The 54,200-nt window shown below is 63.0% G+C and carries 61 protein-coding genes, 5 tRNA genes and 1 pseudogene (1 of these 67 running past the window's edge); 9 read left to right on the top strand and 58 right to left on the bottom strand.

Annotated features, from left to right (window positions below):
- From clpB to tldD, 4 genes are all read right to left on the bottom strand, one after another.
- On the bottom strand, positions 1–2,051 hold the 5' portion of the coding sequence (clpB, locus tag VIO10_RS06640) for an ATP-dependent chaperone ClpB (protein WP_331961209.1). It extends 562 nt beyond the left edge of the window; 2,051 of the gene's 2,613 nt are visible here — the first part of the coding sequence; it begins with the start codon at positions 2,049–2,051; the stop codon falls past the left edge of the window.
- Positions 2,052–2,270: 219 nt separating this feature from the next.
- Positions 2,271–3,095 (bottom strand): Crp/Fnr family transcriptional regulator, encoded by an 825-nt coding sequence (locus VIO10_RS06635; RefSeq protein WP_331961205.1) that lies wholly within the window; start codon positions 3,093–3,095, stop codon positions 2,271–2,273.
- 125 nt (positions 3,096–3,220) lie between these two features.
- A complete protein-coding gene (locus VIO10_RS06630) occupies positions 3,221–4,570 on the bottom strand; it encodes a TldD/PmbA family protein (RefSeq protein ID WP_331961202.1) in 1,350 nt (449 codons plus the stop codon).
- A 28-nt stretch (positions 4,571–4,598) separates the two neighbouring features.
- Positions 4,599–6,047 carry a metalloprotease TldD gene (tldD, locus tag VIO10_RS06625; RefSeq protein ID WP_331961199.1) on the bottom strand — a complete coding sequence of 483 codons (1,449 nt, stop codon included), beginning with the start codon at positions 6,045–6,047 and terminating at the stop codon, positions 4,599–4,601.
- A 127-nt stretch (positions 6,048–6,174) separates the two neighbouring features.
- Here tldD and VIO10_RS06620 point away from each other — a divergent pair, with 127 nt between their 5' ends.
- The gene (locus VIO10_RS06620) at positions 6,175–6,429 is read left to right on the top strand and encodes a hypothetical protein (RefSeq protein WP_331961196.1); all 255 of its coding nucleotides are present in this window, start codon (positions 6,175–6,177) and stop codon (positions 6,427–6,429) included.
- A 102-nt stretch (positions 6,430–6,531) separates the two neighbouring features.
- On the opposite strand, the gene rplQ is transcribed toward VIO10_RS06620, so the two are convergent.
- The 49 genes and pseudogenes from rplQ to VIO10_RS06375 all read right to left on the bottom strand — a co-directional run bounded on the left by rplQ (position 6,532) and on the right by VIO10_RS06375 (position 39,642).
- Positions 6,532–6,984 (bottom strand): 50S ribosomal protein L17, encoded by a 453-nt coding sequence (gene rplQ, locus VIO10_RS06615; RefSeq protein WP_349259229.1) that lies wholly within the window; start codon positions 6,982–6,984, stop codon positions 6,532–6,534.
- 16 nt (positions 6,985–7,000) lie between these two features.
- On the bottom strand, positions 7,001–8,029 hold the full coding sequence (locus VIO10_RS06610; RefSeq protein WP_331961193.1) for a DNA-directed RNA polymerase subunit alpha: 1,029 nt from the start codon (positions 8,027–8,029) through the stop codon (positions 7,001–7,003).
- Positions 8,030–8,112: 83 nt separating this feature from the next.
- On the bottom strand, positions 8,113–8,739 hold the full coding sequence (gene rpsD, locus VIO10_RS06605) for a 30S ribosomal protein S4 (RefSeq protein WP_331961190.1): 627 nt from the start codon (positions 8,737–8,739) through the stop codon (positions 8,113–8,115).
- 37 nt (positions 8,740–8,776) lie between these two features.
- Positions 8,777–9,232, bottom strand: coding sequence for a 30S ribosomal protein S11 (gene rpsK / locus VIO10_RS06600; RefSeq protein WP_331961187.1), 456 nt, complete (start codon positions 9,230–9,232; stop codon positions 8,777–8,779).
- A gap of 53 nt (positions 9,233–9,285) precedes the next feature.
- The gene (gene rpsM, locus VIO10_RS06595; RefSeq protein ID WP_331961184.1) at positions 9,286–9,669 is read right to left on the bottom strand and encodes a 30S ribosomal protein S13; all 384 of its coding nucleotides are present in this window, start codon (positions 9,667–9,669) and stop codon (positions 9,286–9,288) included.
- A 13-nt stretch (positions 9,670–9,682) separates the two neighbouring features.
- Positions 9,683–9,796 (bottom strand): 50S ribosomal protein L36, encoded by a 114-nt coding sequence (gene rpmJ, locus VIO10_RS06590; protein ID WP_304829627.1) that lies wholly within the window; start codon positions 9,794–9,796, stop codon positions 9,683–9,685.
- A 29-nt stretch (positions 9,797–9,825) separates the two neighbouring features.
- Positions 9,826–10,044: a translation initiation factor IF-1 gene (gene infA / locus VIO10_RS06585; RefSeq protein ID WP_304829624.1), complete on the bottom strand. Its 219-nt coding sequence runs from the start codon at positions 10,042–10,044 to the stop codon at positions 9,826–9,828.
- On the bottom strand, positions 10,037–10,807 hold the full coding sequence (gene map, locus VIO10_RS06580; RefSeq protein WP_331961176.1) for a type I methionyl aminopeptidase: 771 nt from the start codon (positions 10,805–10,807) through the stop codon (positions 10,037–10,039). The genes infA and map overlap by 8 nt, the downstream gene beginning before the upstream one ends.
- On the bottom strand, positions 10,804–11,496 hold the full coding sequence (locus VIO10_RS06575; RefSeq protein ID WP_331961173.1) for an adenylate kinase: 693 nt from the start codon (positions 11,494–11,496) through the stop codon (positions 10,804–10,806). Before VIO10_RS06575 ends, map begins: the two co-directional genes overlap by 4 nt.
- Positions 11,497–11,500: 4 nt before the next feature.
- Complete coding sequence (secY, locus tag VIO10_RS06570; protein WP_331961170.1) at positions 11,501–12,808, bottom strand: preprotein translocase subunit SecY; 1,308 nt, start codon at positions 12,806–12,808, stop codon at positions 11,501–11,503.
- The gene (gene rplO / locus VIO10_RS06565) at positions 12,809–13,276 is read right to left on the bottom strand and encodes a 50S ribosomal protein L15 (RefSeq protein WP_331961167.1); all 468 of its coding nucleotides are present in this window, start codon (positions 13,274–13,276) and stop codon (positions 12,809–12,811) included.
- A gap of 8 nt (positions 13,277–13,284) precedes the next feature.
- A complete protein-coding gene (rpmD, locus tag VIO10_RS06560) occupies positions 13,285–13,467 on the bottom strand; it encodes a 50S ribosomal protein L30 (RefSeq protein WP_331961164.1) in 183 nt (60 codons plus the stop codon).
- Positions 13,468–13,760: 293 nt separating this feature from the next.
- Positions 13,761–14,306 carry a 30S ribosomal protein S5 gene (gene rpsE / locus VIO10_RS06555; protein WP_331961162.1) on the bottom strand — a complete coding sequence of 182 codons (546 nt, stop codon included), beginning with the start codon at positions 14,304–14,306 and terminating at the stop codon, positions 13,761–13,763.
- Positions 14,303–14,665 carry a 50S ribosomal protein L18 gene (gene rplR, locus VIO10_RS06550; RefSeq protein ID WP_331961159.1) on the bottom strand — a complete coding sequence of 121 codons (363 nt, stop codon included), beginning with the start codon at positions 14,663–14,665 and terminating at the stop codon, positions 14,303–14,305. Before rplR ends, rpsE begins: the two co-directional genes overlap by 4 nt.
- A gap of 33 nt (positions 14,666–14,698) precedes the next feature.
- A complete protein-coding gene (gene rplF / locus VIO10_RS06545) occupies positions 14,699–15,250 on the bottom strand; it encodes a 50S ribosomal protein L6 (RefSeq protein WP_331961156.1) in 552 nt (183 codons plus the stop codon).
- Between the two features lie 6 nt (positions 15,251–15,256).
- Positions 15,257–15,655, bottom strand: coding sequence for a 30S ribosomal protein S8 (rpsH, locus tag VIO10_RS06540; protein WP_331961153.1), 399 nt, complete (start codon positions 15,653–15,655; stop codon positions 15,257–15,259).
- A 12-nt stretch (positions 15,656–15,667) separates the two neighbouring features.
- The gene (locus VIO10_RS06535) at positions 15,668–15,853 is read right to left on the bottom strand and encodes a type Z 30S ribosomal protein S14 (RefSeq protein WP_331961151.1); all 186 of its coding nucleotides are present in this window, start codon (positions 15,851–15,853) and stop codon (positions 15,668–15,670) included.
- 128 nt (positions 15,854–15,981) lie between these two features.
- A pseudogene (rplE, locus tag VIO10_RS06530) lies at positions 15,982–16,518 on the bottom strand (50S ribosomal protein L5); the annotation flags it as partial.
- 179 nt (positions 16,519–16,697) lie between these two features.
- Complete coding sequence (rplX, locus tag VIO10_RS06525) at positions 16,698–17,030, bottom strand: 50S ribosomal protein L24 (protein WP_331961148.1); 333 nt, start codon at positions 17,028–17,030, stop codon at positions 16,698–16,700.
- Positions 17,030–17,398: a 50S ribosomal protein L14 gene (rplN, locus tag VIO10_RS06520; RefSeq protein ID WP_331961145.1), complete on the bottom strand. Its 369-nt coding sequence runs from the start codon at positions 17,396–17,398 to the stop codon at positions 17,030–17,032. Before rplN ends, rplX begins: the two co-directional genes overlap by 1 nt.
- A gap of 6 nt (positions 17,399–17,404) precedes the next feature.
- Positions 17,405–17,659 carry a 30S ribosomal protein S17 gene (gene rpsQ, locus VIO10_RS06515; RefSeq protein ID WP_331961142.1) on the bottom strand — a complete coding sequence of 85 codons (255 nt, stop codon included), beginning with the start codon at positions 17,657–17,659 and terminating at the stop codon, positions 17,405–17,407.
- Positions 17,643–17,876, bottom strand: coding sequence for a 50S ribosomal protein L29 (gene rpmC, locus VIO10_RS06510; RefSeq protein WP_331961139.1), 234 nt, complete (start codon positions 17,874–17,876; stop codon positions 17,643–17,645). Before rpmC ends, rpsQ begins: the two co-directional genes overlap by 17 nt.
- The gene (gene rplP / locus VIO10_RS06505; RefSeq protein WP_331961136.1) at positions 17,866–18,291 is read right to left on the bottom strand and encodes a 50S ribosomal protein L16; all 426 of its coding nucleotides are present in this window, start codon (positions 18,289–18,291) and stop codon (positions 17,866–17,868) included. Before rplP ends, rpmC begins: the two co-directional genes overlap by 11 nt.
- A 9-nt stretch (positions 18,292–18,300) precedes the next feature.
- Positions 18,301–18,978, bottom strand: a complete 678-nt coding sequence (rpsC, locus tag VIO10_RS06500; RefSeq protein WP_331961133.1) for a 30S ribosomal protein S3 — start codon at positions 18,976–18,978, stop codon at positions 18,301–18,303.
- Between the two features lie 8 nt (positions 18,979–18,986).
- The gene (gene rplV / locus VIO10_RS06495) at positions 18,987–19,325 is read right to left on the bottom strand and encodes a 50S ribosomal protein L22 (protein ID WP_331961130.1); all 339 of its coding nucleotides are present in this window, start codon (positions 19,323–19,325) and stop codon (positions 18,987–18,989) included.
- A 20-nt stretch (positions 19,326–19,345) separates the two neighbouring features.
- Entirely contained in the window at positions 19,346–19,675 is a 330-nt protein-coding gene (gene rpsS, locus VIO10_RS06490) for a 30S ribosomal protein S19 (protein ID WP_331961127.1), read from the bottom strand.
- 5 nt (positions 19,676–19,680) lie between these two features.
- Positions 19,681–20,511, bottom strand: a complete 831-nt coding sequence (gene rplB / locus VIO10_RS06485) for a 50S ribosomal protein L2 (protein WP_331961124.1) — start codon at positions 20,509–20,511, stop codon at positions 19,681–19,683.
- A 65-nt stretch (positions 20,512–20,576) separates the two neighbouring features.
- Entirely contained in the window at positions 20,577–20,867 is a 291-nt protein-coding gene (rplW, locus tag VIO10_RS06480) for a 50S ribosomal protein L23 (RefSeq protein WP_331961121.1), read from the bottom strand.
- Complete coding sequence (gene rplD / locus VIO10_RS06475; protein ID WP_331961118.1) at positions 20,864–21,523, bottom strand: 50S ribosomal protein L4; 660 nt, start codon at positions 21,521–21,523, stop codon at positions 20,864–20,866. Before rplD ends, rplW begins: the two co-directional genes overlap by 4 nt.
- Entirely contained in the window at positions 21,516–22,184 is a 669-nt protein-coding gene (gene rplC / locus VIO10_RS06470) for a 50S ribosomal protein L3 (RefSeq protein ID WP_331961115.1), read from the bottom strand. Before rplC ends, rplD begins: the two co-directional genes overlap by 8 nt.
- A gap of 5 nt (positions 22,185–22,189) precedes the next feature.
- The gene (gene rpsJ / locus VIO10_RS06465; RefSeq protein WP_304829554.1) at positions 22,190–22,498 is read right to left on the bottom strand and encodes a 30S ribosomal protein S10; all 309 of its coding nucleotides are present in this window, start codon (positions 22,496–22,498) and stop codon (positions 22,190–22,192) included.
- Between the two features lie 75 nt (positions 22,499–22,573).
- On the bottom strand, positions 22,574–23,773 hold the full coding sequence (gene tuf, locus VIO10_RS06460; RefSeq protein WP_331961106.1) for an elongation factor Tu: 1,200 nt from the start codon (positions 23,771–23,773) through the stop codon (positions 22,574–22,576).
- Between the two features lie 37 nt (positions 23,774–23,810).
- Positions 23,811–25,904 (bottom strand): elongation factor G, encoded by a 2,094-nt coding sequence (fusA, locus tag VIO10_RS06455; RefSeq protein ID WP_331961103.1) that lies wholly within the window; start codon positions 25,902–25,904, stop codon positions 23,811–23,813.
- Between the two features lie 17 nt (positions 25,905–25,921).
- Entirely contained in the window at positions 25,922–26,392 is a 471-nt protein-coding gene (gene rpsG / locus VIO10_RS06450) for a 30S ribosomal protein S7 (RefSeq protein WP_331961100.1), read from the bottom strand.
- Positions 26,393–26,398: 6 nt separating this feature from the next.
- Positions 26,399–26,770: a 30S ribosomal protein S12 gene (gene rpsL / locus VIO10_RS06445; protein ID WP_331961292.1), complete on the bottom strand. Its 372-nt coding sequence runs from the start codon at positions 26,768–26,770 to the stop codon at positions 26,399–26,401.
- A gap of 199 nt (positions 26,771–26,969) precedes the next feature.
- The gene (gene rpoC, locus VIO10_RS06440) at positions 26,970–31,244 is read right to left on the bottom strand and encodes a DNA-directed RNA polymerase subunit beta' (RefSeq protein ID WP_331961097.1); all 4,275 of its coding nucleotides are present in this window, start codon (positions 31,242–31,244) and stop codon (positions 26,970–26,972) included.
- A 21-nt stretch (positions 31,245–31,265) separates the two neighbouring features.
- Complete coding sequence (rpoB, locus tag VIO10_RS06435) at positions 31,266–35,375, bottom strand: DNA-directed RNA polymerase subunit beta (protein ID WP_331961094.1); 4,110 nt, start codon at positions 35,373–35,375, stop codon at positions 31,266–31,268.
- Between the two features lie 190 nt (positions 35,376–35,565).
- Positions 35,566–35,955, bottom strand: a complete 390-nt coding sequence (gene rplL / locus VIO10_RS06430) for a 50S ribosomal protein L7/L12 (protein ID WP_331961091.1) — start codon at positions 35,953–35,955, stop codon at positions 35,566–35,568.
- 103 nt (positions 35,956–36,058) lie between these two features.
- Positions 36,059–36,646 carry a 50S ribosomal protein L10 gene (rplJ, locus tag VIO10_RS06425; protein ID WP_331961088.1) on the bottom strand — a complete coding sequence of 196 codons (588 nt, stop codon included), beginning with the start codon at positions 36,644–36,646 and terminating at the stop codon, positions 36,059–36,061.
- 35 nt (positions 36,647–36,681) lie between these two features.
- On the bottom strand, positions 36,682–37,395 hold the full coding sequence (gene rplA / locus VIO10_RS06420; RefSeq protein ID WP_331961085.1) for a 50S ribosomal protein L1: 714 nt from the start codon (positions 37,393–37,395) through the stop codon (positions 36,682–36,684).
- 11 nt (positions 37,396–37,406) lie between these two features.
- Positions 37,407–37,832 (bottom strand): 50S ribosomal protein L11, encoded by a 426-nt coding sequence (rplK, locus tag VIO10_RS06415; RefSeq protein WP_331961082.1) that lies wholly within the window; start codon positions 37,830–37,832, stop codon positions 37,407–37,409.
- A gap of 89 nt (positions 37,833–37,921) precedes the next feature.
- Positions 37,922–38,485 (bottom strand): transcription termination/antitermination protein NusG, encoded by a 564-nt coding sequence (gene nusG / locus VIO10_RS06410; protein WP_331961079.1) that lies wholly within the window; start codon positions 38,483–38,485, stop codon positions 37,922–37,924.
- A 72-nt stretch (positions 38,486–38,557) separates the two neighbouring features.
- Complete coding sequence (gene secE, locus VIO10_RS06405) at positions 38,558–38,761, bottom strand: preprotein translocase subunit SecE (protein WP_331961076.1); 204 nt, start codon at positions 38,759–38,761, stop codon at positions 38,558–38,560.
- A gap of 56 nt (positions 38,762–38,817) precedes the next feature.
- Positions 38,818–38,894, bottom strand: a tRNA-Trp gene (locus VIO10_RS06400).
- A gap of 75 nt (positions 38,895–38,969) precedes the next feature.
- The gene (rpmG, locus tag VIO10_RS06395) at positions 38,970–39,125 is read right to left on the bottom strand and encodes a 50S ribosomal protein L33 (protein ID WP_331961073.1); all 156 of its coding nucleotides are present in this window, start codon (positions 39,123–39,125) and stop codon (positions 38,970–38,972) included.
- Positions 39,126–39,183: 58 nt separating this feature from the next.
- Positions 39,184–39,256 (bottom strand) — tRNA-Thr (locus VIO10_RS06390).
- A 103-nt stretch (positions 39,257–39,359) separates the two neighbouring features.
- Positions 39,360–39,435: transfer RNA gene (locus VIO10_RS06385), tRNA-Gly, on the bottom strand.
- A gap of 26 nt (positions 39,436–39,461) precedes the next feature.
- Positions 39,462–39,547: transfer RNA gene (locus VIO10_RS06380), tRNA-Tyr, on the bottom strand.
- 23 nt (positions 39,548–39,570) lie between these two features.
- A tRNA-Thr gene (locus tag VIO10_RS06375) sits at positions 39,571–39,642 on the bottom strand.
- Positions 39,643–39,820: 178 nt separating this feature from the next.
- On the opposite strand from VIO10_RS06375, the gene VIO10_RS06370 reads away from it, so the two are divergent.
- Positions 39,821–40,201, top strand: a complete 381-nt coding sequence (locus tag VIO10_RS06370) for a hypothetical protein (RefSeq protein WP_331961070.1) — start codon at positions 39,821–39,823, stop codon at positions 40,199–40,201.
- 3 nt (positions 40,202–40,204) lie between these two features.
- Here the strand turns inward: VIO10_RS06370 and rlmB are convergent, their stop codons facing one another.
- On the bottom strand, positions 40,205–41,116 hold the full coding sequence (rlmB, locus tag VIO10_RS06365) for a 23S rRNA (guanosine(2251)-2'-O)-methyltransferase RlmB (RefSeq protein ID WP_331961067.1): 912 nt from the start codon (positions 41,114–41,116) through the stop codon (positions 40,205–40,207).
- A 135-nt stretch (positions 41,117–41,251) separates the two neighbouring features.
- On the opposite strand from rlmB, the gene lptF reads away from it, so the two are divergent.
- Positions 41,252–42,442: an LPS export ABC transporter permease LptF gene (gene lptF, locus VIO10_RS06360; RefSeq protein ID WP_331961064.1), complete on the top strand. Its 1,191-nt coding sequence runs from the start codon at positions 41,252–41,254 to the stop codon at positions 42,440–42,442.
- Positions 42,439–43,539 (top strand): LPS export ABC transporter permease LptG, encoded by a 1,101-nt coding sequence (gene lptG, locus VIO10_RS06355; RefSeq protein WP_331961061.1) that lies wholly within the window; start codon positions 42,439–42,441, stop codon positions 43,537–43,539. Before lptF ends, lptG begins: the two co-directional genes overlap by 4 nt.
- A gap of 28 nt (positions 43,540–43,567) precedes the next feature.
- Here lptG and moaA read toward each other — a convergent pair whose 3' ends face one another.
- Entirely contained in the window at positions 43,568–44,599 is a 1,032-nt protein-coding gene (gene moaA / locus VIO10_RS06350) for a GTP 3',8-cyclase MoaA (protein ID WP_331961058.1), read from the bottom strand.
- An 85-nt stretch (positions 44,600–44,684) separates the two neighbouring features.
- Between moaA and VIO10_RS06345 the strand changes: the two genes are divergently transcribed.
- Complete coding sequence (locus VIO10_RS06345) at positions 44,685–45,344, top strand: tetratricopeptide repeat protein (protein WP_331961289.1); 660 nt, start codon at positions 44,685–44,687, stop codon at positions 45,342–45,344.
- Here VIO10_RS06345 and VIO10_RS06340 read toward each other — a convergent pair.
- The gene (locus VIO10_RS06340) at positions 45,341–45,676 is read right to left on the bottom strand and encodes a gamma-butyrobetaine hydroxylase-like domain-containing protein (RefSeq protein ID WP_331961055.1); all 336 of its coding nucleotides are present in this window, start codon (positions 45,674–45,676) and stop codon (positions 45,341–45,343) included. The two genes, VIO10_RS06345 and VIO10_RS06340, sit on opposite strands and share 4 nt — an antisense overlap.
- A gap of 57 nt (positions 45,677–45,733) precedes the next feature.
- On the opposite strand from VIO10_RS06340, the gene VIO10_RS06335 reads away from it, so the two are divergent.
- Together VIO10_RS06335 and VIO10_RS06330 are read left to right on the top strand one after the other, a co-directional pair.
- Positions 45,734–46,798: a glycoside hydrolase family 88 protein gene (locus VIO10_RS06335; RefSeq protein WP_331961052.1), complete on the top strand. Its 1,065-nt coding sequence runs from the start codon at positions 45,734–45,736 to the stop codon at positions 46,796–46,798.
- A gap of 145 nt (positions 46,799–46,943) precedes the next feature.
- Positions 46,944–47,834: a hypothetical protein gene (locus tag VIO10_RS06330; protein ID WP_331961049.1), complete on the top strand. Its 891-nt coding sequence runs from the start codon at positions 46,944–46,946 to the stop codon at positions 47,832–47,834.
- A gap of 30 nt (positions 47,835–47,864) precedes the next feature.
- Here VIO10_RS06330 and VIO10_RS06325 read toward each other — a convergent pair whose 3' ends face one another.
- Together VIO10_RS06325 and gspD are read right to left on the bottom strand one after the other, a co-directional pair.
- On the bottom strand, positions 47,865–48,785 hold the full coding sequence (locus VIO10_RS06325; protein ID WP_331961046.1) for a lysophospholipid acyltransferase family protein: 921 nt from the start codon (positions 48,783–48,785) through the stop codon (positions 47,865–47,867).
- 115 nt (positions 48,786–48,900) lie between these two features.
- The gene (gspD, locus tag VIO10_RS06320; RefSeq protein WP_331961043.1) at positions 48,901–51,615 is read right to left on the bottom strand and encodes a type II secretion system secretin GspD; all 2,715 of its coding nucleotides are present in this window, start codon (positions 51,613–51,615) and stop codon (positions 48,901–48,903) included.
- A 316-nt stretch (positions 51,616–51,931) separates the two neighbouring features.
- On the opposite strand from gspD, the gene VIO10_RS06315 reads away from it, so the two are divergent.
- Entirely contained in the window at positions 51,932–53,212 is a 1,281-nt protein-coding gene (locus tag VIO10_RS06315) for an ABC transporter permease (protein ID WP_331961040.1), read from the top strand.
- A complete protein-coding gene (locus VIO10_RS06310; protein WP_331961037.1) occupies positions 53,205–53,963 on the top strand; it encodes an ABC transporter ATP-binding protein in 759 nt (252 codons plus the stop codon). The genes VIO10_RS06315 and VIO10_RS06310 overlap by 8 nt, the downstream gene beginning before the upstream one ends.
- Positions 53,964–54,200: the final 237 nt, after the last annotated feature.

Below are 54,200 nucleotides of genomic sequence, written 5' to 3'. Positions count from 1 at the left end.
TCAAACAGGATTACCGAGTACGGACGGCGCCGCACGGCTTCCGTCAGTTGCCCGCCCTCATCGAAGCCGACATAGCCCGGAGGCGCGCCGACCAGCCGCGAGACGGTGTGCTTCTCCATGTACTCGGACATGTCGATTCGGATCATCGCCGCTTCGCTGTCGAACAGGAACTCGGCCAGTGCGCGCGCGAGTTCGGTCTTGCCCACGCCGGTGGGGCCGAGAAAAATGAAGGACCCGATCGGGCGGTTGGGATCCTTGAGTCCCGAGCGGGCGCGAATTACGGCGTCGGAGACGGCGATCACCGCTTCGTCCTGGCCGATCACGCGTTTGTGCAGATGCTGCTCGAGATGCGCGAGCTTCTGCACCTCGCCTTCGAGCAGCCGCGAGACTGGAATTTTGGTCCATCGCGCGACGACTTCGGCGATATCGTCCTCGTCCACTTCTTCCTTGATCAATCGCTTGCCGCCGGAGTGCTTCTCGATCAGCTTCTGCTCTTCGGCGCCGAGTTCCTTCTCGAGCGACGCGAGCTTGCCGTACTGCAGCTCGGCGACCTTGTTGAGGTCGTACTCGCGCTTGGCTCTTTCGATCGCAAGTCTGGTTTGTTCGATCTCGGCTTTAATTTTCGCGAGTTTCTCGAGGCCGCCTGTTTCGGTTTCCCACTGCGCCTGCAGGCCCGCGCGCTTTTCCTTGATCTCGGCCAGCTCCTTCTCGAGTTTCTGCAGCCGATCGCGCGAGGACTGATCGGTCTCGCGCTTGAGCGCCTCGCGCTCGATTTCCAGCTGCATCATGCGCCGATTGACCTCGTCGATCTCGACCGGCATCGATTCCTTCTCGGTGCGCAGCTTGGCCGCCGCTTCATCCATCAGGTCGATTGCCTTGTCGGGCAGGAATCGATCGGTGATGTAGCGTTTCGACAGCACCGCGGCCGTCACCAGCGCGGCGTCCTTGATTCGAATTCCGTGATGGACCTCGTAGCGTTCCTTCAGCCCGCGCAGAATCGAGATGGTGTCCTCGACGCTCGGCTCCTCGACCACCACCGGCTGAAAGCGCCGCTCCAGCGCGGCGTCTTTCTCGATATACTTGCGATACTCGTCGAGTGTGGTCGCGCCGATGCAATGCAGTTCGCCGCGCGCCAGCATGGGCTTGAGCAGGTTCGACGCATCCATCGCGCCTTCAGCCGCGCCCGCGCCGACGACGGTATGCAACTCGTCGATGAACAGAATTATCTCGCCCGCAGCCTCCTGCACTTCCTTCAACACGGCTTTCAGGCGTTCTTCGAACTCGCCGCGGAATTTGGCGCCCGCTATCAGCGCTCCCATGTCGAGCGCAACCAGCTTGCGATTCTTGAGGCCCTCGGGCACGTCGCCCGCAACGATTCGCCGCGCGAGACCCTCGACAATCGCGGTCTTGCCGACCCCCGGCTCGCCGATCAGCACCGGGTTGTTCTTGGTGCGGCGCGAGAGGACCTGGATTACGCGTCGAATTTCCTCGTCGCGTCCTATCACCGGATCGATCTTGCCGGCCGACGCGAGCTTGGTCAGGTCGCGGCCGTATTTTTCCAGCGACTGGTAGGTCGCCTCGGGGTTCGACGAGGTGACGCGCTGGTTGCCGCGGACCTTCTTGAGCACGGCCATCAGCTTGTCGTGCGTCAACCCTGCTTCGCGCAGGATTTTCGAAGCGGCGCCGGGCTCATCGAGCATCGCGATCAACACGTGCTCGACCGAAACGTACTCGTCCTTGAGCTTGCCCGCCTCCTGCTCTGCGCGCGCCAGCACCCGTCCCAGGCGCTGGGTCGCGTAAACTTGCCCGCTGTCAGAGCCGCCGCCGGTTACTTGCGGAATTTTGGCGAGTTCAGCGCCGAGCTTGCGGCGGATCGCGTCGCGATCGGCGCCCGTCAGCTTCACGATCGAGGACGCCAGCCCTTCGTCATCTTCGAGCAGCGACGCTATCAAATGCTCGACGTCGACGGCCTGGTTATGCGCGGTGAGCGCGGCGTTTTGCGCGCGCCCAAGCGCCTCCTGGAGTTTTTCGGTGAATCGGTTGGCGTTCATTTGATGGTCGGTTTTCCCTGCTGACTAAACTAACCACTTTCCCAAATTTGGCAAAACGAAATTCACCATCGGCCGCCGCGGTGACATCCGCAATCTGTCTCCGGGCGATTTCCGCAGAACAGGAGAAATTTTGCGGCGAGATGCTACGCAGACCCGCGCCCGGCCGCGAGACTCGCAGTCGAGCGCATTGAGCCGCAGGCTTTTTCTGACGGCAACGGGCTAGATATTCACAATGGGCGCTGCGGTCCCGCGCACGGTGCGGCGATTCGCGCGCACGCGGCGCGTGGCCGCGGGCGCCGGCTCGAACGCGGGATGCAGGCTGGATTCGCGCGGAGCGTCGGCGGCGTTGGCTGGTTTCCGGGCAGCGATAAGGATATGGCGCCGCCCCTGGCGAATCAGCAAGCCTCGCTCAGTCATTTCGGTTAGAAGCTTGCTGACCATCGGGCGTGAACTGCCAATCATCTCGGCGAGTTCTTCCTGCGCCAGTTCGGGCAGCAGCACCGTTCCGCGCGAGTCGGGTACACCGAATCGCTTCGCCAGCTCGTCCAGAACAATCTCGAGCCGTTGGCGCAGCGACATTCCCAAAAACGTCATGTAGCGGTAAGCGACCGACGACCACATCGAATTGATCGCCTCGGCGATCCGGAGCAGCGCCTCCGGCTCGAGGCCCTTGAGCACTTCGGAGATCTGATGACGCGTGAACAGCGCAACGCAGCAGTTGGTCACTGCCGTTGCCCCGAACAGCTGCGAACGGCCGCCGTCCGCGCCGGCAAAATCGGCATATCCAAACAGGTCGCCGGGACCGGCGAGCTCGACCAACACCGGGTTGCTGCCGGGACGCGAGCTATGAACCTTGACCAGGCCGGCCAGCACGGCAAAGACGACGTCGGCCGGCGAGCCCATCGAGAACAGCTCCGCGCCCTTGGGATAGCGCACCAGCATGTGCCGCTCGAGCAGTGCGGCCGCCGCCGGGCGCGCAACTCCGATCGATGAGAGCTTGGATAGCAGCTTTTCCTGCGCCTGCGCCGAGACCTGAAGCTTCATAGGCATCTCTCTTGCCATTGCGCCGCATGACGGCCGGTATGTAATTAAACCCTACAAACTGTTAGCTCGAATGCGCGCCTCGGTCAAGCGCAGACGAAATACCGCCAATAATTTGTCGCAGGCGCTCAGCCGCCGGCGATCGTCATCTCGGCTATCTTGATCGTCGGCGCGACCGTGGATGAGCGCCAGTTGAGGTCGTTGCCGATCATTTCGACGCCGGCCATCATGTCTTTCAGGTTGCCCGCGATGGTGATTTCATTCACCGGATAGGCGAGTTCGCCGTTCTCAATCCATATTCCGCCCGCGCCCCGCGAATAGTCCCCGGTGACCATGTTCACGCCGAAACCTATCGTCTCGGTCAGGTACAGTCCCTGCTTCACCGAGCCGATTATCTGCGCGGGCGTGTAGCTGCCGGGCTCCAGGTACAGATTGGTGGCCGAGACGCCGGGAGCCTCACCCACCGAACGCGCGGCGTTGCCCGTGGGCGCCAGACCGAGCTTGCGCGCCGAATAGCAGTCGAGCAGGTAGGTCGCGAGCACGCCCTTGTCCACCACGTTCTTGCGCGAGGTCGGCAGGCCCTCGCCGTCGAACGGCTTGGAGCCGAGACCGCCGGGGATCAGCGCGTCGTCAACGATAGTAACGCCGGCGGCGGCAATCGATTTGCCCAACTGTCCCACCAGAAACGACGCCCCCTTATACAATGAGGGCCCCGAAGCGGCGCCGACGATCGATCTAATCAATCCGGCGGCCATGTCGGGATCGAAGACGATCGGCGCGCGCGTAGTCTTGATCTTGCGCGCTCCGAGCCGGCGGATCGCCCGCCTGGCGGCGGTTATTCCGACCGACTCCGCATCTTCGAGTTTTCCCAGGCGGCGGTTCGACGTGTACCAGAATCCCTGTTGCATCGCGTCGCCATCTTGCGCGATCGGCTGCACCACAAGGGTGTACGAGGTGCCGGAATACTCGCCGGAAAAGCCCTGGCTGTTGGCGAACAGAATCTGGCCGCGGCCGGAGCTGAATTCGGCGCCCTCGGAGTTCTTCATGCGCGGATCGAATTTCAGCGCCGCGTTCTCGGCGGTGCGCGCGATCTCCAGCGCACGATCCGCGGTCACTATTCCGCTGTCGGGATCCGCGAGCCGAAGCTCGGGCAATGACTTCGGATGCATCGAAGGGTCGGGCAATCCCGCCCACGGATCGGCGGCCGACAGCCGCGCAAGCTCGACCGTGTTCGCGATGAAGCCGCCCAGTGAATCGCGCTCCAGTTCGGCCGTCGATGAGGTCGCGGAAGACTGTCCGCAAAATACGCGCAGACCCAGCCGCCGCTCGCGCGAACTCTTGAGTTTCTCGACTTCGCCCAGGCGCACGCCGGCCGAAAGAGACTCCGCGGTCACGCACAGAACCTCCGCCGCGCTGGCGCCCTTGCGCCTGGCCTCGTCGAGCGCCCAATTGGCGAGTTCAATATCAACCGCCGCCATCAGATTATTCTCACTGTCATTCCAATTGTCAGGCGCGCGTGCCGCCGACCGTGATGCCGTCGATTCGAATCGTCGGCAGTCCCACGCCCACCGGCACCGATTGGCCGTCCTTGCCGCAAGTCCCGACCCCGGCGTCGAGCGTGAGGTTGTTGCCGACCATCGAGACCCGGGTCAGCACGTCGGGACCATTGCCGATAAGCGTGGCGCCCTTCACCGGCCGCGTCACCTGGCCGTCCTCGATCAGGTAAGCCTCGCTCGCGGAGAAAACAAATTTGCCGTTGGTAATATCGACCTGTCCGCCGCCGAAGCTGACCGCATAGAGGCCGTTCTTGACCGACTTGATTATTTCCTCGGGCGTGGATTCGCCGCCCAGCATGAAGGTGTTGGTCATTCGCGGCATTGGCGAATGCGCAAAGCTCTCGCGCCGTCCGTTGCCGGTGGGCGCCATCTTCATGAGCCGCGCGTTCATCCGATCCTGCAGATAGCCGCGCAGGATTCCCTTTTCGATCAGCACCGTGCGCGAAGTGGGGGTGCCTTCGTCGTCAACGTTCAGGCTGCCGCGGCGATTCGGGATGGTGCCGTCGTCGATCACCGTGCAAAGTTCGCTCGCGACTTTCTGGCCGATTCGATTCGCAAATGCGGACACGCCCTTGCGGTTGAAGTCGCCTTCCAGCCCGTGGCCAATCGCTTCGTGCAGCAAAATTCCGGGCCATCCCGGGCCGAGCACGACGATCATCTCGCCCGCGGGCGCATCGACGGCGTCGAGATTCACGATCGCCTGGCGCGCCGCTTCGAGCGCGTACTCGCGCCAACGGTCATTTTCGATGAAGTAGTTCCACTCGACGCGCCCGCCGCCGCCGTAGGAGCCCATCTGGCGACCCTTGCCGTCGTCGGCGATCACGGTGACGTTGAGCCGGCACAGCGGCTGCACGTCCGCGGCGACCTGCCCGTCGCTGTTCACGACCATCACGATCTTCCGCTCGCACGCAAACGACGCCATCACGTTCTTCACCCGCGGATCGCAGCCGCGCACCACGCGATCGATCTCGCTCAGCAGCCGCGCCCGCTCCTGCACCGGAACCTCGAGCGGGGTGCTGTCTAGATCGTACAGCGCATGCCGCGCGACCGGAGTACCGACCTGCACCGCGGCGGGGGTCGTGCCGCGCTGATCGGCGATCGCGCGGGCGGCCTCCGCCGCAAGCCGCATCCTGTCGATCGTGACTTCGTCCGAATAAGCGTAGCCGGTGCGGTCCTCGGCGCACACGCGCACACCGACGCCGTGGCTCACGCTCTTGCTGGTGTGATTGACCATCGATTCCTCGAGCCCGAGGCCCTCGGCGCTGCGGTACTCGAAGTAGAGATCGGCGTAGTCGGCCTTGCGTTCGAGCGCGGCGCCGAGGATTCGCTCGAGCGCGCCGTGATTCATGCCGAATCGGTTCAGGAAAAATTTGTCGGGAGCAACGAGTTCGTTGGACATTAAATTTGCCGCCTGTAAATCAAGTTTATCAAAGCGCGCAGCCGCCAAGAAGCTCGCTTGCTCGAAGCCGCGCAAACCATCGGCTCGACGATAGCGAAGCGGCCTCGAAACGGGTTACGATTCGCCGATGGCGACGGCAACGCGGGATACACTGGCGCTTATCGATCGGCTGATGCTCGAAATTATCGCGCAGCAGGAGCGCAAGGTCCTCGCGATGGCGCGCGCGATTCATCCCGGGCTCACCCCGGAGGACATCCGCAACCCGAACGATTTTGCCGACTTGATGGCAAGCGGCGAGTGGAACTTCGAGGACGGAATCCTGGCCGGGCTCAAGAGCGCGCACATGGCGATCCGCGCGAAGCTGCTGGAGAGCATCGAGTAAGAACTCGAAAAAGTTCCACCAGCAGGGCCACAGGAAAAAAGAAAAGGCACGAAGAGATTTTCTTCGTGCCTGTGCGTCTGTGGCCGCGACGTTCCAGCTGGATTAGCCTGCCGCCGCCGCCCGACGCGGTCTCTCGGCGGCAGCGCCCTCTTTCTTCGCCGCCGAGCGCTTGCGCGGCTTCTTCGACTTGGTCTGCTCTTCGTTGCCGGTGAACTCGATGACCGACAGCATGGCGGCATCACCGCGGCGATGACCGAACTTGATCACCCGCGTATAGCCGCCGTTGCGATCTTTGAAGCGCGGCGCGATCTCATCGAACAGCTTCTTGACCGCCTCATGCGACTGCATGAACGCAAACGCGCGCCGTCGCGCAGCGAGATCGTTCTGCTTGCCGAGCGTGACCATCCGGTCGGCGATGCGCCGCAGTTCCTTGGCCTTGGGATCGGTCGTCTTGATTCGCTCATGACGAATCAGCGCGAGCACCATATTCTTGAACAACGCCTTGCGATGCGCTGAGGTGCGATTGAGCTTGCGGCCCGAGTTGAGATGACGCATCAGTTACTCCAAACCGCTATGCCGTTTCGCGGCGTTCTTGCTCTGCCCACATGCGGTCGAGCTCGCCGCGCGGCGGCAGGTTCTCCAGCCGCATCCCCAGCGATAGCCCCATGTCGGCCAGGACTTCCTTGATCTCGTTGAGGGACTTGCGTCCGAAGTTCTTGATCTTGAGCATGTCCTGCTCGGTGCGCTGCACCAGCTCACCGATATATTTGATGTCGGCGTTCTGAAGACCGTTGAATGCGCGCACCGAAATCGGCAGCCCTTCGACCGGCCGATAGAGCAGCTCGCTCATCGTGGGATGGGCCTCGCCGCCCTCGGCCGTGCCGGCGGCTGCTGCGGTCTCTTCCTCGACGCCCGCGAAAATCGTCATCTGATCGCGCATCACGCGCGCCGCGTAGGTCAGCGCCTCGCGCGGGTTGATCGAGCCGTCGGTCCAAATCTCGAGCGCGAGCCGGTCGTAGTCGGTGCGCTGGCCAACGCGCGCGTTGGTCACGGTGAAGTTGACCTTGCGAATCGGCGAGAAGATCGCGTCGAGCCGAATCGTCCCGATTGGCTCCTCGTCTTCGGTGCGCTCGCCGGGGACGTAGCCGCGGCCGCGCTTGATGACGAGTTCCATGTCGAGTTCGGCGCCCTTGTCGAGCGACGCGATATGCTTGTCGGGGGTCAGGATTTCCAGGCTCGGGCCGCCGGTGATATCGCGCGCGGTCACCTGCGCCTCGCCCTTGACCTTGAGCGTCGCGGTAATCTGCTCGCCTTCATGCAGGCGCAAGCGGACTTCCTTGAGGTTGAGGACGATGTCGGTCACGTCCTCTTTGACTCCGGCCAGAGTCGAAAACTCGTGAAGAACGTTTTTGATCCTGACTGCTGTAATCGCGTAGCCGGGCAGCGTGGACAGCAGGATGCGCCGCAGCGCGTTGCCAACGGTGATTCCGTAGCCGCGTTCGAGCGGTTCCGCGGAAAATTTTCCGTAGGAAGGAGTGACTTCCTTCTCGTCGAACTCGACCGCCTTGGGTTTGATCAGATCTCGCCAGTCATTCTGCATAGTCTGTGCTCTTTTTTCCGATGGATTTCCCGCGCCCACACAGGTCCACCACGGACCGGGACGCCGATCGGTATGCCTCCGCCCTATCTGGAGTAATGCTCGACGATCAGCTTCTCGCTGATCGGCATTGTCAGTTCAGCGCGCGCCGGCAGCGACCGGAGCGAGCCGCGGAATTGTTCGCGCTCGAGTGCCATCCACGGCGGGACGCCGCGGCGCTGCGCCATCTCGATTGCCTCAACGATCACCTTCTTGGTGCGGCTCGCCTCGGCCACGCTGATTACACTGCCAACCTCGACCAGGGTCGAGGGAATCGTGACTTTTTTGCCGTTGACGTGAATATGCCCGTGGCGAACCACCTGGCGCGCCTGCGCCAGCGAACTGGCGAAGCCGAGACGATAGACCACGTTGTCGAGCCGGCGCTCGAGCAGCACCAGCAGGTTCTCGCCGGTAATTCCGTCCATCCGCTCGGCCATTTCGAAGTAGGCCGCGAACTGCGTTTCCATCAATCCGTAGATGCGCTTAACCTTCTGCTTTTCCCGCAGCCGAATCGCGAATTCCGAAAAACGGGTGCGCGCCTGGCCGTGCGCTCCGGGCGGATAATTGCGCCGCTCGATCGCGCACTTGTCGCTGTAGCATCGCTCTCCCTTGAGGAAGAGTTTCAGTCCTTCGCGCCGGCACAGCCGGCATACCGGACCCAGATTCCTTGCCATCTTCGATTACGCCTTCTTCACTCGCGTGTATTTCAGTTCAGACTCTGCGCCGCTTCGGAGGACGGCATCCGTTGTGCGGAATCGGCGTCACGTCCTTGATCGAGATGACGCCCAGCCCCGTCGCTTGCAGCGCGCGCACTGCCGATTCGCGTCCACCGCCCGGGCCTTTGACGTGAACGACCACCGCGCGCATCCCGACTTCCGAGCACTTGCGCGCGCACGCCTCCGCCGCCATCTGCGCCGCAAACGGCGTGCCCTTGCGCGAGCCCTTGAAGCCTACGGAGCCGGCGCTCGCCCATGCGATCACGGTTCCCTGCTGATCGGTGATCGTCACGATCGTGTTGTTGAAGGTCGCGTGCACATGCGCGACGCCCTCGGGCACGTTGCGGCGCACCTTCTTGCGCCGCGGCGCAGGTACAGGTGCTCCAGCAGCGGGGGCAGCGGCGGCCTTCTTTTCGGGTGCGGCTTTCGTCTCTTTGATTTCTTCAGCCATTTATTCCAATTGCTCTCGTCATGATGCTTGCTATGTCGCGCGCGCCCCTTGCGTTAGCCCTTGGGCGGCGCCTGCTTCTTGCCCGCGACCACTTTGCGCGGACCCTTGCGCGTACGCGCGTTGGTATGCGTGCGTTGCCCGCGCACCGGAAGTCCGCGACGATGCCGAATCCCGCGGTAGCATCCCAGATCCATCAAGCGCTTGATCGACTGCTGAAAGTCGCGGCGCAGATCGCCTTCGACCTCGAAGTCGGTGTCGATCACCTGGCGGATATGGACCTGCTGGTCTGCCGAGAGGTCGTCGGTCCTGATTGCGGGATCGACCTTGGCGGCGGCGAGAATTTTCAGCGCGCTCGGCCGGCCTATTCCGTAGATATAGGTCAGCGCGATATCCATCCGCTTGTTCTTGGGCAGTTCAACTCCAGCTATGCGTGCCATCGCGAAACCCTTCCTAGCCCTGACGCTGCTTGTGGCGCGGGTTCGAGCACAGGACGCGCACGACGCCTTCGCGGCGCACGACCTTGCAGTTCTTGCAAATCTTTTTAACCGACGCTCGGACTTTCATACTTTGCCAATCTCTATCCGGGGCGCCCGCTAGCGCATCCGGTACGTAATCCGGCCGCGGGTCAGGTCGTAAGGCGACAACTCAACCGTGACCTTGTCGCCGGCCAGGATCTTTATGTAATGCATCCTCATTTTGCCCGAGATATGAGCCAATACCTTGTGCCCATTGTCGAGCGTCACCCTGAACACCGCATTGGGGAGCGCTTCCTGAACCGTCCCCTGTACTTCGATCGCGTCGCCCTTAGACATTTTCGAGCTCGCTTAAGATTTCCGGCCCGTTGGAGGTAATCGCGATGGAGTGTTCGAAGTGGGCAGATAGTTTACCGTCCGCCGTGACCGCAGTCCAGCCATCGGAAAGGATCTCCAAATCGGGGCTTCCCTCGTTAACCATCGGCTCAATCGCCAGCGCCATGCCCTCGCGCAGCCGCGGATTAGGCATCCCGGGACGGAAATAGTTGGGCACCTGCGGATCCTCATGGAGCCGGCGGCCGATTCCATGTCCGGCAAAGTCGGTGACGACCGAAAACCCCGCCCGCTCGACCGTATCCTGCACCGCGCGGGCAATATCGCTGATACGATTTCCCGCGCGAGCCTGCGCGATTCCCGCGTAGAGCGACTCGCGCGTCACCCGCAGCAGCTTCGTCACCCGCTCCGGCACCGGGCCGACCGCGACCGTGCGCGCCGAGTCGCCGTAGAAGCCCTGGTACACGACGCCGAAATCGAGCCCGACGATGTCGCCGGCCTTCAATTTGCGGCTGGACGGGATGCCGTGGACGATCTCGCTGTTAACCGACACGCACAGGCACTTGGGATAAACGACGTCGCCCGGTTTGTAACCCTTGAAGGCAGGCTCGGCGCCTTTTTTGTAGGTCAGCTCCTCGGCCAGCTTGTCCAGTTCCTCGGTCGTGACTCCGGGGCGCACGGCCGCGGCCAGCGCCTCGAGGATCTCGGCGACGATTTGGTTCGCCTGGCGCATCACGGCAATCTCGGCTGGGGTTTTGATAGTAATCATGATCGCGCGTGGCCCACGCCTGCCCCGGCCTGACTCAGCGCCGGCAGCGGGTCGAGCGCGGCCAGAATTCGCTTCTCGACCTGGTCGGGGCGCCCCACTCCGTCAACCTTGGCAAGCAGCCCGAGCCGCCCGTAATGATCGAGCAGCGGTTGCGTCGCCGCGTGATAGACCTTGATCCGTTCGCGCACGGTCTGCTCGGCGTCGTCGTCGCGCTGATAGAGTTCGCCGCCGCACTTGTCGCAGACGCCGGCTTTGGCCGGCGGCTCGAAGACCACGTGATACATGGTCGCGCAATTCCGGCAGGTGCGCCGTCCTGAAATCCGTTTCACGACCTCTTCGTCCGGCACCATCACCGCAACAACTTTGTCCAGCTTCAGCCCCGCGCGCTCGAGTCCCGCCGCCAGCCTCTCGGCTTGCACTACGTTGCGCGGGAATCCGTCGAGGATAAACCCGCCGCGGGCGTCTTTTTTTTGCAGCCGCTCCGCGATCAGCTTCAGCACCAACTCGTCGGGGACCAACTGCCCGCGCTCCATGTAGCCGGCCGCCTCGCGGCCAGGCTCCGAGTCTTCGCGCACGGCGGCGCGCAACAGATCGCCGCTGGCAATTTGCGGGATGCCCCACAGCGCAGCGAGCGCCTGCGCTTGCGTACCCTTGCCCGCACCCGGCGGGCCCAGCAGCACGAGCCGCACGAGCCTAGGCGCCCCTCTTGGTCTTGACCCGTCCGCGGCGCATGAAGCCTTCGTAGTTGCGGGTCAGCAGATGGGTTTCGATTTGCGCAACCGTGTCCAGCGCCACGCCCACGACGATCAGCAACGCGGTGCCGCCGAAGAAAAACGGCACGTTGAAGCGCGCGATCAGAATCGTCGGCAGCACGCACACGGCGCTGACATAGACCGCGCCGCCGAGCGTGATGCGCGACAGCACGCGATCGATATAGTCGGCGGTGAACCGTCCGGGCCGGATGCCCGGGATAAAGCCGCCGTATTTTTTCAGATTGTCGGCGACGTCCACCGGATTAAATGTGACCGAGGTGTAGAAGTAACAGAAGAAGACGATCAGCGCGACGTAAACCAGGTCGTAATAGAAGCCGCCCGGCGTCAGGTAGCTCGAGTACGGTTTCAGAAATGGAACGAAGGTGGCCAGCGTCGCCGGGAACACCAGCAGCGCCGACGCAAAGATAGGCGGAATGACACCCGAGGTGTTGATCTTCAGCGGCAGATGCGAACTCTGACCGCCGTAAACGCGGCGTCCGACCACTCGGCGCGCATACTGAATCGGGATGCGCCGCTGCGCCGTCTCGATATAGACGATACCGGCGATCACCCCGATTGCGACGGCGAGGATGAAGATGAGCAAGAAGATGCTCATTTCGCCCTCGCGCACGAACTGCGCCGTGGTGCCGATCGCGCTGGGCAGGCGCGCCACGATTCCCGCCATGATGATCAGCGAGATGCCGTTGCCGATTCCGCGCTCGGTAATCTGCTCGCCGATCCACATCAGGAACATGGTGCCCGCGGTGACGGTGAGCACCGTCATCACGATGAACCCCGGTCCGGGATTGTAAACGATGCTGCCGCCGCCGGGCGCCTGAATCTTTTCGAGCGAGAACGCGATCATGGTGCCCTGGAACAGCGCCAGAGCCACCGTGCCGTAGCGCGTGTACTGGGTTATCTTGCGGCGACCCGCCTCGCCTTCCTTGTAGAGCTCGTCGAGATAGGGCGACGCGATTTTCAGCAGGTCCAGGACGATGGCGACCGAGATGTAGGGCATGATGCCGAGCGCCAGGACCGAGAAGCGCTCGAGCGCGCCGCCCGAAAACAGGTTGACCCATCCGAACAGCGTGCCGCTGGCCGCGTCGAAGAACGACGCGAGCGCCTGGCCGTCGATGCCGGGGGTGGGCACGGCGACGCCGATGCGGTACACGGCCAGCATCAGAGCCGTGAACACCAGCCGTCGGCGCAACTCCGGGATGCGCGAGGCGTTTGAAAACCCGTCCAGCATCTAGCTTTTGGTGGCCGTTACCAGCTCCGCGACGCCGCCCGCGGCGGCGATTTTGTCCAGCGCGCTTTTCGAGAACGCATCGGCGCGCACTTTGATCTTACTCTTCAGATCGCCGTCGCCTAAAACCTTGACCTTGCGCCCGGCGGGAATCAGTCCGCGCGCGGCGAGCGCGGCGGCATCGATGGTGACGCCGGCGGCGAAATCGCCCAGCCGCGACAGGTTCACAATCGCGAATTCGTCGCGGCGCGCCTGGGCCCTCAGCGTCCGTCGAAAACCCTGCTTGGGCAAGCGCCGTTGCAGCGGCATCTGGCCGCCTTCGTAACTCGGCGGCGTGTTGCCGTGCGAGCGCGCGCCCAGTCCCTTATGGCCGCGGCCCGAGGTCTTGCCGTGGCCGGAGCCGATTCCCCTGCCGACGCGGCGTTTGCGATGGGTCGAGCCGGGAGACGGTTTTAAATCCTTCAAATCCATGACTGAGCCTAATCCTTGAGCTCGACCACCAGGTGCTTCAGACGCTTGACCATCCCTTCGACCGCGGCGCTGCGCTTGAGCTCGCGCACGCTGCCGACCTTGCCCAGGCCCAGCCCCTTGACCGTCTCGCGCACGCGCCGATTGGTGCTGATCGGACTGCCGACGAGTTTCACGCGAATTTTATCGGACATTGTAAACCTCGCCCGTGGGCACGGGTAGCCAGTATCTCCCTGACCGGAGAGTTTTGAGTAACCGGATATTCGTGCTGAAGCGATACGCGCCGGCGCGCGAGATCCTTCGCTGCGCTCAGGATGACACAAGAAAAGCGAGCGGCGCTCGTGTCATTCTGAGCGGAAGCTGCTGTAGCGAAGAATCTCGACGGACGCGCCGGCGTTCGGCGCTGGTTACGCAAAGCTCCCCTACCAGGGAGAGGAGACAGAAGGAACGAGTTATGCAACGGTCTCTCGATCACGGTAAACCTCGATCACGCGGCCGCTTCGGGATGATTCGGGGTGCGTCCGCGAAGCCGATTAATATCCTGCATGCTGCGCAGTTCGCCCAGCGCCTCGAGCGTCGCTCTCACCAGGTTGTTAGCATTCGACGAGCCCAGCCGCTTGGTCAAAATATTGCGGATTCCCGCCAGTTCGAGCACCGCGCGCACGCCGCCCGCCGCGATCACTCCGGTGCCCTCGGCGGCCGGCCGCAGCACGACGCGGCCGGCGCCGAAACGTCCGACCACTTCGTGGGGAATCGTACCGTCCTGAATCGGCACGCGGACCAGGCTTTTCTTGGCGCGATCGACGCCCTTGCGAATCGCCTCGGGCACTTCGTTGGCCTTGCCCAAGCCGAATCCGACCAGGCCGTTATGATCGCCTGCGACCACCAGCGCGCTGAAGCTGAAGCGCCGTCCACCCTTGACGACCTTGGCGACGCGGTTGATATGCACGACCTTTTCTTTGATCTCGAGGCCCTGCGGATCGATTCGCTGCGTGACAGCGCTTTCTCTTAGCGTTCGTTGCCTGCCGTTCAAAATTTTAACCCCGCTTCGCGCGCCGCATCGGCCAGCGCCTTGACGCGGCCGTGATAGAGAAATCCGTTTCGGTCGAAGACGACGCTCGAAATTCCGCTCTGAAGGCATCGCTCGGCAATCGCCTTGCCCACGGCCTTGGCGGCGGCGAGGTTGCGCTTGCTCTTGAGTCCCTCGCGCACGCCGGCGGTTTCGGTCGAAGCCGCGGCGAGCGTACGTCCGCTCTGGTCGGAGATAACCTGGACGTAAATATGATGCAGCGAGCGGAAGACCGAGAGCCGCGGGCGCTGGTCATTGCCGACCGCCTTGCGCCGCACCCGGTTGCGGCGCAGCATGCGTTTTTCCGATCGTTCTACAGCCATAATCGCAACCAACCTTTATGCCCAACTAAACCTTTACGCCGAGGTGGAGCCCGCCGCGGCCTTGCCAGCCTTGCGGCGAATCGTCTCGGTCGCGTACTTGATTCCCTTGCCCTTGTACGGTTCGGGCGGCCTGAGTTCGCGAATCTGCGCCGCGACCGTGCCGAGCAACTGACGGTCGGCGCTCTCGAGGGTAACAGTCACCTGTTTCTCGACCTTGGCGGTGACGCCGGGCGGAAGCTGATAGACGATCGGATGCGAATAGCCGAGCGTCAAATTGACTTGCTGGCCTTTGGCTTCGGCACGGTAGCCGACGCCGTTTATCTCGAGCACGCGGGTAAAGCCCTTGCCGACGCCCTCGACCATGTTGGCGACCAGCTTGCGCATGAGACCATGGATGGCGCGCTGCTGGCTGGTATCGCCGGGGCGCTTCACGACGATTTCCGAGTCCTTGATCTCGGCGGTGAAGCCGGGATGAAGCTTGAGCTCGAGCTTGCCCTTGGGGCCCTCGACTTTGAGCGTGGCGCCGGCGAGCGAGGCCTTGACGCTCTTATCGAGATGAATCGGCAGTCTTCCTATCCGCGACATCGCTGATCACCAAACCCTGCAGAGGATTTCGCCGCCGACTTTTCTGCGCCGCGCCTCGCGTCCGGTCATCACGCCAAGCGGGGTCGATACGATTTGCACGCCCATCGCGCCCCGCACCTTGCCGATCTCCGCGGCGCCGGCGTAGCGCCGATGGCTCGGCTTGCTGATGCGGTCGATGCCGCGGATCACGGATTCGCGCGTCGGCGAGTAACGAAGCTTGAGCGCCAGCATCTTCTTGGGCGTTTCACCGCCGACTTCGACGCCGCCGAGGAAACCTTCGGCCATCAGCACGCGGCAAATTGCCTCGCGCAGGCGGGAATGGGGAATCGTGAGTTCATTGTACCGCGCGCGCATCGCGTTGCGGATTCGGGTAAGCAGTTCTGCAATCGGATCGGTCTGCGACATGATTGGTCTCTCTTACCAGCTCGCCTTGATCACGCCGGGCAACTTGCCGTCGAGCGCGAGTTTGCGCAGGCATAGGCGGCACATTTTGAAGCGCCGATAGTACGCGCGCGCGCGACCGCATAGCGGGCAGCGGTTGTACTGGCGCACTTTGAATTTTTGTTTGCGGGTTGCCTTAACCCGCAGGCACGTTTTCGCCATTGAACTATCCCTTATGCTCCCTGCTCCGGCGCCGGCGCGGCGGCGGCGGCCTTTGCGGCGGCGGCGGCGGCGTGAGCCTGGGCCGCGGCGGCGGCCTTGGCCGCTTCCGCCTCGCGCTCTGCGGCCCCGCGCAACGGCATCCCGAGCGCGCGCAGCAGAGTCAGTCCCTCGAAGTCACTGCGCGCCGTGGTCGTGATCGAAATTGTCAGTCCCTTCACCTTGTCGACCTTGTCGAGGTTGAGTTCGGGGAAAATCGTATGTTCCTTGAGCCCGAGCGAGTAGTTGCCGCGGCCGTCGAAGGCCTTGTCGCTGACGCCGCGGAAGTCGCGCACGCGCGGCAGCGAGATATTCACCAGCCGGTCGAAAAACTCCCACATTTTTTCGCGCCGCAGCGTTACCATCACGCCAATCGGCATCCCCTGGCGGAGCTTGAAGTTCGAAATCGCCTTGCGCGCGCGGGTCAGCACCGGCTTTTGCCCGGCGATCACCTTGAGCTCTTCGAGCGCGGAGTCGAGAATCTTGACGTTGTCGCGCGCTTCCTGGAGGGCCATGTTAATCGTGATCTTCTCAAGCCGCGGCACCCGCATCCTGTTGTCGATTTTCAGCTCGCGCATCAGGGCCGGCGCGATCTCATTTTCGAAGCGAACGCGCAGGCGGGCGGGCAGCTTGGGCTCGGGCGGCAGCGGCGCGGCAGCGGCGGACTTGGCTTCTTCAGCCGCCTGCTTCTGAGAAGCCTGGCGGGCCTTGCCTTCGCGCTTGGCCTTGGCCGCCTGATCGGACTTGGCGGTCTGCTCGGCCTTGGCGGCCTGCTCGGCCTTGTCGGGCTTTTCTTTTTTGTCGGCCATCAGTCGTTACCAATCACTTCGCCGCAGCGGCGGCAGACCCGGCTCTTGGCGCCGTCATCGGCCAGCTTGAGTCCGACCCTGACCGGAGCGTTGCAGCGATCGCAAAAAATCATGACGTTCGAGATGGCGATGGGCGCTTCCTTCTCGACGATACCGCCGGGGCTCTGCGCACCGCGCGGCTTGCTGTGACGCTTGACGATATTGAGGCGCTCGACGATGACGCGTCCGCGCTCGGGCAGCACGCGCATCACCTTGCCGGTCTTGCCCCGGTCGCGGCCGGTGACGACCATCACGGTGTCATTCTTCTTGATTTTGTATTTCGCCGACGCCATCACAGCACCTCCGGCGCGAGCGAGATAATCTTGAGAAATTTTTTCGCGCGCAGCTCGCGGGCCACCGGGCCAAAGATGCGGGTGCCGAGGGGTTCGTGATCCTTGTCGAGCAGCACGGCGGAGTTGCCGTCAAAGCGGATGTAACTGCCGTCGTCGCGGCTGATTTCCTTGGCGGTTCGCACGATAACCGCGCGCGACACGTCGCCCTTTTTGACCTTGGCGTTGGGAATGGCCTCTTTGACCGCGACCACGATGACGTCGCCGACCGAGGCGTAACGGCGCTTGGAGCCGCCGAGCACCTTGATGCACATCACTTTGCGGGCGCCCGAGTTATCGGCGACATCCAGAACGGTTTGTACCTGTACCATCGCGCCCTACCCCGCGGCCTTTTTGAGCACGCGGCTGATGCGCCAGCGCTTGTTCCTGGAGAGCGGCCGCGACTCGATAATCTGCACGCGATCGCCTTCCTTGCACTCGCCGCGTTCGTCGTGCGCCATGAAGCGGGTGCTGCGACGCACGCGCTTGCCGTAGAGGGGATGCTCGACCATGCGGTCCACCCTGACCACCACGGTCTTGGTCATCTTGGCGGACACGACAGTGCCCTCGCGCCGTTTAATTCTTTCCCGCATTGGCTACCTTCTTGTCCGCCGCGGCCGCGCCGCGCGCCTTCTCGCCGAGCAAAGTCATGATGAGCGCCAGCTCGCGGCGCGCGCGCCGATAGCCGGCGTGATTATCCAGCTGATTGGTGCGCAGCTTGAGCCGGAGGCGAAAAATTTCCTCGCGCGACTCGCGCTCCTTGACGCGCAAATCCGGCGCCGTCATCTGCCTTAGTTCATCAAGCTCCAAGGCCGCCCTCCTCGCGCTGGACCATAATTGTTTTGATCGGCAGCTTGTGCGCCGCCAGCCGCATCGCTTCTTTTGCGGTGGCGTAATCGACGCCTTCCATCTCGAACAGAATCCTGCCGGGCCTGACGCACGCGACCCATCCCTCGGGCGAGCCCTTGCCCTTACCCATGCGGGTCTCGGCGGGTTTCTTGGTGAAGGGTTTGTCGGGGAAGACGCGAATCCAGACGCGGCCGCCGCGCTTGATATGGCGGGTCAGCGCGATACGAGCGGCTTCGAGCGCGCGGGTATCGATGCGGCAAGTCTCGAGCGACTTGAGTCCGTAGTCGCCGAAGGCGAGCGTGAGACCGCGCGACTCGGCGCCGCGGACGCGGCCCTTCATCATTTTGCGCCATTTAACTTTTTTTGGTGCGAGCATCTTACCTGGTCAATTCGCCTGCGCAGGCGCGCCTGCGCGTTTTGCGTCCGCATCCTTGCGGGTGAGGACTTCGCCGCGGAAAATCCAGACCTTCACGCCGATCTGGCCGTAGGTCGTGCGCGCTTCGGCAAATCCGTAAGCCACGTCCGCGCGCAGCGTCTGCAGGGGCACGCGGCCCTCGCGGTACCATTCCTGACGCGCAATTTCCGCGCCGCCCAGGCGTCCGGCGACGTGGACCTTGACGCCCTGCGCGCCCATCCGCATCGCGCGCGTGACGGCTTCTTTCATCGCGCGGCGAAAGGCGACGCGGCGCTCGAGCTGGAGCGCGATATTCTCGGCGACCAGCTGGGGGTCGAGGTCGGGGCGGCGCACCTCGTGGATATTGATAAACGAGTCGCGCCCTTTCATCAGCTTCTGGATATCGATCTTGAGCTTGTCGATTTCGGCGCCCTTCTTGCCGATGACGATGCCGGGGCGCGCGGTGTAGATATTTATTTTGGCCTTGTTGGCCATCCGCTCGATTTCAATCCGCGAGATGCCGGCGTGGTAGAGCCGCTTTTTGATAAAATCGCGCAGCTTCAAATCCTCGTGCAGCAATTTGGCGTAGTCGTGGCTGGCGTACCATCTGGAGTCCCAGCTTTCGATGATGCCGAGGCGAAATCCGCGCGGATGTACTTTCTGTCCCATCGAAGACCTCAGGACGCCCGCTCGTCCACGATTACCGTGAGATGGCTGGTGCGTTTGTGGATTGGCGTCGCGTGCATATGGGCGCGCATGAGCGATCGCTTCCAGGTCGGCCCGGTGTCGGCGGTCGCGCGTTTTACGAACAACTTGTCCTCGTCCACGTTCTGCTGATCGCGCGCGTTGGCGATTGCGGCAAGCAGAGTTTTAGAGACGAACCTGGCCGCCTTCTTGGGCGTGAACTCGAGAATCGACAGCGCGTGATCGACTTTCTTGCCCGCGATCAACTCGCACACCAGCTTGAGCTTGCGCGGCGAGATTCTGATGAAGCGGGTTCGCGATACGGATTCCATGACTGTTACAACTTCCCCGCTTACGCCTTGGCCGCAGCCGGAGGCGGTGCGGCGGGAGCGGCGGCGGCGGCCGGCTTCACTTCGCCCTTGCGATCGCCGGCATGACCGTGGAAGGTCCGGGTCGGCGCGAATTCGCCGAGCTTGTGGCCGACCATGTTCTCGGTGCAGTACACGGGGATGAACTTGTGCCCGTTGTGGACGGCGAACGTCAGCGCGATCATGTCGGGCGTTATCATCGAGCGTCGCGACCAGGTCTTGATGATTCGCTTGTCGCCCGAGGCGGACGCGGCGGTAACTTTTTTGAGCAGATGCCCGTCAACGAAAGGACCTTTTTTGAGTGACCTGGCCATAACGATTAATGCTTCCCGCGCGGCCGGCGGCTGACGATCAGATTGTCCGACGGCTGCTTCTTGCGCGTCTTGTATCCTTTGGCGGGCTGTCCCCACGGCGACTGGGGATGGTTGCCCTTCGACTTGCCCTCGCCACCGCCGTGCGGATGGTCAACCGGGTTCATCGCGACTCCACGCACATGACCGCGCTTGCCGAGCCATCGCGAGCGTCCGGCCTTGCCGATAGAAATATTTTCGTGGTCGAGATTGCCGACCTGGCCGATGGTGGCGCGGCAATCGGCCTGCACCATCCGCTGCTCGCCCGAGGGCAGCTTGAGCAGCGCCATCTTGCCCTCTTTCGCCATCAACTGAGCCTGCACACCCGCGCCGCGCGCGAGCTTGGCGCCGGCTCCCGGTTTCATCTCGATGGCATGAACGATGGTGCCGAGCGGGATGTTCTTGAGCATGAGCGCGTTGCCCGGCTTGATGTCGGCGGTCGCGCCCGACTCGACTTTGGCGCCGACCTTGAGCCCGTCGGGCGCCAGGATGTAGGTCTTGACCCCGTCGGCATAGTGGAGCAGCGCGATATTGGCGGAGCGATTGGGATCGTATTCAAGCGCGAAGACGACGGCCGAAATACCGTCGCGATTGCGCTTGAAATCGATCAGGCGAAGGCGGCGCTTGTGTCCGCCGCCGCGATGACGCGAGGTCATGCGGCCGCGATTGTTGCGTCCGCCGGTGCGCTGGAGCGGGACCAGCAGGCTTTTCTCGGGCTCTTTTTTGCTGAGCTCGGAGAAATCCGCTATCTGCATGAAGCGCTGACCGGGAGTGCGCGGATTTAATTGTATGACTGCCATTCTTCTATTCTCAGTATCTATTCTTTCTCGTTACGAGCTCTCGTTCCGGTATCGCGCTCCGCCGCTTACAGGCCTTCGAAGAATTCGATCTTGTCGCCTTGCTTCAGGGTTACGTAGGCCTTCTTCCAATCCATCTGGCGGCCCTTGATTGCGCCCTTTTTGCGTTCCTTGCCCATGAAGTTCGAAGTGCGGACCTTGAGCACGGTGACCTTGAACAGTTGCTCGACGGCCTCGCGAATTTTGTCCTTGCTCGCCCCGGGGCGCACGCGGAACAGCACCTGGCCGGCCTTTTCGCTGGCCATGGTGCCCTTCTCGGTGATGATGGGCGCGAGAATCAGGCTCTCGGGGCTGCTCATTTCGCTTCTCCGGCAAATCGGGCTTCGATCGCCTTGGCGGTCCGGCTGGTCATCACGAGTTCCCGGTGATTGAGCACGTCATAAACGTTAAGCCCTTCAAGCGCGAGCACCTTGTGCGCGGCGAGGTTGCGCGCGGCGAGAAAAAACTTGCCATCGCCTTCGCCCATCACTATCAGCGCGTGCTCGAGGCCGAGCTTGTCGAGCGCGGCCTTGGCGGCTTTGGTTTTCGGCTCGGACAGATCGAGCGACTCGATGACGAACAGCTTGCCGTTGCGGGCGCGATCGGAAATCGCGAGGCAGAGCGCTGCGCGCCACGCCTTTTTCGGCATCTTGTACGAATAGTCGCGCGGCTGCGGGCCGAAGATGGTTCCGCCGTGACGCCATATCGGCGATCGCGTCGATCCAGCGCGCGCGCGTCCGGTTCCCTTCTGCCGCCACGGCTTGCGGCCGCCGCCGGAGATAAGCCCCTTGGTCTTGGTGGACGCGGTTCCGGAGCGGCGATTGGCAAGCTGCATCCGGACCGCCTCGTGCAGCAGCGACAGATCGCCGTCGCGGCCGAAAACTGCGCCGGCGACTTCGAGCTCGCCGATTTTTTCATGGGCGGCCGAGTACAGCGGCAGCTTGACCGGCGATAGCTTTTCTTTCCGCTCAGGCATTGGCCACCTTCACATTGGCGCGGCGGCGCGGGCGGGCCGCGTGATGGACGACGAGCAAAGCGCCGTCGGGTCCGGGCACCGCGCCCGAGACGACGACTGCGTTGTCGCCGGCAAGTATCTCGAGCACTTCGAGATTTAGGATCGAGGCGGTCTCATTGCCCATCTGCCCCGCCATCCTCATCCCCTTGCGCACGCGCCCGGGGTACGAGCGGTTGCCGATCGATCCGCCGTGGCGGAAATACTCGTGGGTGCCGTGGGAGCCGGGGAAGCCGGAGAAATGGTGGCGCTTGATGACGCCGGCGTAGCCGTGGCCCTTGGAGACGCCGGTTATATCGACCTGATCGCCGACCTTGAACACGTCGGCAGCCGCGATGGGCTGTCCGAGCTTCAACTCGCCCTCGCCGCGGCGTTCGAACTCGCCGGATTTGATTCCGGCGGCGATGTTGGCCTTGGCGAAATGGCCGCGTTCGCCGCCGGTCACGCGGTTGAGCTTTTTTTTGCCGAAGGTGACCTGCACGGCTTCGTAACCGTCAGTCGCCGCGGTTTTCAACTGGGAGACGGTGCATGGGCCAAGCGTCAGCACGGTGGCGGCGCACACGCGTCCGGCGGCGTCGGTCATCTGGGTCATTCCGATTTTTTTTCCAATCAATCCGGTCAGCATCGGCCCTACTCGAGCTTGATTTCGACGTCCACGCCCGCGGCCAGATCGAGCTTGCCCAGCGCGTCGATGGTCTGCTGGGTCGGCTCGAGGACGTCGAGCAGACGTTTATGAGTACGAATTTCAAAATGCTCGCGCGACTTTTTGTCCACGTGCGGCGAGCGGTTGACGGTGAAGCGCTCGATGCGGGTGGGCAGCGGAATCGGACCGGCCACGCGGCCGCCGGTGCGGCGGATGGTGTCCACGATTTCGCGAACCGACTGATCGAGCAGGCGGTAGTCGTACGCCTTGAGGCGTATGCGTATCTTGTCGTTCATCTGGGAATACCGCGCCCGATTCGTTAAGCGCTCCGCTCCATCTCCACTCGATTGCGCACCATTGTTCGGTGTCCGTTACTTCAAAATCTTCGAAACGACGCCGGCGCCGACGGTGCGGCCACCCTCGCGGATGGCGAAGCGCAGCCCTTCGTCCATCGCGACCGGCGTGATCAGCTCGCCAAGAATTTTAATGTTGTCGCCCGGCATCACCATCTCGGTGCCCTCGGGCAGCGTGAGCACTCCGGTTACGTCGGTGGTGCGGAAATAGAACTGCGGGCGATAGCCGGTGAAGAACGGAGTGTGGCGGCCGCCCTCGTCCTTGGTCAGGATGTACGCCGACGCCTCGAAGTTGGTGTGCGGGGTGATCGAGCCGGGCTTGGCGAGCACCTGTCCGCGCTCGACGTCTTCGCGCTTTAGCCCGCGCAGCAGGACGCCGATATTGTCGCCGGCCTGGCCCTCGTCGAGCAGCTTGCGGAACATCTCGACGCCGGTGACGACGGTCTTTTGGGTGTCCCTGAAGCCGACGATTTCGACTTCCTCGCCGACCTTCACCTTGCCCTTCTCGACGCGGCCGGTGACGACGGTGCCGCGGCCGGAGATCGAGAACACGTCTTCGACCGGCATCAGGAAGGGCTTTTCGGTCTCGCGCTTGGGCTGCGGGATGAAGTTGTCCACCGCATCCATGAGATCGAGAATCGGCTTGCAGTTGGGGCAGTCGGCCTTGCCGCATCCGCAGTTGAGCGCGTTGAGCGCGCTGCCGCGAATGACGGGCACGTCGTCGCCCTTGTAATTGTACTTGGTGAGCAGGTCGCGGACTTCGAGCTCGACCAAGTCGAGCAACTCGGGGTCGTCAACCATGTCAACCTTGTTCATGAAGACGACGATCGACGGCACGCCGACCTGGTAGGCGAGCAGGATATGCTCGCGCGTCTGCGGCATCGGGCCGTCGTTGGCGCCGACCACCAGAATTGCGCCGTCCATCTGCGCGGCCCCGGTGATCATGTTCTTGATGTAGTCGGCGTGTCCGGGGCAATCGACGTGCGCGTAGTGGCGCTTGAGCGTCTCGTACTCGACGTGGGCGATGGAAATCGTGATGCCGCGCTCTTTCTCTTCGGGCGCCTTGTCGATCTGATCGAAGGCGGTGAAGGTGGCGAGCTTCTTTGACGCGAGGACCTTGGTAATCGCGGCGGTTAAAGTGGTCTTGCCGTGATCGATATGACCAATGGTGCCGACGTTCGCGTGCGGCTTGGTGCGTTCAAATTTAGCCTTGCCCATGATGTAACCTCCGATTGAGCGCGTTGCTCACGAGTCGTTATGCACGCGCGCGCGAATCGCCTCCTTCGGCGTTGCGCGCCGTCAACTCTTCAAAAATATTTCGCGGCACGGGTTCGTACGCGCCGAACTGCATGGTGTAAGTTGCGCGGCCCTGGGTCATCGAGCGCAGCCGGGTGGCGTAACCGAACATGGTGGCGAGCGGGACGCGGGCCTCGATGACCTGCGCGCCGGCGCGATTTTCCATGTCGAGAATCTTGCCGCGCCGCCCGCTGAGATCGCCAATCACCTCGCCCATGAACTCCTGCGGGGTGACGGCCTCGACCTCCATTATCGGTTCGAGCAAAATCGGCTCGGCTCTTTCGCAAGCTTCCTTGAACGCCATCGAGCCGGCGATTTTAAACGCGAGCTCCGACGAGTCCACATCGTGGGACTTGCCGTCGATCACGATGGCCTTGATATCGACCATCGGATAGCCCGCGAGCACCCCGTTCTCCATCGCCTCTCTGACCCCGTCTTCGATCGACGGAATGAAATTGCGCGGAATCGATCCGCCCTTGGTGCCGTCCTCGAACTCGAAGCCAAGGCCCTTGGCGAGCGGCTCGATTCTCAGCTCGACCACGGCGTACTGTCCGTGACCGCCGCTCTGGCGGACCAGCTTGCCCTCGGCTTCAGCCGCGCGCTTGACCGTTTCCCGGTATGCGACCTGCGGCTTGCCGATATTCGCGTCGACTTTGAATTCGCGCAGCATCCGATCGACGATGATCTCGAGGTGCAGCTCGCCCATCCCCGAAATCAGGGTCTGCGAAGTTTCCTTGTTGACGCTGACTCTGAAGGACGGATCCTCTTTGGCGAGCTTCTGGAGCGCCTCGCCGAGTTTTTCCTGGTCGGCCTTGGTCTTGGGCTCGATTGCGATCTGGATGACCGGCTCGGGGAACTCGATCGATTCCAATATTATTGGATGCGCCGGATCGCATAGCGTGTCGCCGGTGGTCGTGTCGCGAAGCCCGACTGCGCAAATGTCGCCGGCGTAAACCTCGGTGATATCCTCGCGCTTGTTCGCGTGCATCTTGAGCATCCGGCCGATTCGTTCGCGCTTGCCACGCGTCGCATTGAGCAGCGACGAGCCGCTTTCCAGCGTGCCCGAATAAACCCGAATGAAGGTGAGCGTCCCCATGTGCTGGTCGTTCATAATCTTGAACGCAAGCGCGGAGAACGGCGCGTCGTCGCGCGGCCATCGCTCTTCGATCTTGTCGCCGGCCTTGCCGACGACGGGTGGCAGGTCCAGCGGCGAGGGCAGGTAGTCAACGACCGCGTCGAGCATCGGCTGCACGCCCTTGTTGCGGAACGCGGAGCCGAGAATCACCGGGGTGACCGCCATCTTGAGCGTGGCGGCGCGAATCGCGGTGCGAATCTGGCCGGGCTCGGGCGCCTTGCCCTCGAGGTAAAGCTCCATGATGTGCTCGTCGTGATCGGCGAGCGTTTCGACCAGCTTGTCGCGGTATCCGGCGGCCTGCTCTTCCAAATCGGCCGGGATGTCGGTGACGCGAAACTCCGCGCCGAGCCGATCCTCGTCCCAAATCAGCGCCTTGCGATCGATCAGATCGACCAGCCCGGTGAACTTTTCCTCGGCGCCGATCGGCAGATGCAACAGCAGCGGCGTGGCCTTGAGCTTGTCGCGCATCTCCTGCACGACGCGCTCGAACTCCGCGCCGACGCGGTCCATCTTGTTGATAAATGCAATTCGCGGCACGCGGTACTTGTCGGCCTGGCGCCAGACGGTTTCCGACTGCGGCTCGACCCCGCCGACCGCGCAGAACACCGCGACCGCGCCGTCGAGCACGCGCAGCGAGCGCTCGACCTCGATGGTGAAATCGACGTGTCCGGGCGTGTCGATAATATTGATGCGGTTGTCGCGCCAGAAACAGGTGGTCGCCGCCGACGTGATCGTGATGCCGCGCTCCTGCTCCTGCACCATCCAGTCCATCGTCGCGGTGCCTTCGTGCACCTCGCCGATCTTGTAATTGATGCCGGTATAGAACAGCACGCGCTCGGTGGTGGTGGTCTTGCCGGCATCGATGTGCGCCATGATGCCGATATTGCGCACCCGTTCTATTGGTGTCTGACGAGCCATCTAAAAAAACTCGGTGATTACCAGCGATAGTGGGCGAACGCCTTGTTGGCGTCGGCCATTCGATGTGTGTCTTCGCGCTTCTTGACCCCGCCGCCGCGATTGGCGGCGGCGTCGAGGATTTCGGCGGCCAGCCGCTCTTCCATCGACTTTTCGCCGCGCGCGCGCGCCGCCGCAACCAGCCATCGCATCGCCAGCGAATTGCGCCGCACCGGGCGCACCTCGCTCGGCACCTGGTAGTTGGCGCCGCCGACCCGGCGCGAGCGAACCTCGACCGCCGGACGAACATTGTCGAGCGCGCGTTTGAAAACGACCAGGCCGTCTTCCTTCGAGCGCTCCGCGACGAGATCCAGCGCGTGATAGAAGATCTGCTCGGCGAGCGACTTCTTGCCGCGTTCCATCACCACGTTCATGAACTTGGCGACGGTGCGGTCGTGATACTTGGGGTCCGCCGGAATTTCGCGGACGCGAATTTGTCCTTTGCGCGACATATAACTCTACTTGGGTTTCTTCGATCCGTACTTGGAACGGCCCTTGCGCCGCTCCTGTACGCCGATCGAGTCGAGGGTGCCGCGAATCACGTGATAGCGAACGCCGGGCAGATCGCGCACGCGACCGCCGCGAATCAGCACCACGGAATGCTCCTGCAGGTTGTGTCCGACGCCCGGGATATAGGTATTCACCTCGATCCCGTTGGACAGCCGCACGCGCGCGACCTTGCGCAGCGCGGAGTTGGGCTTCTTGGGCGTAGTCGTCTTCACCTGCGTGCACACGCCGCGCTTCTGAGGCGAGCCTTCGAGCGCGCGCGCCTTAACCTTGAAGCGTTTTTTCACGCGCGCCTGTCGGATCAACTGGTTTATTGTCGGCACGTTATAATTCTCGTTCTCTTTCGTTTCGAGCAGCGTATCCACTGGAGGTTCGCCGACTCCCGGAGCCGCTCGGCGCTCGCATCGCGCCGGCCCGGTACGCCGGATTGCCTCTCGTGGGACGCGGTTTTCAAACAAACCCCCCAAGGACACTTATGCCCTTGGGGGAAACATCATTATGTACGGGACCAGACCCGCCGTGTCAATCTCCGCCGGGTGCGGGCGCGGCAGCCAACTCCGGTTTTCCCGCATCTTCTTCGACCGCGGCGCCTTCGACCTTGACCACCATCCGGTTGTACAAGTTCATGCCGGTGCCGGCTGGAATCAAGCGTCCCATGATCACGTTTTCTTTCAGTCCGACCAGCCTGTCAACCTTGCCGTTGATCGCCGACTCGGTGAGCACGCGCGTGGTTTCCTGGAACGATGCCGCCGAGATGAAACTCTCGGTGGAGAGCGACGCCTTGGTGATTCCGAGCAGCAGCGGCTCGGCGATTGCAGGCTCTCCGCCGCGGGTAAGCACGCGCCCGTTCTCCTCGTCGAAGCGCCATTTCTCGACCTGATCGCCGACCAGGAACGGGGTGTCGCCGACTTCCTTGATTCGCACGCGGCGCAGCATCTGGCGCACGATCACCTCGATGTGCTTGTCGTTGATGCGCACGCCCTGGAGCCGGTAGATTTCCTGGATTTCGTCAACCAGGTATTTCGCCAGCGCCTTTTCGCCGAGGATCGTCAGGATGTCGTGCGGATTAAACGAGCCTTCCATCAGCGGCTCGCCGGCCTTGACGACGTCGCCCTCGTGGACCGCGATATGCTTGCCCTTGGGGATCAGGTATTCGCGTTTCTCGCCGATTTCGGGCGTGACTTCGACCTTGCGCTTGCCCTTGGTGTCCTTGCCGAAGGAAACCTGTCCATCGATTTCCGAGATGACGGCGAATTCCTTGGGCTTGCGCGCTTCGAACAGCTCCGCGACCCGGGGCAGGCCGCCGGTGATGTCCTTGGTCTTGGTCGTTTCGCGCGGGATCTTCGAGATCACGTCGCCGGGCTCGACCGCGGTGCCTTCGGGCACGTTGATATACGCGCCCACTGGCAGGAAGTAGCGCGCGACGTTGTTCGAGCTGGGCAGCTTGGCGGTCTTGCCCGACGCGTCCTTGATCGAGATACGCGGGCGCATGTCGAGGTCCTTGAACTCGACGATAACGTTGGAGCGCGCGCCGGTTCGTTCATCGACCCGCTCCTCCATCGTTTTGCCTTCGACGATATCGCCGTACTTAACCGTGCCGCCGACCTCGGTGATGATCGGCGTGGTGTACGGATCCCATTCCGCGATCAGCTCGCCGGGCTTGACCTTGTCGCCCTCGGCCTTGCGCAGCTTGGCGCCGTACACCAGCGGATAGCGCTCGCGTTCGCGCTCGCGGACGCGGCCGCCTTCGTCGGTGACCTGGGCGGCGATCACGACCTCGCCGTGGCGGGTCATGACGACCAGGTTGCCGTCGCGGCTCTTGACCGTGTTGACGCCATGCAGGCGCATCACGCCCTCGTTGCGGACCTCGAGCGTGGTGTCGGCGGCGCGCCGGCTGGCGGTGCCGCCGATATGGAAGGTGCGCATCGTGAGCTGCGTGCCGGGCTCGCCGATGGACTGGGCGGCGATAATTCCGATCGATTCGCCGAGGTTCACCAGATGCCCGCGGCCGAGATCGCGTCCGTAACACTTGACGCACACGCCCTGGCGCGACTGGCAGGTCAGCACCGAGCGAATCTTGATTCGCTCGACGCCGGCGTCCTCGATTCGCTTTACCTTGTCCTCGTCGATCATCTCGTTGGCTTGCACCAGCACTTCGGTGGTGAACGCGTCGCGGATGTCTTCGAGCGCGACGCGTCCGAGCACGCGATCGCCGAGTCCCTCGATTATCTCGCCGCCTTCGACCAGCGGCGACATCTCGATTCCGTCCAGCGTGCCGCAATCGTCCTCGCTGATGATCGAGTCCTGCGCCACGTCAACCAGGCGCCGGGTCAGATAGCCGGAGTTGGCGGTCTTGAGTGCGGTGTCGGCCAGGCCCTTGCGCGCGCCGTGGGTCGAGATGAAGTACTGCAGCACCGTGAGCCCCTCGCGGAAGTTCGCGGTGATCGGAGTCTCGATGATTTCACCCGACGGCTTCGCCATCAGGCCGCGCAGTCCCGCCAGCTGGCGAATCTGCTGCTCGGAACCGCGGGCGCCCGAGTCGGCCATGATGAAGATCGGATTGAACGACGGCCCGGTGATGGTCTCGCCCTTGTCGTTCTTGCCGAAGACCTGGGTCGAGAGCCCCTTGATCACGGCGCTGCCGATCTGGTCCTGAACTTCGGCCCAGATATCGACGACCTTGTTGTAGCGCTCGCCGTCGGTGATGACGCCGTTGTTGTATTGCTGCTGAATCTCGTTGACCTGCTTCTGAGCGCCGTCGAGCAGATGGGCCTTTTGCGGCGGAATCGTCATGTCCTTGATCGATATCGAGATTCCCGCCTTGGTGGCGAATTCAAAGCCGATGTCCTTGAGCCGGTCGGCGAAGATAACCGTCGCCTTGTCGCCGGCGCGGCGATAGCCGATGTCGATCAGGTTGCCGAGCTCCTTTTTCTTCATCGTCTTGTTGAGCTCGGTGAACGGAATCTCGGGCGGCACGATTTCGTACAAGAGCACGCGGCCGACCGTGGTGGTGACGCGCTCGTAACGCGGCATCGCGGCGGCGGCGGCGGCTGCTGCGGCAGCGCGCTCTTTGGCCTTGCCGCGAGGATGCCCATTGGTCTCGGCCGCCGCGGGGGCGATTCCGGTCGCGACCAGCGGCGACATCCGCACCGTGATTTTCGCCTGCAGATCGATTTCCCCGTGATCGTACGCGATTCGCACTTCCTCGACATTGGCGAAGTTCTTGCCCTCGCCGCGCGCCAGCGGACGCTCGCGCGTCATGTAGTAAAGACCCAGCACCATGTCCTGGGTCGGCACGATTACCGGCTTGCCCGACGCGGGCGACAGGATGTTGTTGGTGGACATCATGAGCGCGCGCGACTCGACCTGCGCCTCGATCGACAGCGGCACGTGCACCGCCATCTGATCGCCGTCGAAATCGGCGTTGTACGCCACGCATACCAGCGGATGGAGCTGAATGGCCTTGCCTTCGATCAACACCGGCTCGAACGCCTGGATGCCGAGCCGATGCAGGGTCGGCGCGCGATTGAGCAGCACCGGATGCTCGCGGATAACCTCGTCGAGGATATCCCAAACGTCCTTGCCCTCTTTCTCGACCATCTTTTTGGCGCTCTTGATGGTGGTGACGTAGCCCTTTTCTTCGAGCTTGCTGTAGATGAACGGCTTGAACAGCTCGAGCGCCATCTTCTTGGGCAGCCCGCACTGATGCAGCCTGAGCTCGGGACCGACCACGATTACCGAGCGGCCCGAGTAATCGACGCGCTTGCCGAGCAGGTTCTGGCGGAAGCGGCCCGACTTGCCCTTGAGCATGTCGGACAGCGATTTGAGCGGACGCTTGGACGGTCCGGTGATCGCGCGGCCGCGCCGTCCGTTGTCAAACAACGCATCGACGGCTTCCTGGAGCATCCGCTTTTCGTTGCGAATGATGATGTCGGGGGCGTTGAGCTCGATGAGCCGCTTCAACCGGTTGTTGCGATTGATCACGCGGCGGTAGAGATCGTTCAGATCCGAAGTGGCGAAGCGGCCGCCGTCGAGCGGCACCAGCGGACGGAGATCGGGAGGAATCACCGGCAGGATGGTGAGAATCATCCACTCGGGCTTGTTGCCCGAGTCGCGAAACGCGTTGACGACCTTCAGGCGCTTGGCGACTTTCTTGCGGCGCGCCTCGCTGGCGGTCGCTTTCATCTCGATGCGCAGCTCTTCGGCCAGCTTGTCGAGCGCGAGTTGCCCCAGCAGCGAGCGAACCGCCTCGGCGCCCATCTCGGCCTTGAAGCCGTCGGCGTATTGCTCGCGCGCTTCGCGATATTTGCGCTCGGTCAGCAGCTCCTTGTACTGGAGCGGCGTCTCGCCGGCGTCAACGACGATGTAGCACTCGAAGTAGAGGACCTTCTCGAGTTCCTTGAGCGTCATGTCGAGCAGGGTGCCGATTCGCGACGGCAGCGAGCGCAGGAACCAGATGTGCGCGACCGGGGCGGCGAGATCGATGTGACCCATGCGCTCGCGGCGGACCTTGGACTGAATGACTTCGACACCGCACTTTTCGCAGACCACGCCGCGATGACGCATCCGCTTGTACTTGCCGCAGTTGCATTCGTAGTCCTTGGTCGGCCCGAAAATCTTGGCGCAGAACAGCCCGTCGCGCTCCGGCTTGAAGGTCCGGTAGTTGATCGTTTCGGGCTTCTTGACCTCGCCGTGCGACCACGAGCGGATCATTTCCGGCGACGCGATCGAAATCCGGATCGCGTTGAACGCCAGTGGATTCTTGGGCTTCTCGAAAATGCCGAAGAGATCTTCCATCTCTTTAATAACTCCCTGGCCTTAAGCCCTTTGCGGCTGCTCGAGCAGCTCCATGTTCAGGCACAGCGACTGGAGCTCCTTGACCATAACGTTGAACGACTCGGGCAGTCCGGGCTCCAGCGTGTTCTCGCCCTTGACGATCGCTTCGTACATCCGGGTTCGTCCCGCCACGTCGTCGGACTTAACCGTGAGCATCTCCTGCAAGGTGTAGGCGGCGCCGTAAGCTTCCAGCGCCCACACTTCCATTTCACCGAGCCGCTGCCCGCCGAACTGAGCCTTGCCGCCCAGCGGCTGCTGCGTAACCAGGCTGTAGGGACCGGTCGAACGCGCGTGAATCTTGTCTTCGACCAGGTGATGCAGCTTCATCATGTACATGACGCCGACCGTGACCGGCTGCTCGAAGGGCAAGCCGGTGCGTCCGTCGTGCAGGGTAGCCTGGCCGGTCTCGGGCAAATCGGCGCGTTTGAGCAACTGGAATATTTCCTCTTCGCGCGCGCCGTCGAACACGGGCGACGCCACGTGCACGCCCGCCAGCGCCTTGGCCGCGAGCTTGAAGATATCGGGCTCGGCCAGCTCGTCGATAAACTCGTGGCTTTCTTTTTCGGGGTAGATTTCCTTAAGCCGCCGCTTGAGCTGCGCGGCGCTGACGCCGTTGCGCAAGTCTTCGGCGATTTTGTGGCCGAGTTCGCGCGCCGCCCATCCCAGATGCGTCTCGAGAATCTGGCCGACGTTCATGCGCGACGGCACGCCGAGCGGATTGAGCACGATATCGACCGGGGTCCCATCGGCCATGCACGGCATGTCTTCCTCGGGCAGGATGCGCGAGAGCACGCCCTTGTTGCCGTGGCGCCCGGCCATCTTGTCGCCGACCTGGAGGCGGCGCTTGATGGCGACGAAGACCTTGATCATCTTGATGACGCCCGGCGCGAGCTCGTCGCCAGCCTTCAAGCGCTCGACCTTGGCGCCGTAATGATTCTGCACCGCCTCGACGTTCGCGTTCATCGCCGCGATCGCCTGCGCCGCTTCCTCCTGCGCCGATTCGTTCTCGACGCGGACCTGGCCCCATAGCGTCGGCGGCAATTCCTCGAGTTCCTCGGCGCTGAGCGGGTCGCCCTTCTTGAGCAGCTCCTTGCGCTCATCGGACATCACGCGTCCGGCGAGCTTCTTGCCGGCCAGCGACTTCTTGAGCTTGCGCAGAGTTTCCTGGCGGATGATTCGGACTTCCTCGGCTTCATCCTGCTTGAGACGTTCGGCCTCGAGCACTTCGATTTCCTGGGTGCGTTCGTCCTTCAACACTCCGCGGCGCGAGAACACGCGGCCGTCGATAACGGTGCCTTCGACGCCCGGCGGCACGCGCAGGCTGGTGTCGCGGACCTCGCCGGCCTTCTCGCCGAAGATGGCGCGCAGCAGTTTCTCTTCGGGAGAAAGCTGGGTCTCGCCCTTGGGCGTGATCTTGCCGACCAGGATGTCCTGCGGGCGGACTTCGGCGCCGATGCGGATGATGCCGCTTTGGTCGAGGTCCTTGAGCGCCTCTTCGCCGACGTTGGGAATGTCGCGGGTGATTTCCTCGGGTCCGAGCTTGGTGTCGCGCGCGATGCATTCGAATTCCTCGATATGCACCGAGGTGAACAGGTCTTCCTTGACCACCCGCTCGGAAATCAGGATCGAATCTTCGAAGTTGTAGCCGCCCCACGGCATGAACGCGACCAGCACGTTGCGGCCCAGCGCCAGCTCGCCCATGTCGGTGGACGGTCCGTCGGCCAGCACGTCGCCGGACTTGACCCGCTCGCCCTTGACCACGATCGGGCGCTGATTGATGCAGGTGTTCTGATTCGAGCGCTGATACTTGATCAGGTTGTAGATATCGACGCCGGCGTCGCGCAGATCCTTGCTCTGCTTGTCGGCGCGCACCACTATTCGCTCGGCATCGACGCTTTCGACGACCCCGTCGCGCTTGCCGACCACGGTAACGCCCGAGTCGCGGCCGACCGTGCCCTCCAGGCCCGTGCCGACCAGGGGCGCGTCGGGCTTGAGCAGCGGAACGGCCTGGCGCTGCATGTTCGATCCCATCAGGGCGCGATTGGCGTCGTCGTTTTCAAGAAACGGGATCAAGGACGCGGCCACCGAGACCAGCTGGTTGGGCGACACGTCCATGTACTGGACGTCCTCGGCGCGGACCACGGTGGACTCGCCGCCGATGCGCGCCGAGACAAGGTCGGCGGTGAAGCGGCCGTGCGAGTCGAGCTGCGCGTTGGCCTGCGCGATGACCTTGTCTTCCTCGTCGAGCGCGGACAGATAGACGATTCGATCGGTGACGCGATTGTTTTCGACTTCGCGGTACGGGGTCTCGATGAAGCCGTATTCGTTGACCCGCGCGTAGGTCGAGAGCGCCGCGATAAGTCCGATATTGGGGCCCTCGGGCGTTTCAATCGGGCAGACGCGGCCGTAATGGGTCGGGTGAACGTCGCGGACTTCGAAGCCGGCGCGCTCGCGGGTCAGACCGCCGGGTCCAAGCGCGGACAGGCGGCGCTTGTGCGCGATTTCGCTCAGCGGATTGGTCTGATCCATGAACTGCGACAATTGCGAGGAGCCGAAGAACTCCTTGATCACGGCGGAAGCCGGCTTGTAGTTGACCAGCTCCTGCGGCATCAGGGTCTCGATGTCCTGCAGGCTCATCCGCTCTTTGATCGCGCGCTCCATCCGGACCAGCCCGATGCGGAACTGGTTCTCGACCAGCTCTCCGACCGCGCGCACGCGGCGGTTGCCCAGATGGTCGATATCGTCAACCTGGCCGTTGCCGTTCTTGAGCTCCATCAGGTAGCGGACGACTTCGAGGATGTCCTCGCGGCGCAGCGTGCCCTGCTCGAGCGGCACGTCAATCTTGAGCTTGTGATTGAGCTTGAGGCGCCCGACCTTGGACAGGTCGTAACGCTCGGCGTTGAAGAACAGGTTGTTGAAGAAGGTGGTCGCCGTTTCCTGGGTCGGCGGGTCGCCGGGACGCAGGCGGCGGTAGATCTCGATTACGGCTTCTTCGGGAGTGCCGAGCTTGTCCTGGGCGAGCGTCAGGCGCAGCGGGCCGCCGCCGGGCGCGTCCTCGGTGAACAGCACTTCGAGCTTTTTTACCCCGTGAGCCTTGAGCTTCTCGAGGGTTTCCTCGGTCAGATCCTCGTTGGTGCCAATCAGCACCTCGCCGGTGGTGGAATCGACGATATCGTGCGCGGAGACGCGGCCGACAATCTCGTCGAGCGCGATCGGAACCTCGCTGATCTTCGCCTGCTCCATCGCGCGCACGATGGCTTTGTTGAACTTGCGGCCCTCGCGCGCGATAACCTCGCCCGACTTGGGATCCTTGACGTCGCGGCTGACCCGCGAGCCGAGCAGATGGTCGGCGACGAACTGCTTGGTGTACTGCCTGGGGTCGAGGACGATTACGTCCTTGCGGTAGTAGTAGTTGAGGAGATCCTCGGTGGTCATGCCGAGCGCGCGCAGCAGCACGGTGGCGGGAAACTTGCGGCGCCGATCGATGCGCACGTAGAGCACGTCGCGCGGGTCGAATTCGAAGTCGATCCAGCTGCCGCGATACGGAATGATTCGCGCCGAGTACAAAAGCTTGCCGGTGGAATGGGTGCGGCCCTTGTCGTGCTCGAAAAATACTCCGGGCGAGCGATGCAACTGCGACACGATGACGCGCTCGGTGCCGTTGACCATGAAGGTGCCGTTGCCGGTCATCAGCGGAATCTCGCCGAAGTAAACTTCCTGCTCCTTGACGTTCTTGATCGAGCGCCGCCCGTTCTCGACGTCCCAGATGACGAGCTGAATCTTGACCTTCAGCGGCGCCGCGTAGGTCATGCCGCGCTGATGGCATTCCTCGACGTCGTACTTGGGCGTGCCCAGCTCGTAGGAGACGAACTCGAGCGACGCGGTCTCGTTGAAATCCTTGATTGGAAAGACCGACTTGAAGACCGCCTGCAGACCTACGTCCGCGCGGTCCTCGGTCGAAACGCCAACCTGCAGGAAATCGTCATACGAGCGCTTCTGAATCTCGATCAGATTCGGAATCTCGATGATCTTCTTGATCTTGCCGAAGGAGCGGCGAATGCGAAGATTGCTCGTTACATGAACCTGGGCCATCAGCTACCTCACCGTGCGTGCGCCACATACTTCGGCGCGCCGTGAAGCAATAGAGGACGCGGGCGCGGGAGTCTCCCCCGTGCCCACGGCTTCATCGATAAAGACCGTTTGAAATCCGCGCGCGCCTGAAAGTCCCGCGCCTCGCGAATTTCCCGACCCTTTGTTGTGCGTCAAAAGGACTAAATCCTTCCTACTTCAGCTCCACGCTGCCGCCGGCGGCTTCGAGCTTCTTCTTGATCTCTTCGGCCTCGGCTTTGTTGACGCCTTCTTTGACCGCCTTCGGCGCTCCATCGACCAGGTCCTTGGCCTCCTTGAGGCCGAGTCCGGTCAATTCGCGCACGACCTTGATCACCTGGATCTTCTTGTCGCCCGAGCCCGTCAGCACGACGTTGAACTCTTCTTTCTCGGGCGCCGCCGCGGCCGCACCGCCGGCCGCCGGAGCGGCAGCCACCGCGACCGGAGCCGCCGCCGATACGCCGAGCTCGGTCTCGAGTTCCTTAACCAGCGCCGCTGCATCGATCAGGCTGAGGTTCTTCAGATAATCCTTCACCTGATCGCGGCTGAGTTGTGCTTCTGCCATGTTACCTTCTCTCCTTGTTCACGCTTCCGGGGAGATGTGGGAGCGCTTTTTCAGCGAAACCTCTTCCGGGCGTTGTGCATGAATTAAAATCAGTAATCCTTGATCAGCCCTCAGACGCGGGCGCCGCGGCTTCAGGCGCAGGCTCCGATGAAGCTGCGGCCGGCGCCGCCGCGGCGGCGCCGTTCTTTTTTCCAATCGCGTCGATCACGCGCGCCAGGTACGAGCCCGGCTCGTTGAGCAAGCGGACCAACTGAGTCGCCGGCGCATTCAGCAGGCCGAGCAACTGGCCGAAAACCACCGCGCGCGGCGGCAAGCTTGCCAGCGCCTGCACTTGCGCGGGCGTGAGCGCCTTGCCGTCGAGCACCGCACCGCGGAGCTTGAGCTTCTCGCCCAGCGGCCCGAACGAGGCGAAGGTCTTGGCCAGTACCACCGGATCCTCGTAACTGAGGATGAGCCCGATCTGTCCGCCGAGGTTGCTGTCGAGCGCCTCGTAGGCGGTGCCCTTGATCGCGCGGCGGACAAGGGTGTTCTTGGCCACGCGCATCTCGCCGCGCACGGCGCGCAGGCGCTTGCGCATCTCGGTCGATTCCGCCGCCGTCATCCCGCGGTATTCGGACACGAGCGCGATACTGGCGCGGACGAAACTCTGGTTAAGATCTTCGACCAGCGCGGTTTTCTCTGATTTCTTCATCTAATTATACCGATCCAGCTCCAACCAACGAAACCTTACGCGGCCGCCGCGAGCGCCTTGGCCGCCGCCTGCGCCGTATCGACCCGCACTCCCGGGCCCATCGTCGAGGAAATCGCTACGCTGCGAACGTAATTTCCCTTGGCGCTGGCCGGCTTGGAGCGAACGATCGCGCCGAGGATCGCGCGCACGTTGTCGAGCAGCTTCGACGCGCCGAAACTCAGCTTGCCCACCCGCGCATGCACGACGCCGGCCTTGTCCACGCGGTAGTCCACCTTGCCGGCCTTGATCTCGGCGACCGCCTTGGCGACATCGAAGGTGACGGTGCCGACCTTGGGATTGGGCATCAGGCCGCGGGGCCCGAGAATCTTGCCGATCCGTCCGACCTGGCCCATCATGTCGGGGGTGGCGATGACGCGGTCGAAGTCGAGCCAGTTCTCTTCCTGGATCTTCTTTATGATCTCGTCGCCGCCGACGAAGTCGGCACCCGCCTCGCGCGCCTCGCGCTCCTTCTCGCCCTTGGCGACCACCAGCACGCGCGCCACCGCGCCGGTTCCATGCGGCAGCACGATAGTGCCGCGCACGTTCTGGTCGGCCTGGCGCGGATCGACGCCGAGCCGCACCGCTATCTCGACGGTCTCGTCGAACTTGGCGACCTTGTTATCGACGACCAGCTTGACCGCTTCTTCGAGCGTGTAGCGTTTTTCGCGATCGATCTTCTTGGCCGCTTCTTTGTATTTCTTGCCTGCCATCTTCTTTAGCCTTAATCCGTGACGTCGATGCCCATGCTGCGCGCGGTGCCCGAAACGGTATTGACGGCGGCAGCCAGGTCGGCCGCGGTCAGGTCCTTGAGCTTGGTCTTGGCGATTTCCTCGACCTGCGCGCGCGTGACCTTGCCGACCTTGTTCTTGTTGGGCATCGGCGAGCCCTTTTCGATTCCCGCGGCGCGCAGCAGCAGAATCGACGCGGGCGGGCTCTTGGTGATGAAGGTGAACGAGCGGTCGGCATAAACGGTGACTATCACCGGGATGACCAGACCCTGCATGTTCTGGGTCTGGGCGTTGAAGGCCTTGCAGAACTCCATGATATTGACGCCGCGCTGTCCGAGCGCGGGTCCCACCGGCGGCGAGGGATTGGCCGCGCCGGCCGGAATCTGCAGCTTGATCGATCCGACTACTTTCTTAGCCACTTTAAAATCGTTCCTGGTTGCTCAGTCGCGAACGCCGGATACGCGCGCGAGCCGCGCGCATCCGGCGAATCGGGTGTTGTTTCGCTGTTTCAGGCCTTCTCTACCTGCACAAAGTCCAGTTCGACCGGAGTCGCGCGGCCGAAGATCGAGATCAGAACGCGCACTTTGCCCTTTTCCGGCTTGACTTCCTCGACGGTGCCGTTGAAGTCCTGGAAAGGGCCGTCAACCACTTTGATCGCCTCGCCCACCTCGAACAGCACCTTGGGCTTGGGCCGCAGCGCCCCTTCTTCCATCTGCTGCTCGATCTCTGCGACTTCGGACGTCGGAACTTCGGGCGGATTGGTGGAATGCCCGACGAAGCCGGTAATTTTCGGCGTGTTCTTGATGACGTGCCAGGTCTCGTCGTCGAGCACCATCTGCACGAAGATGTAGCCGGGGAAAAACTTGCGGCTGGAGACCTTGCGCGCGCCGCCCTTGCCGAGTTCCTGCACCCGCTCAATGGGCACCAGCACCTTGCCGATTTTGTCTTCCTTGTGGAGCGAGCGCACCCGCTCCTCGAGCGCGGCCTTGGCCTTGTGCTCGTAGCCCGAGTAGGTATGGACGACATACCACTTCATCGCGGGCTTGGCGGTCTCGGTAATCGGTTCAGTCATCGCAATGGGCGGTCTTCACCAGAATGAGCAGTCTTCATCACAGTCAGCAGTTGCGCGTCCGGTCGTTGGTCCCTAGCGGAGCAGCATCTGCACGCCGCGAACCGCGAAAAAGTCGATCACTCCGAGCCACAAAGCCATCACAAACGTCAAACCCACGACCACAATCGTGGCCTGCATGGTTTCCTTGGGCGAGGGGTAATGGACCTTGGCAAGCTCCGTCCATGCTTCCGTGACGAAACTTACGCCCTGATTGAAGTAACTTTTCAGACTATCCATATTTCGTGCCTAAATCAAGGACCGCGTGATTAGTTCGGTTAAACCGCTGTCATTTTTGGCGGGCCAGCCAGGAGTCGAACCTGGAACCCTCGGATTTGGAGTCCGATGCTCTGCCAATTGGAGCTACTGACCCGCGCAACCGTTTTGCGCCGGCGCGCGCCGGGCGCGTTTTTCACTGTGCCAGGCGCGCTGCGCGATCGACCACTGCTCAAGAAACTTTGCCTTCCTTGTGCAGCGTGTGCGCGCGGCACTTCGGACAGAATTTCTTGATTGAAAATTTGTCGGTCTGCGTCTTCTTGTTCTTGGTCGTGGTGTAGTTGCGCGATTTGCAACCGTCGCACGAAAGCGAAATCAGATCTCTCATTGTTTTCGTTGTCCGCCTCGAAAAACTTTTCCGCCGCTCAGCCGGCGCAAATCTGGAAAGCCCACGACGGGATTCGAACCCGTGACCTCTTCCTTACCAAGGAAGTGCTCTACCGACTGAGCTACATGGGCGTTCGTGCTCTGCTCAACCGGAACAATCGTTGCCTCAAAAGAACAAAAATCCGTTCGTCAAAAAAACTGCCGTCGCTCCGGCCCATCGTCAGATGGTTTTGTTTGGAGCGGGAAACGGGACTCGAACCCGCGACCCCGAGCTTGGAAGGCTCGCGCTCTACCAACTGAGCTATTCCCGCCCTCTCCGTCGAACTCATCATTATACTGGTGGAGAGGGGAGGATTCGAACCTCCGTAGGCATAAGCCGGCAGATTTACAGTCTGCTCCCTTTGGCCACTCGGGAACCTCTCCTCCCAAGGCTATCGTGCCGACCAAGCCGATGGCGAGAATCGAACTCGCAACCACCTGATTACAAATCAGGTGCTCTACCGTTGAGCTACATCGGCAAACGACGTTAAGGGAGCAAAGTTATTCGCCGCCGCCGCAACTGTCAAGCGAAACGGCGTTTGAGGGTCTGCTCCTTGCCTCCCGGCGACCGGGCGCCGCGGGTCAGGTTCGACAATTGCGGCGCAAAAACTGAACCGCGCGGTTCCCCAGGTGACAGCGCAATACTTGCGATCGCGGGTGTCGACGGGGACAGTGTTCGGCATGACGAAACTCAAGCCTCCTGCCAGCAGCGCCCTGATCGATCTCGAATGGGCCAGGGTTTACGCCGACCGCATCAAGGGCGAACTGAAGCTGCTCGGCAAGACGCTGTCCGAACTCAACGTGCATGGGATGCATCCGCATCTCGCCAGGGGAGCCGTACTGCTGAAAGCGCAGATGAAGGACGCCAGCCGGCAGGTTGGCGGGATGAGAAAGATCGCGAGCCAGTGCGAATCCAACTGGATGAACACTATCAAGCGAGCGCTGGCCAGGAAGTATCCGGGTTTGGCCGAGCGCAAACCGACCCGCGCCAGGCCGGCGTCAAAAAGAACCGCCAAAAGCAAAGCGCAAAGTCTTTAGCTGCTAACCTGCCTGACTCGCGGCGCAACGGCGGCGGGCGATTTCGAACAGCGCCACCGCGGCGGCGACCGACACGTTGAGCGAGCCGACTTTCCCGCGCATCGGGATGCCCACGACAAAATCCGCACCCTTCTTCACGATGTCGCGAATGCCGCGCCCCTCGGAACCGACGATGATCGCGAGCTTGCGCGAGGTGTCGAGCGCGTAGATCGACGTATCGCCGCCGGGCGCGAGCGCCGCGGTCCAATAGCCTGCCTCTTTCAACTGCTCGATGGTGCGGGCGACGTTGCCGCATCGCGCGATCTTCAGATGTATCCACGCACCGGCCGACGACTTGATCGCCGCGGGCGTGATGCCCGCCGTTCGGTCCTTGGCGATGACGATCGCGCCGGCGCCGGCGCCTTCCGCCGAGCGCATCAGCGCGCCCAGGTTGCGCGGATCGGTGACGCCGTCCACCAGCACGATCGGATCGGGCTGGTCGATGAGAATCTGCTCGAGCGGCGTGTACTCGTACTCGCGCATCAGGGCCGCAATCCCCTGATGGCGGGCGGCCGGTCCCGCCAATCGCTCCAATCCGGCGTCATCGAGGAATTCGACGCGGCCTGCGCCGGTTCTGACGAGGTCGATCTCAGCCGCGAAGCGCCGCTCGTCGCCGGATTTCACGTAGAGCACTCGAATCGAGCCGGGCGCGGCGGCGACCAGCTCGCGGATTGGCTCGACCCCATAGACTATTTCGCGATCGTTGCCGCCGGCGCGCCGAGGCTCGCGCTCGCCCGCGTCCGCACGCCGATAATCGCGCGCAGGGGCCGGCGCCGCGGCAGGCTTGGGACTGGACGGGGGCGAATGACGGCGCGGCGGAGCCGGCGCGTTGCGGTTGAAGCGTGGAGTGCGGCCCTTGTCGCGAAAGTCTCTCATCCAGAGCGATACTATCAGAGCGCCGCGCAAGTAGCTGTCCCGGTGCGCAAGAAGAAGATCGAATCGCAAGTTTCAATCGCGCGCGGGGATGTCTAAACTTGGGCGCAACCCCTCGCCGACGGCAGGGATCGAACCATGAGACTAGCCATCCCAGGATTTGCGATTATCGACCGCTACGTCGCGCGCGAGGTGCTGGGGCCGTTCGCGGTCGACGTCGGCCTGCTGACCTTCGCGTTGGTCACGGGCAAGTTGCTCAAGCTGATGGACATGGTCGTCAATCACGGCGTCAGCCTGGGCGAGGTGATGGGGATCATCGGGTACATCATGCCGGCCTTTTTGGAGCTCACGTTTCCGATGGCGGTGCTGCTCGGAGTGTTGATGGGATTTGGGCGGATGTCGAGCGACCAGGAGATGACCGCGGCGCGCGCCTGCGGCATCAGCTTGTATCGGCTGGCGGTGCCGGTGATGCTGGTGGCGCTGGGCGTGTACGCGCTTTCGAGCTACTTCGCATTCTCGCTGAGGCCGTGGGCGAATTCCAATCTGCGCAACAAGCTCTACGAACTCAGCCAGACCCGGACCAGCGCCGGGCTGAAGGAAAAAGTCTTCAACAGCAATTTTCCCGGCCTGGTCGTTTATGTCGACGAGATGTCCGATACCGATTCCAGTTTGAAGGGCGTCATGATCTCGGACGCGCGCGATCCGCACAACCAGAACACGATAATCGCCAAGCACGGAATGATAGTGCCCGACCCGCGTGACAAGTCGATCACGCTGCGGCTGTTCCACGGTTCGATCTTCGGCGCCGAGCCCGCCAACAACGCCACTCACATGACCAGCTTCAAGACCTACGACCTCAGCGTCCGTCCCGAGTCGTCGCTGGACGTGAGCGATGAGGATCCGGGCGAAATGAAGTACGCGGCGCTGCGCGCCGACATCAAGGCGGCGCGCGCCAAAGGGAAACCTGACTACGCCGCCGAGACCGAGATGGCGAGCAAGTATACCGTCCCATTCGCCACGATGCTGTTCGCGCTGCTTGGGATCTCGCTCGGGCTCAAACCGGCGCGCGGCGGCCATTCGGAGCGTTTCGGCGTCAGCGTCGCGCTGTTCTTTCTCTATTACTCGCTGATGCGCGTGGGCGAGACGCTGGCGCAGCGCGGCAAGCTCGACGCGTGGGTCGCGATGAGCATCCCGGACATCGTATTCATGGCGCTGGCGTTCTGGTTCTTCTATCGCGCCGCGTCCGACAAGGGGGACCAGGGCCGCGGCCCCGGCGACATCATCTGGGATCTGGTCGAGCGCTACGAACGCAGCAGGCGGGCCGCATGACACTTCGACCGCGCCTTTCGCCGGTGATGGACCGCTTCATCGCGGGCCAATTCTTCGGCCCGTTCATGGTTTGCCTGGCGGCATTCACGGCGGCCTATCTGCTCGGCGATATGTTCGATCGATTCGACGATTTGATCCGTTACGGCGGGCTGGGGTTATTGGGCCTGGAGTACTTCGCGCTCAAGCTGCCGCTGATCATCTCGCAGGTTCTGCCGGTGGCGAGTCTGGCCGGCGTGCTGCTTGGCTTTGCGCTGCTCAATCGATCGGGAGAGGTGCTGGCCTGCCAGCAACTCGGCATCAGCCGGCTCGAGATGGCGGTGCCGGTGCTGATAGTCGCGGTGTTGATTTCGGGTTTTGATTTTTTCATCAGCGAAACCGTGGTTCCCGCCGCGACCCGCCAGGCGAAGTATATCTACGCGGTGGAACTCAAGAAGCACCAGCTCAAGGGGGTTTTCGCCAACCGGCGCATCTGGGTGCGCGTGCGCGACGGATTCATTTCAGTTGACCGCTTCGACAAGGAAAACTCGCAGCTCGTCGGTATTACCCATTATCAACTCGATAACGTTTTCGGACTCAAGGACCTCCAGCATGCGACGAGCGCGAAATGGAACGGTCACGGCTGGGTTGAGAGCGGGTTGAACTCGTTCCAGATCGGCGAGGGCGGCGCCGTGACCAAGTTTGGCGCCGCACGCTTCGAGCTTGGACTGACTCCCGCCGATTTCGGGCTGCTGCGCTTCGACCCGGAGGAGTTCAGCTTGTGGGAACTCAATCGCTACATCGCCGATCTGCGCAGCAAGGGACTCGACCCGGGCGGATACGTAGTCGATCGCGATCTGAAGTACGCGATGCCGCTGACGTGCCTGATAATGGCCGCGCTCGGGATGGCGCTCAGCCTCGATCCGCTGCCGCGCAACCTGAGTCTGGGGCGCAGCTTCGGCTTGGCAATCGTGATCGGCTTCGCCTACTGGACCTCGCTCGGAATCACTTCGGCGCTCGGTCGTTCGGCGCTGCTGCCCGCGGTAGTCGCCGCGTGGATTCCGAATTTCATGTTCGCGATGATCGCGGTCTCGATATTCCTGTTCGGCGAAGAACGCTGACCGCCGCGATGCGCGAGGGCGTGCTGCGTCAGCCGCCGATCTGGTACATCGAACGGTCCTGCGTCGAGCGCCCTTCGAGCAGGTGATGCCCGGTAGGCTTCAACTCGACCGCGCGCTTGAGGATTCGCGCCACGCCGGCAATCACGTCGCCTGAATTCGAGCGCAACGCGCTGCGCACGTCGAGTTCGTCGTCATTGAGCAGGCACAGGTGGAATTTGCCGTCCGCCGTCAGCCGCATCCGGTTGCAGGTCCCGCAGTAAGGCTCGCTGACCGGACTGATGAAGCCGACCACGCCGCGCGCGCCCGCAAGCCGGAAGTTGCGCGATTCGTCGGCCGGGTTTTCAGACGGGATTTCAGTGAGCGCGCCGAGCGCCGCCTCGATTCTGCGCCGCGTCTCGATGTTGGACACGTAGCGCTTCATCGACAACCTCGCGCATTCGCCGCCGCCCAGCGGCATCAGCTCGATGAATCGCACGTGCCAGTCGCGCTCAAGCGTCAGGCGCGCCAGCTCGACCACGTCGGATTCGTTGTAGCCGGCGGTCACGACCGAGTTGAGCTTGATAGGCCGTAGTCCCGCCGCTTCGGCCGCGACGATCCCGCGCCAGATTTTCTCGAAGCTGCCCCATCGCATTTGCCGCTCGACGGTCGCCGGGTCCAGGCTGTCGAGATGCACGTTGATTCGATTCAGCCCCGCGCGTTTCAGCGCCGGCCCAAGCTCCGTGAGCAGAAGAGCGTTGGTGGTCAGCGCCACGCCGCCCACTCCGGGCACGCGCGCCAGCCGCTCGACAATCTCGACGAGATCGAGCCGCAGGGTAGGCTCGCCGCCGGTCAGCCGGAATTTTCGAAAGCCCACACCGACCGCGGCGCGCGCGACGGTTTCGAACTCCGCCGGGGTCAGCAACTCGTCTTTGGGAAGAAAGCGCAATCCCTCCAGCGGCATGCAGTAAACGCATCGCAGGTTGCATCTGTCGATTACCGATAACCGCAGGTAATCTATCTCACGATTGAACGAGTCGCGGGGCACGAACCCATAGCTATCGGAGCAGCCCGCGTGAAACAACTAAACACCTAGCCGGGCGCTCAATCTTGCCAATTTGTACGCAGCGCCTATTATCATTGGCGTTGGGGTGAATGGTGGCGTGAACATGGTTTATCGATTGCGCGCCAACTGGCGAACGAGTCTGGCTTTGATGCTCGCCATCGCGATCGCCGGATTGGGAGTCCTGGCGCTCGCGTCTTCGAGCTTCGCGGCCGGCGCGAATCGCGCCGCATCCGACGCGGTCGTTGCCGAGGCGGAAAAGTTGGTCAGGCAGGCTGGTCAGGCCAATCCCGTCGATACCAAGGAAATCCACGCGGCGATGGACAAGCTGCATGAGGCGCTGCGCATCGATCCTCGCAACGACTCAGCGTACGTGGACCTGGGCTTCTGCTATGGCGTGCTGCGCGACGGCGATACCGCGATCCAGATGTACCACACGGCGACCGAGCTGAATCCGTCGGGCAGCAACTTCATCGAGCTGGCCGACGTGTACCTGCGCGTCGGCGACGCCGAAGATGCGCTGCTCGCGGCCAACGCCGGAATAGTCAAGGACCCCTCCAACGCGCGGCTTTACAACGCCCAAGGCATGGCGCTGAACGATTTGCAGCGCTTCGGCGAAGCCGAAGAAGCCTGGGAGAAGGCGCTCAAGCTCGATCCCAAGCTGAGAGTCGCGCAGGTAAATATCGACGCACTCAACGGCGGCTCAGGCGGCCGCGGCAGTATCGCCAAGCATCGGCAACCACCGCCGCCAAGCACGACGCCCTAGCCGCCGGTGATCGGACGCTCGGGCTCCGCCACGCAATATGCGCATCGGCAGAGATTTCTGAGCTGGGGCATCGTGTAGATAGTCTCGTGGCCGTCAACCCATCCGATAAACACCGCCGCTTCGCCCAGCCGCGAAAGCTGCCGCATGCGGACGCTCGCGGGCGGCATCTCGCCGTTCAGATTGCCCTTGCACGCGTCGCACGGACATCCGCGGCGCAAATTATCCAGCGGAAAAATGCTGTCGTGACCGTCAACCCATTGCACGCCGACGGCGTAGCGCCCCACTTCGTGAAGCCCTTTGATCTTCGGAGTCTTTGACTTGATAAACGCCATCGGTGCAGTCTCTGCGCAAGTATATCTCCCGCGACCCCGGCTGTGGAGACGTTATTTTTGCCCCCAGCTTTTGTAAATTATGATGAACTAAGCCGCACGCTCGAGCGCATGGCCGCCAGCGCCAGCCGCGAGCTGCTCGCCAAGCAGCCTCATTGGGGTGACGCGATTCTGTGCGACGGCCTCGTGTACGCCGCGCGCGCGCTTAAGACCGACGCCCCGATCGAGGCGGCCCAGCGATGGTTCGCGCCAAAGCTGGCGGCGGGTCCGCGCACCAACGGATGGTTCTGGTTCTGGGCGGCCGAGGCGCTCCCGGCGCTCGACCTGCACCTGAAGACCGGCGATCCGCGCTACCTGGATTACGCGCGCGCGATCGTCGGCTTCATGGAAAATTCAGCCGCGCGGACTCCCGACGGCGCTTTCGTCCCGCATCCACCGGCGCTCGAAGTGTGGATCGACGTCTGCTACTTCACCGCGCCCGCGATCGCATTGCTCGGCCGGCTCTCGGGCGACGCCGCGATGATCGAGCGCGCGGCGGATCAGATGATCGTTCATCGCGATCATCTGGCCGACTCCGGCAGCGGACTTTTCTGGCACGTCGCCTACGTTGACCGCAACTCGCATTCGCCGTGTCTGTGGGCCCGCGGCAACAGCTGGTTTTCGATCGCGGCGCCGCAAGTGACGGCCGAAATCGAGGCGGCCGGCCTGCTTCAACCGCTTGGCGCAAAGGTTGAGAAGGTACGCGAGGCGCTGGCGCTTCAACTCAACAAAGTCGCATCGTTGCAGGACCAGTCCGGCTTGTGGCACACCGTGATCGATCGCGACGATTCGTATCTCGAGGCGTCGGCGGCGGCCGGATTTGCGCTCGCGCTCGGCCGCGCGATTCGGACCCGGCTGCGCGGTCTCGACGAGGCTCACGCGCGCGACGCGTACTCGCGCGCGCTTGGCGCGATTTGCGCGAACGTCGACTCGCACGGCGCGTTCACGGGCGTATCGCAGCAAACGCCGCCGGGGGACTTTGCCTTTTACAATTCGATCGAAATCGCGACTGCGCCGTTCGCGACCGGCGTGTGCCTGATGGCGCTCAGCGAGGCGGTCGAGACCTGGCAAACAAAAGAATCGTAGCCCCGCCAGGCGGCGACGGCGACGGCCGAGGCGATGCGCGCGACGCATCCTTGCCGGGGGAGGCCGTTTGGGTTTACAAAGCGAGTCGAAATCGGAGAGTTGGACGGAAATCCCGGCTTAAACCGGGGTGTTGGGAGAAACGAGCGTGGGCAGCATCAGCGCGGTGGACAAAAAGACCGGTCGCAAGTTCTATCTTGACGATCCAGACGATCTTCAGCCCGGCGACAAGGTGGTATTCCTCTTGAGCCTGCACGGGGGCGGTTCGGTCGGCGCATGGCAGCGCGCCTACTTCCCGGCTTCGCAATACAAAGAGAAGTATCGGCTGGTTATCGCCACGCCATCTGCGGCCACCAAGGAGCCGTTTCGGCACTGGGCCGCAGAAGCCGATGACGCCCATCTGCGCAATATTGTGGACTATGTGTTCGATAGGCATGGCAAGGACAACATCGCCTCGTTCTGGATCATTGGCCATTCCCAAGGCGGCATGACGGCCAACCGCCTGCTCGGTGACGACTTCTTCAAGCACCGAGTTGACGGCTGGCTCAGCCTCTCTGGCGGGCGGATCGGGCCGATCGAGCTCCCGGCGTCCTTCTTCGTCGCCATAGGTGGGCTGCCTCCGATGCCGGCCCAGGCGGGCGACACGCCCCGCCCAGGCCGCGCCACGGCGCCTGACTGCGACATCTCCTTCATCTTCGCGACGGGCGAGCATGAGATGGTCGCGCTGCCATCGACTTCGCCATGGGCCGACAAATACGGGGCCGGCCCACGGGTAAGGCTGGCCGATGTGGTCGATGACGAGCCCGGACAAATCTATGACACCATCCGCGAAGGGAAGTCGACGCCGGCCTGGGGTCTGTCGCCTCGGCCGGGCACGGCTCAGGTATATCTCTACCCCAAAGCCCGAGACGGACGGCTGATCGCCGACGTCGTGCGCCTGGATAAGGGCCACACCGAGGGACTGGAGCCGAGGATCACCGAAGAGCTTATCAAGATGATGGTTGCGGCGCCCGGCGGGAAAGCCCGGCGGAGGATTTAGGCGGGGGACCTTGTCAGTAGCGATCGCTGTCTAGTAGAAGCGGGGTTCGCCGGGCGGGCGGGTTTTCCATCGCCGGTGAATCCAGTTCCAATGATCGGGATGCTCGCGGATCATCTGCTCGATCGTGTCGGTGTAGCGCTGGGTGTACTCGCGCACGGCAGCCTGGCGGTTGCGAGTCTTCTCAGCATAGATGGCGGGCAGAATTTTGATCTTGTGATGAATCGTGTCGCCCTGGCGCACCATGAACGCCGGCAGCACCGGCGCGCCGGTGGCGATCGACAGCCGCGCCATGCCCTCGCTGGTGCAGGCGGGCATCCCGAAGAAATCGACGAATACGCCCTTGCGCACGTCGAGGTCGAGCGCGATTGCGATCATCCAGTTCTGCCGCAGCATCCGCATCATCTCGCGCCCGCCCGCCTTGCGCTCGATGAGTCTGTTTCCATGGCGGATTCGCTCGGCGCATACGGCGGCGTCGACCAGCGGATTGCGCAACGGCCGACGAACGATGGCGAGATGGTAGCCGTAGATGGAGTGGGCGATGGGCAGTAGCTCGAAATTTCCGTAATGTCCGGTCAGCACCAATATGCCGCGGCCGTTGGAGCGCCGTTCGGCCTCGTCCCAATTTTCCTTGCCCTCGTAGGTAACGACGTGCTCGATGTTGGCGCGGCTGAGTTCGGGCAAGTGGGTCCATTCGGCGAGCACGCGGCCCCAACTGCGATACATCTTGCGCAGGATTGCCAGGCGCGCCGCCGGGGTAATCTCGGGGAAAGCGATCGCGAGGTTTTTGAGCGCGATCGGCCGGTTGGGGCGATCGAAATTCATCGCCCATCCTCCCAGCCGCGCGCCCGCGCGCACCGCCCGTTCTAACGGCATCGCACGCAGCGCCGCGGTGACGGCGGTTATGCCCGTGTATTCGATTCGGGCCTGAACGGGACCGATTTGCCTGGCCATGTTTAATTGCAGCTTTTGAGAATGCGAAACCGCTTACGGGTTTCGTTTTTCACTGCTCCCCGTCTGTTAAGACAAAGATGCGAGCTTCGCCCTGATAGAACAGCTAGACGGAGAGTTAGGGGGCGATGCCGGGGGTTACACCTGCAGCGCCGCCGGCCTTGGTCGAGTCGGGCGCGCTCGACGAGGCCGCCAAGCCGCCGCCGCCAGCCGCTGGTCCTGCCGAGACTTTGCCGGCGCCGGGATCCAGCGGCGCAGCAGGCCCCCTGGTAACAAATCGTGCGGAGGACGCCGAGTACAGCGGGGCGCCCGTGATGGTCGCCGAAGTCGCAGTCGAGTAGCCGGTCGTCGTCTTGTTCATCGAGGTCGGACCGATCTCAGGGCTATTGAAAGGAGTCTGGCTTTCGTTGCCGGAGGGCCCGGACCCGAATGCGGCGCCCGGATTTTCGGGACCCGGAGCAGACGCAGGAGCACCGCCGTACGCGTTCAGGTCGGCCGCGGGAGAAACAGGAATCGAGAAGCTCGGCTTGTAGATCTGTTGAATCTGCGAGGCCGGCATATCGTGAACTTCCTTGCGGCCGAGCGAGTTGGCGAACTGCTGGCGCTCGTCCAGGGCGAGATCGCGCAGTTGGCTCTTGTTGCGAACTATATGCGGAGTCAGGAACACGATCAGGTTGTCCTTCTGCTTGTCGGTGCTCTTGTTGCTGAACAGGTTTCCGAGTACCGGGATGTCGGAGATGAACGGAACGCCCTGATTACTGAACGTATCCTGGCTGGCGAGCAGCCCGCCGATCACCGCGGTGCGATGGTTCTGGATCAGCACGCTGGTCGAGGCGGACCGGATGGTCGTGGTCGGACCAAGCGTGTTGTTCGCGGTGCCGTTGACGACGTTGGAAACTTCCTCATAGAGATCGAGTTTGACGTAGTCGCCCTCGGACACCTGCGGCACGATATCGAGCGTGATGCCGACGTTCTGGCGCTCGACCGAGTTGAAGATTTGCCCGGGCAATCCGGCGTTCGCCGCCGACGAGCCGACGAAGGGCAGGTTCTGGCCGATGACGATCATCGCTTCTTCATTGTCGGCGGTGAGCAGCGTCGGCGCCGAGAGCACGTCGGCGTGAGTGTCGCTTTCCAGCGCCGTGATCAGCGCGATATCGCACGGGACGCTAATGCTGCCGCTGGTGGTGGTCGTCGTCCCAGTGCCGCCGGTAGCCGCCGCCAGAGCCGCGGAAGAAACCGTACACATGCTTTTCGACGCGAGGCCCAGCCCCAGCCCGGTCAAACTGAGCGGGTCGCTGAGCGTGTTCTCAAGCTGTCCGAAATTAAGCGAGCCGACCGCCATTGTGTTGCTGCTGAGACTCGTGGCGGCGTTGAAATTCACCCCCAACTGGCGCTGGCGCTCGGCGGAGACCTCGACGATGACCGCCTGGACGAAAATCTGCACGCGCGGGGTGTCGAGGTCGTCGATAATCTGCTTGAGCGTCTGCCAATCCTGCGGCGACGCGCTGATAACCATCGCGTTGGTCGCGGGATCGGCGGTGATATTTACCGGATATGAGAAATCGATGCTCTTGCCGGCAGAGCTGGCCGACGCCGGACCGGTGCTGCCGCCCGACGAGCCGCGGCTGATCATCCCGCCGCCCCCGCCACTACCCCCGCCGAAGCCGCCGGAGCCGTTGGTGCCGCCCATTGCGCCGCCCCCGCTCATCGAACCACCGAAGCTCGCGCTACTGCCCATCCCGCCCATTGCGCCGCCCCCGCCCATTCCGCCAAAGCCCGAGCTGCCGCCCATTCCGCCGCTGGCAGCGCTGTTAAAGCTCGAGCGGCCGAGCGAACCCTTGCCGGTGGTGGGCGACATGGTGGTCGGGCCGCCACCGCCGTTGAGCAGTGCGTTGAGCACGTCGACCATCTCAAGCGCCTGCGCGTTCTTGAGCCGATAGACATGGATTCGCGAGGTGGCCATCGGCGGATTAACGTCGAGCTTGGCGACTATTTCCTGGATCTCACGCATCCGCAGCGGCGGCGCCATAACGATCAGGCAATTGGTGCGCTCGTCGGGGATAACCTTGTAACCGGTCCCGCCCCCGCCGGTGGCCGACGGCGCCACGCCGATCTGGGGCCGTATCCCCCCTGGGGGACTTGCGCCGGCGCCTTGCATCTTGGCCGTCATGAGCGCATCGATCTCGGGCGCAAGCTCAGTGGCAAACGCAAGCTTGAGCGGAATGACGACGATGGTCGCCTGTTCGCCGCGCACGTCGAGGCTGCCGATTATCTGCAGCAGCCGCTCGACGTTGTAGGCGTCGTCGGTGATGATGATGGTGTTGTCGTTGGGAAACGCGGCGATCAGACCGTCATGCGACACCATCGGCTGGATCACGCCGATCACGGAAGCCGCGTCGATATTCTTAAGCCGCACCATCCGGGTCACATACTCGTCGCCCTTGGCCTCGGCGGGGACTTGCGATTCGGTAAGCGCGGCGGAGGAGCGCACGTTGCGCGCGGGCACAATCTTGATGACCTTGCCGGCCTGAACGGTGGTGAAGCCTTTTACCTGGAGGACGGATTGAAAGATCGAGTAGGCCTGTTCGGGAGTGACCTTGCTCGGCGAGATGATCGTGACCTTGCCGCGCACGGATTCGTCGATGATGAAGTTGCGGCCGGTGATCTCGCTGATGAACTTGGCAAGAACGGGAATCTCCACGTTCTGGAAGTTCATCGTAATTGTATTATGCTCAGGCAGCTCCGCGGGATCGGCGCCGAACGCGGGGGAACGAAGGTTGCCAACGCAAATCAGCATTGCGGCGGCAAACGCCCCAGCCAAAAGACGGTTCATCCGAGCATCCTCCGCATTTCGGGTCAAAACGTCGTGAGCATATTTCACCGCCGCTGCGCAGCGCAACCCGAATTTGTCGCAATGGTTGCGGGGCTCGCCGACTATGACGATCACCAGCCCGATTTGATTCAATCGAAGATTAAAAAGCACGACCCTCCGGTGCCGGCGCCGCCAGTGACCAGCCGCGTTCTCCCGCTTAACCTTCTAACCGGGCGAAGCCCGCATCTTTATCCTTACGCGGGTGCGGGCGCTGGCCCCTGCCCAAGCAAGCGCGAAACCCGCGGTTGGTTTCGCTACAATTTCGGATGGTGACGGGTTGCGCTACGAATTCCTGATTGGCCTGCGATATTTGCGCGCGCGGCGGCGCGAACGATTCGTGTCGCTGATCGCCATCATCTCGCTGATCGGGATAACCTTTGGGACGTTCGCGTTGTCGCTGGCGCTGTCGGTGATGAGCGGATTCGAGAAAAATCTGCGCAGCCTGTTGCTCACGTTTACCCCGCAGATAACCATCGAGCGCAGCGACGGCGGCGTGTGGAATCCGGCCGGGCTCGCGCAGCGAATCGCCGCGCTGCCGGGGGTGGCGGCGGCGGCGCCATTCGTCACGTCGCAGGTGATGGCGGTCTCGAGCACGGACTCGGGCGGCGCGGGGCTGGTGTCGGGCGGAATTATCCGCGGGGTCCAGCCGCACGACAATCCGGTGCTCAAGGAACTCAAGGACACGCTGGAGAATGGGACGCTCGCGGACCTCGAGACGACGCATCCGGTGACGATTGTGGACAAGGGCGTCAAGCGCCAGGTCGAGCTGCCCGGTGCGATCATCGGCAAGTCGCTGGCGTTCGAGCTGGGGGTGAGGCCGGGCGACCCGGTGATCCTGATTTCGCCGGCGAGCTTGGGAACCGGAATCGGCCCTCCGCGGCTCAAGCGATTCGTGGTGACCGGGTTCTTTCACTCGGGCATGTACGAGTTCGATTCCACGCTGATCTTCGTCGCGTTGAAGGACGGACGCGCGTTGCTGGCCGACGATCCGCAGCTCGAAAGCGGACTCGAGTTGCGGCTGGTCAATATGTTCGACGCGCCGGCGATGCGCGCCCGGATCGCGGCGATAGCGGGGTCTGACTTCGAAGTCTCGGACTGGACGACGGCCAACGCGCCGCTGTTCTCCGCGCTCAAGCTGGAGAAGTTCACCTATTTCATGGTGCTGCTGCTGATCGTGCTGGTGGCGGCCTTCAACATTATTGCGACGCAGGTAATGGTGGTGATGGAGCGGCGTAAAGAGATTGCGATCCTGCGCACGATGGGTGCGCGGGCGGCGTCGGTGGCGTCAATCTTTCTGTGCCAGGGCGCGGCGCTGGGCGTGCTCGGCACGGTTTTGGGCGATGGCGCGGGATTCGTGACGGCGTACCTGATAGGCAGGTATCATTTGATTCATCTGCCGGCCGACATGTTTATGGTGAACGCGGTGCCGGTGGAGCTCAATCCATGGAACTTCATCGCGGTTGCGGCGGCGACGATCGTGCTGTGCCTGCTTGCGTCGATCTACCCGGCCTTGCAGGCGGCGAAGCTCTCGCCGGTCGAGGTGATTCGCTATGAGTGAGGGGCGCGGCGCTGCGGCAACGAAAGCAAAACCAAACCAGGCCAACGGGCGTCTGATCGAGGTGCGCGGCCTCGACAAGACATTCTATGACGCTGATCGCGAGATTCGCGTGCTGCGCGGTCTCGATCTAACGGTCCAGGCGGGCGAGGAGATCGCGATCGTGGGGCAATCGGGAACCGGCAAGTCCACCCTGCTCCACATCATGGGCAGCCTGGAAGAGCCGACCGCGGGCAAGATTTATTTCGAGGGCGAGGATTTGTTCGCGCTCGATCAGAAATCGCTGGCCGAGTTCCGCAACCTGAAGCTCGGCTTCGTTTTCCAGTTCCATTACCTGCTGGCCGACTTCACCGCGCTGGAAAACGTGATGATGCCGGCGTTGATCAGCCGCATCAGCGACGCCGAAGCCAGCCGGCGTGCGGCCGCGATGCTCGAGATCGTCGGGCTGGGCGACAAGCTGCGGCGCCGGCCGGCGGAACTGTCCGGCGGCGAACAGCAGCGCGTCGCGGTGGCGCGCGCGGTGGTGCTGCGGCCCAAGCTGCTGCTCGCCGACGAGCCCACCGGCAATCTCGATCCGCATACGGCCGCAGAAGTGCACGAGCTGTTTCACAAGCTCAATCGCGAGCTTGGGATCACCCTGGTGATCGCTACCCATAACGAGCAGTTGACGCGCAGCGTCGGGCGCGCGCTGCGGCTGCATGAAGGAAAGCTGGTGGACGAGCGCCGCCAGGCGCCATCCCCGGCGCCCGGGTAGCGAGAATCGGCGCCGCTGCGCGATGCGCGCGACGTTTGCCCCCAGTGAGGTCGAAGGGCCCGGTTGGACGGGGTAACGGGGGCACAGACGGCGGATCGCGCGGGCGTTGTTCTTTTTTGTGTCCTCTTTTGTGCCATCCCGACCGAAGCGGAGGGACCCCGGATCCTTGCCGCGCGCCGGTGGCGTCTCCCGGTCAGCAAGCGGCCGCGCCTCCGGCGCGGGTGAGCGGCCTGATTT

Source organism: Candidatus Binatus sp. (genome assembly GCF_036567905.1).
Classification (GTDB): Bacteria; Desulfobacterota; Binatia; order Binatales; family Binataceae; genus Binatus.
This window is presented reverse-complemented; position numbering and strand designations above follow the sequence as displayed.

What these genes read in the sequence shown, in the direction of transcription:
- VIO10_RS06635 (WP_331961205.1), bottom strand. Translation starts at nt 3,095, where the DNA reads ATGAAGCTTCAGGTCTCGGCGCAGGCGCAGGAAAAGCTGCTATCCAAG.
- VIO10_RS06630 (WP_331961202.1), bottom strand. Translation starts at nt 4,570, where the DNA reads ATGGCGGCGGTTGATATTGAACTCGCCAATTGGGCGCTCGACGAGGCC.
- tldD (WP_331961199.1), bottom strand. Translation starts at nt 6,047, where the DNA reads ATGTCCAACGAACTCGTTGCTCCCGACAAATTTTTCCTGAACCGATTC.
- VIO10_RS06620 (WP_331961196.1), top strand. Translation starts at nt 6,175, where the DNA reads ATGGCGACGGCAACGCGGGATACACTGGCGCTTATCGATCGGCTGATG.
- rplQ (WP_349259229.1), bottom strand. Translation starts at nt 6,984, where the DNA reads ATGCGTCATCTCAACTCGGGCCGCAAGCTCAATCGCACCTCAGCGCAT.
- VIO10_RS06610 (WP_331961193.1), bottom strand. Translation starts at nt 8,029, where the DNA reads ATGCAGAATGACTGGCGAGATCTGATCAAACCCAAGGCGGTCGAGTTC.
- rpsD (WP_331961190.1), bottom strand. Translation starts at nt 8,739, where the DNA reads ATGGCAAGGAATCTGGGTCCGGTATGCCGGCTGTGCCGGCGCGAAGGA.
- rpsK (WP_331961187.1), bottom strand. Translation starts at nt 9,232, where the DNA reads ATGGCTGAAGAAATCAAAGAGACGAAAGCCGCACCCGAAAAGAAGGCC.
- rpsM (WP_331961184.1), bottom strand. Translation starts at nt 9,669, where the DNA reads ATGGCACGCATAGCTGGAGTTGAACTGCCCAAGAACAAGCGGATGGAT.
- rpmJ (WP_304829627.1), bottom strand. Translation starts at nt 9,796, where the DNA reads ATGAAAGTCCGAGCGTCGGTTAAAAAGATTTGCAAGAACTGCAAGGTC.
- infA (WP_304829624.1), bottom strand. Translation starts at nt 10,044, where the DNA reads ATGTCTAAGGGCGACGCGATCGAAGTACAGGGGACGGTTCAGGAAGCG.
- map (WP_331961176.1), bottom strand. Translation starts at nt 10,807, where the DNA reads ATGATTACTATCAAAACCCCAGCCGAGATTGCCGTGATGCGCCAGGCG.
- secY (WP_331961170.1), bottom strand. Translation starts at nt 12,808, where the DNA reads ATGCTGGACGGGTTTTCAAACGCCTCGCGCATCCCGGAGTTGCGCCGA.
- rplO (WP_331961167.1), bottom strand. Translation starts at nt 13,276, where the DNA reads ATGGATTTGAAGGATTTAAAACCGTCTCCCGGCTCGACCCATCGCAAA.
- rpmD (WP_331961164.1), bottom strand. Translation starts at nt 13,467, where the DNA reads ATGTCCGATAAAATTCGCGTGAAACTCGTCGGCAGTCCGATCAGCACC.
- rplR (WP_331961159.1), bottom strand. Translation starts at nt 14,665, where the DNA reads ATGGCTGTAGAACGATCGGAAAAACGCATGCTGCGCCGCAACCGGGTG.
- rplF (WP_331961156.1), bottom strand. Translation starts at nt 15,250, where the DNA reads ATGTCGCGGATAGGAAGACTGCCGATTCATCTCGATAAGAGCGTCAAG.
- rpsH (WP_331961153.1), bottom strand. Translation starts at nt 15,655, where the DNA reads ATGTCGCAGACCGATCCGATTGCAGAACTGCTTACCCGAATCCGCAAC.
- VIO10_RS06535 (WP_331961151.1), bottom strand. Translation starts at nt 15,853, where the DNA reads ATGGCGAAAACGTGCCTGCGGGTTAAGGCAACCCGCAAACAAAAATTC.
- rplX (WP_331961148.1), bottom strand. Translation starts at nt 17,030, where the DNA reads ATGGCGTCGGCGAAATACAAAATCAAGAAGAATGACACCGTGATGGTC.
- rplN (WP_331961145.1), bottom strand. Translation starts at nt 17,398, where the DNA reads ATGGTACAGGTACAAACCGTTCTGGATGTCGCCGATAACTCGGGCGCC.
- rpsQ (WP_331961142.1), bottom strand. Translation starts at nt 17,659, where the DNA reads ATGCGGGAAAGAATTAAACGGCGCGAGGGCACTGTCGTGTCCGCCAAG.
- rplP (WP_331961136.1), bottom strand. Translation starts at nt 18,291, where the DNA reads ATGCTCGCACCAAAAAAAGTTAAATGGCGCAAAATGATGAAGGGCCGC.
- rpsC (WP_331961133.1), bottom strand. Translation starts at nt 18,978, where the DNA reads ATGGGACAGAAAGTACATCCGCGCGGATTTCGCCTCGGCATCATCGAA.
- rplV (WP_331961130.1), bottom strand. Translation starts at nt 19,325, where the DNA reads ATGGAATCCGTATCGCGAACCCGCTTCATCAGAATCTCGCCGCGCAAG.
- rpsS (WP_331961127.1), bottom strand. Translation starts at nt 19,675, where the DNA reads ATGGCCAGGTCACTCAAAAAAGGTCCTTTCGTTGACGGGCATCTGCTC.
- rplB (WP_331961124.1), bottom strand. Translation starts at nt 20,511, where the DNA reads ATGGCAGTCATACAATTAAATCCGCGCACTCCCGGTCAGCGCTTCATG.
- rplW (WP_331961121.1), bottom strand. Translation starts at nt 20,867, where the DNA reads ATGAGCAGCCCCGAGAGCCTGATTCTCGCGCCCATCATCACCGAGAAG.
- rplD (WP_331961118.1), bottom strand. Translation starts at nt 21,523, where the DNA reads ATGCCTGAGCGGAAAGAAAAGCTATCGCCGGTCAAGCTGCCGCTGTAC.
- rplC (WP_331961115.1), bottom strand. Translation starts at nt 22,184, where the DNA reads ATGCTGACCGGATTGATTGGAAAAAAAATCGGAATGACCCAGATGACC.
- rpsJ (WP_304829554.1), bottom strand. Translation starts at nt 22,498, where the DNA reads ATGAACGACAAGATACGCATACGCCTCAAGGCGTACGACTACCGCCTG.
- tuf (WP_331961106.1), bottom strand. Translation starts at nt 23,773, where the DNA reads ATGGGCAAGGCTAAATTTGAACGCACCAAGCCGCACGCGAACGTCGGC.
- fusA (WP_331961103.1), bottom strand. Translation starts at nt 25,904, where the DNA reads ATGGCTCGTCAGACACCAATAGAACGGGTGCGCAATATCGGCATCATG.
- rpsG (WP_331961100.1), bottom strand. Translation starts at nt 26,392, where the DNA reads ATGTCGCGCAAAGGACAAATTCGCGTCCGCGAAATTCCGGCGGACCCC.
- rpoC (WP_331961097.1), bottom strand. Translation starts at nt 31,244, where the DNA reads ATGGAAGATCTCTTCGGCATTTTCGAGAAGCCCAAGAATCCACTGGCG.
- rpoB (WP_331961094.1), bottom strand. Translation starts at nt 35,375, where the DNA reads ATGGCCCAGGTTCATGTAACGAGCAATCTTCGCATTCGCCGCTCCTTC.
- rplL (WP_331961091.1), bottom strand. Translation starts at nt 35,955, where the DNA reads ATGGCAGAAGCACAACTCAGCCGCGATCAGGTGAAGGATTATCTGAAG.
- rplJ (WP_331961088.1), bottom strand. Translation starts at nt 36,646, where the DNA reads ATGAAGAAATCAGAGAAAACCGCGCTGGTCGAAGATCTTAACCAGAGT.
- rplA (WP_331961085.1), bottom strand. Translation starts at nt 37,395, where the DNA reads ATGGCAGGCAAGAAATACAAAGAAGCGGCCAAGAAGATCGATCGCGAA.
- nusG (WP_331961079.1), bottom strand. Translation starts at nt 38,485, where the DNA reads ATGACTGAACCGATTACCGAGACCGCCAAGCCCGCGATGAAGTGGTAT.
- secE (WP_331961076.1), bottom strand. Translation starts at nt 38,761, where the DNA reads ATGGATAGTCTGAAAAGTTACTTCAATCAGGGCGTAAGTTTCGTCACG.
- rpmG (WP_331961073.1), bottom strand. Translation starts at nt 39,125, where the DNA reads ATGAGAGATCTGATTTCGCTTTCGTGCGACGGTTGCAAATCGCGCAAC.
- rlmB (WP_331961067.1), bottom strand. Translation starts at nt 41,116, where the DNA reads ATGAGAGACTTTCGCGACAAGGGCCGCACTCCACGCTTCAACCGCAAC.
- lptF (WP_331961064.1), top strand. Translation starts at nt 41,252, where the DNA reads ATGAGACTAGCCATCCCAGGATTTGCGATTATCGACCGCTACGTCGCG.
- lptG (WP_331961061.1), top strand. Translation starts at nt 42,439, where the DNA reads ATGACACTTCGACCGCGCCTTTCGCCGGTGATGGACCGCTTCATCGCG.
- VIO10_RS06345 (WP_331961289.1), top strand. Translation starts at nt 44,685, where the DNA reads ATGGTTTATCGATTGCGCGCCAACTGGCGAACGAGTCTGGCTTTGATG.
- VIO10_RS06340 (WP_331961055.1), bottom strand. Translation starts at nt 45,676, where the DNA reads ATGGCGTTTATCAAGTCAAAGACTCCGAAGATCAAAGGGCTTCACGAA.
- VIO10_RS06325 (WP_331961046.1), bottom strand. Translation starts at nt 48,785, where the DNA reads ATGGCCAGGCAAATCGGTCCCGTTCAGGCCCGAATCGAATACACGGGC.
- gspD (WP_331961043.1), bottom strand. Translation starts at nt 51,615, where the DNA reads ATGAACCGTCTTTTGGCTGGGGCGTTTGCCGCCGCAATGCTGATTTGC.
- VIO10_RS06310 (WP_331961037.1), top strand. Translation starts at nt 53,205, where the DNA reads ATGAGTGAGGGGCGCGGCGCTGCGGCAACGAAAGCAAAACCAAACCAG.